The following is a 56,330-nucleotide window of genomic DNA, read 5'->3' as shown; positions in this document are numbered from 1 at the left end:
CAGAACTACAGCGTCGGCAAGGTCACGTTGAGGCTGCCGCCGTCCACCGCCTGGGCCACCCGCACGCAGACGCTGTCCGTGCAGGGCTCCACCGACGGCAGCTCCTTCTCCACGCTGTCGCCCTCGGCGGCGCGGACCTTCGACCCCAACGCCGACAACAACACGGTGACCGTCACCTTCACCGCGGCCACCGCCCGCTACGTACGGATCAACGTCACCGCCAACTCCGGCTGGAGCGCGGCCCAGCTGTCGGGCCTGTCGGTCTACCCGGCCGGCGGCACCAACCCGTCGTCGGCGACCCTCGCGGTCAGCCCGTCCTCGCTCACCTTCGCGGCCCAGGCGCCCGGCACCACCAGCAGCGCCCAGAACCTGACGGTGACCAACACCGGTTCCGCCGCCGCCTCGATCGGCTCGGTCAGCGCCTCGGGCGACTTCTCGCAGACCAACACCTGCGGCAGCTCCCTGGCCGCAGGCGCCGCCTGCACGGTCGCGGTGAAGTTCGCCCCGACCGCGTCCGGCACCCGCACCGGCACCCTGACCATCACCAGCAACGCGACCGACAGCCCCACCACCGTGGCCCTCACCGGCACCGGAACCGGCACGGTCAGCACCAACCTGGCGGCCGGCCGGCCGACCAGCGAGTCCAGCCACACCGACGTCTACCCGTCCTCGAACCTCACCGACGGCAACCAGGCCAGCTACTGGGAGAGCGCCAACAACGCCTTCCCGCAGTGGGCGCAGGTCGACCTGGGCTCCGCCCGGAGCGTCGGCAAGGTCGTCCTGCAGCTGCCGGCCGGCTGGGGCTCGCGCAACGAGACGCTGTCGGTCACCGGAAGTACCGACGGCAGCAGCTTCAGCACCCTCAAGCCGTCCGCGTCCTACGCCTTCACGCCGGGCGCGAACAACACCGTCACGATCACCTTCACCGCGGCCACCGAGCGCTACGTCCGGGTGACGGTCACCGCCAACGACGGCTGGCCCGCGGGCCAGCTGTCCGAACTGCAGGTGTGGAACTCCTGAAACGGGCCTGAAGGGGGCCGCCCGCTGAACGCCAGGGCCGCCGGGTGCACGGGCACCCGGCGGCCCTGTGCACATCCCCGGCGGCCCGCGGCCCTACCAGGTCGGGATGAAACCTCCGTCGATCGTGAAGTCGCTGCCGGTGATGTTCGCGGCCCGGTCGCCGGCCAGGAAGAGCACCAGGTCCGCGACCTCCGCCGGGCGGCTGAAACGGCCCGTCGGCATCCCCTGCGAGGTCTCCGCGACGACGTCCTTCGCCTCGCCGCCGCCGGCCGCCGACACCGTCGCCGCCACACCCCCGCTGCCCAGCCACAGGTCGGTCTCCACCGGCCCCGGGCTCACCGTGTTCAGCCGCACCCCCTTCGGGCCGACCTCCTTCGACAGCGCCTTGGAGAAGGCGACCAGCGCCGCCTTGCCCGCGCTGTAGTCGATGACCAGCGGGTCGGGCAGCGTCGCGTTGACCGACGCGACCGTCACCACGGAGCCGCGCCCCGCCGCCAGCATCAGCGGCAGCGCCGCCCGGGTGACCCGCACCGCGGCCAGCAGGTTCAGGTCGACCGAGCGCAGCCAGTCCTCGTCGGTGACCGACAGGAAGCCGCCGGTACGCACCGGGGCCACCCCCACGTTGTTGACCAGGACGTCGACCTGCCCGCCCGCCGCGTCCACCAGCCGGCCCGCGGCCGCCGGTTCCGCCAGGTCGGCGCGCACCCACTCCACGCTGCCGCCCGCGACCAGCGCGTCCAGCTCCGCCGAGGTACTGCGCGACCCGGCGACCACTCGCGCCCCGGCCCCGGCCAGCGCCGCCACCACGGCCAGCCCGATCCCCTTGCTCGCCCCGGTGACCACGGCCGTCCTGCCCTGCAGCTCGCCACTCATCGTGCGTCCACTCCTCGGTGCGGTGTGCGGTGTCATGCGGTGTGCGGTACACGCTAGGGCCGCCCGGTCCCCGCACGGGGCAGCAACGGCCGGTGTCGTACGCTGACAAGCCCCCGGCCGCCCCGTCCGAGAGGTGACCGCCCATGGCGCCGCCGCCCGACCTCCTCACGCAGCTGCGCGACAGCGCCCGCGAACGGCGGCTGAGCCGGCCCAGGGGGCCGGACCTGGCCGCCGTCGAGGACCTCTCGGGACCCGGTGGCATACCGCTGCGCCGCTACCGGCCCGGCGGCGAAGCGCTGCCGCTGCTGGTCTTCCTGCACGGCGGCGGCTTCGTCTTCTGCGACCTCGACACCCACGACCGCACCTGCCGCCGTATCGCCGCCGCCTGCGACCTGGACGTGCTGGCCGTCGACTACCGCCTCGCCCCCGAACACCCGCACCCGGCCGCGCTGGACGACGCCGTCGCCGTACTGGAGTGGGCGCGGCCCGCCGCGGTCGCCGGCGACAGCGCCGGCGGCTTCCTCGCCGCCGCCGCGTGCCTGGCGCTGCGGGACGCGGGCGGCCCGCTGCCCGGGCTGCAGGCGCTGATCTGCCCCAACACCGACCTGACCCTCGGCCGCCCCTCGATCACCGAGAAGGGCACGGGGCACGGCCTGGACGCCGACATCCTCGCCTTCTTCGTCGCCTCCTACCTGCCCGACCCGGCCGCCCGCGCCGCCGCGAGCCCGCTGCACGCCCCCGACCTCGCAGGGCTGCCGCCCGCCCTGGTCGTCACCGCGGAGCACGACGCCCTGCGCGACGAGGGCGAGGACTACGCCCGGCGGCTCGCCGCCGCGGGAGTCCCGGTACGCAGGCGCCGCGAGGCCGGCCTGCCGCACGGCTTCATCCAGGGCATGGACCTCACGGACCCGGCCGCCGCCGCGGCCCACGACCGCGTCTTCGCCGACCTGCGCGACCTCGTACCGCGGCACTGACTACGCTCGGGGCATGCCCGACGCCGACGACGTCCGCAGGATCGCCCTGTCCTTCCCCGGGACGGTGGAGAAGGAGCTGTGGAACATCCCGACCTTCCACGTGGCCGGCCGGATGTTCGTCACCGTCCCCGACGACGCCACGTCCTTCGCCGTCCGCTGCCCCCGCGCCGAACGCGCGGAACTCATCGCATCGGAGCCGGCCAAATTCTGGGTCCCCGCCCACGAGGCCCACTCCTCCTGGGTCCGCGCCCGCCTTGCCGCCCTCGACGACATGGCGGAACTCCATGACATCCTGCTCGACTCGTGGCGGCAGGCGGCGCCGTCCGACCTGGTGTGAATTTCTCGGCGCACCGCAGAGAACTGCTCGCGGTGACCGTCAGGAAAAACGGACGCGGGTCCGCACCCGAAGGCGCGGACCCGCGTCGAACCGATGTGCCGTACGTCAGGCGGGAACGATGTTCTCCGCCTGCGGGCCCTTCTGGCCCTGCGTGACGTCGAAGCTCACCTTCTGGCCTTCCTGCAGCTCACGGAAGCCGGAGGCGGCGATGTTGGAGTAGTGGGCGAACACGTCGGCGCCGCCGCCGTCCTGCTCGATGAAGCCGAAGCCCTTTTCCGAGTTGAACCACTTCACAGTGCCAGTAGCCATTTTTCTTGATTCTCCTTGGGGCAAAACCGCCGGGCTCGCACTGAACAGCTTCGGGAAAGCTTCGGGAACCACGACTGCAACTGCTTCCACCGTAGCACGGCGCAACCGGCCAGGCGCGGGATGTCATTTCACGGTTCCCGCCACGCCGTGAATTCTCGGTGCGGATTTCGCTGTTTTTCCCGGCGCCGGCAGCGGTGGTGGCTGCCGCCCGGCCGTTCTCACGCCTGCGCCGCGTGCAGGATCGCGCGGACCTGGGTGTCGTACAGGGGCACCGGGTCGAGGCCCATGGAGCTGAAGTTGCCCTCGATCTCCAGGCTGACCAGTCCGTGCAGCCCGGCCCACAGGGAGGTGGCGAGCGCGGCGGCGGCGGTCGGCGGGGCGCTGCGGGGGAGCAGCGGGGTCACGGCCTCGACGGCGACGGTCATCGCCGGCTGCGACGCCTCGACCAGGGCGGGGGCCTGCGGGTCGTAGCCGAACAGCGGGGCGCGGAAGAGCAGGCGGTAGCGGTGCGGCTCGGCGACGGCCCATGCGCGGTAGGCGGTGACCAGGCCCGCGAGGCGGTCGTGCGGCTGGTGGGCGGGCTCGGCGGCGGCCAGTGCGGCGCCCATGGCGGCGGCCAGGTCGTGGTAGGCGTCGACGATCAGGTCGGTGAGGAGGGCCTCGCGGTTGGCGAAGTAGCGGTAGAGGGCGGGTCCCGACATGCCGAGGCTCTTCGCGATGGCGTTGAGGGAGAGGGCCTGGGCGCCGCCTTCCGCGAGCTGCCGCAGCGCCAGCGCCTTCGCCTCGTCGCGGATCTGCCCGCGGAAGCGCGCCCGCGGACTGCTGTCCCGTACGCCGGTGCCGCCGGTGCCACCGGTGCCGTCAGCGCCGGCCGGCCCGGGTGCGGCGGGGGCGCCGGGCGCCGCGGAGCCGCTCGTCGCGGGGTTCGCCTTCGTCATGGGCTGCTCCTTCTGCTGGACCCTCTGCGGTTCGCATCGAGTACGTGGGAACACTAGATGCACTCTCGTTGGTTATAGGCTATAACAAAAGCAAGAGCTTCTCCCGAAAGGGAGATCCACTCCCGAAGGGGAGACCCCGTCCGTGCGGGACGCCCCCCGCCCCCGACCGCCTGGAGGCAGCCGCCATGCCCACGCCCGCCACCCCCGACACTCCCGCAACGCCCACCACCCCCGCCGTGCGCGCCACCGAAGTCGTCCTGCCGGCCGTCGGCGAGCCGGAGTCGCTGCGCCTGCGCACCCGCGACCTGCCGCAGCCCGGCCCCGGCCAGGCCGTCGTCCGGGTCGAGGCGAGCGGCGTGTCCTTCGCCGAGCAGCAGATGCGCCGCGGCAAGTACTACGACCAGCCGCCCTTCCCCTTCGTCCCCGGCTACGACCTGGTCGGCGTCATCGAGCAGCTGGGCACCCCGCCCCAAGGCCAGGACCCCGGCCACCCCGCCGACCTCGGCGTCGGCCGCCGGGTCGCCGCACTCACCAAGACCGGCGGCTGGGCCGACCGCGTGCTGCTGGAGACCGCCGACCTCGTCCCCGTACCCGACGGCGTGGAGCCGGCCGCCGCCGAGACCGTCGTCGTCAACGGCGTCACCGCCTGGCGCATGCTGCACCGCACCGCCCGCGTCCGGCCCGGCGCGACCGTCGTCGTACTCGGCGCGGCGGGCGGCGTCGGCACCACCCTCGTCCAACTCGCCGTCCACGCCGGCATCAAGGTCATCGGCACCGCCGCACCCCGCACCCACGACCGGCTCCGCGCACTCGGCGCCACCCCCGTCGACTACCACGCCGACGTACCCGCGGCGGTCCGCGAACTGGCCCCCGACGGTGTCGCGGCCGTCTTCGACCACGTCGGCGGCCCCGGCATCCGCGACTCCTGGCGGATGCTCGCCCCCGGCGGCACCCTCGTCTCCTACGGCAGCGCCGCCACCCGCGACGTACCGGGCAACGCGGCCCTGCCGGTCCTCAAGCTCGTCGCCCGCCTCCTGCTCTGGAACGCCCTCCCCAACGGCCGCCACGCCCACTTCTTCAACCTGTGGGCCGGCAAGTCCCGGCACCTGGACCGCTACCGCGCACAGCTGCGCGACGACCTCGGCCAGGTCTTCGCCCTGCTCGCCGACGGCACCCTGACCGCCCAGATCGACCGCGTCTTCCCGCTGGAGCAGGCCGCGGCGGCCCTGCGGCACGCCGAGTCCGGCGGCATCACCGGCAAGGTCGTCCTGCAGCCGTGACCGCGCCACGGCCGCTTCATGACCGCGACGCACCGCAGGCCCCGACCGCATCGGAGCGGTCGGGGCCTGCGGCTGCAGAAACCGGGGAGACCGGCGGGCGCCGGTCAGGGAGTCAACGGGTGCGGATCAGTGCTCGACCCACTGCGACCACGGCATGTTCCAGCCGTTGAGGCCGTTGCTCGGCTGGATCACCTTGTCGGGGGAGTTCACGACCTGGACGACGTCGCCGATCAGCGAGTTGTTGTAGAACCAGGCAGCCGGGGTGCTCGGGTCGCCGCCGCCCTTGACGTCGTGCAGGCCGACGCAGCCGTGGCTGGTGTTCTCGTGGCCGAAGACCGAGGTGGGCCGCCAGTAGTTGCCGTGCGCGAAGGTGCCGGAGTCCGACAGCCGCATGCCGTGCGGGACGTCCTTGATGTGGTAGGCGTTGCCCAGACCCACGGTCTGGGAGTCCATGTCCACCACCTTGTCCTTCTCCTCGATCACCATCTTGCCGTTGTACGTGGTGTGCTGCGCGTCACCGAGGCTGGCGGGGTAGGTCTTGAGGAGCTTGCCGTCGCGGTAGATCGTCAGCGTCTTCTTGGTGTTGTCCGCGACGGAGGTCTGCGAGCGGCCGATGGTGAAGGACACGTCCTTGTACTGCGCCCCGTAGGTCGTCTTGGACGTCTTCACACCGTCGAGCTTGAGGTGCAGCGTCACCTTGGTGCCGGGCTTCCAGTACTGCTCGGGCCGGAAGTCGATGCGCTGCGAGCTGAACCAGTGGCCCTCGACCGGCTCGCCGGTGCTGGCGGTGACGGTGATCGCGTGCCGTACGTCGGCCTGGTTGGTGACCGCCTTGTTGAAGCGGATCGACACCTCCATGCCCACGCCGTACGTCGCACCCGCATCGACGTTGAAGATGCCGTAGTTGGTCGCCGAGGCCGCGGGCGTCAGCGTCGTGAACGTCGACTGCTGACTGGCCGCCTTGCCCGCCGAGTCCGTGGCGGTGGCGGCGACCGAGTAGGTGGTGTGGGTGCGCAGCACGCCCTTGGGCACCCAGCTGGCGCCGTCGGCGGATATGTCGCCCTCGACCGCGGTGCCGTCCTTGGCCGTCACGGCCACCTTGGTCAGCTTGCCCTTGGCCGCGGATATCTTCAGCGCACCCGAGGTGTCGACCCCGGTGGCGCCGTTCGCGGGCAGCACGGTGACCGTCGCCTGCGAGGCGTTCGCCGCCGCGGCGCCGCCCGAGGACGAGCCGCCCTTCCCGTCCTGCTGCGTGCTGGAGTGCGCGTCCGCGTTCCCCCCGCAGGCCGCAGCGCCGAGCAGCACGGCCCCCAGCGCCAGCGCCATGAGCCCCTTCCTGCCCCGAGTCCCCCGTACACCCCAGGCGCCCCGGTTCCCCACGGCAGCCCCCTCCACCCTGGTGGCGGTGTCGGCCGCCGTCTGCTCCGTCATCACTCGTGTCTCCCCATTTCCGCAAAGGTCGCACTCTAGGAGACCGCATCCGGGGTCCATGGTTGCGGCTGTTGCATGACTGATACGTCACGTTCCCCGGCGCCATTCACCCGGGGTCCCGTTTCCCGACATCCGGCGGGGGGAGGGGTGGCCCGCGGGAGCGGTGGGACGGCGTTGTTCCGTAAACGTTGCCGGTTCTCTTGACAGGGCGGAGGACGGGGGAAGACGCTCCTGAGAGCGCTCTCACCTCCCCCCAACCCGGTACCGCGGCAAGGCCAGTTGCGGTACCGCCCCCCACCGGAGAAGGAGTACGACCGCATGTCGATCACAGGCAAGCGAGTGCGGCCGCCGGGCCGCTCGCAGGTCAGGCGGTTCGGGATCGGGCTGCTGGCCGCGGCCGCTGTGGCGGCCGTCACACTGGCAGGTTCCGGCCAGGCGACGGCCTCCGGGGCTGCGGCTGCCGGAAACGCTTCCGGAAGCGCGGGCCAGTCGGTCCAGGCCGCGCAGGCCGCCGCCGTACAGCCCGCCGCGGTGCCCGCCGCGCCCACCGGGTTCACCACCACCTGGAGCGACGACTTCAGCGGCGCCGCCAACACCGGGCTGAACACCGACACCTGGCGTTACGACGCAGGCGCCGGCTGGACCTTCGGGACCGGCGAGATCGAGACCATGACCAACAGCACGGCCAACGTCTACCAGGACGGCAACGGCCACCTGGTGCTCAAGGCCCTGCACACCGGCAGCGACCCGGCCGCGAACTGGACGTCGGGCCGGGTCGAGACGCAGGCGGACGGCTTCGGCGCCCAGCCGGGCGGCGTCGTCCGGATGCAGGCGTCGATCCAGCAGCCCGACGTGACCACCGCCAACGGCGCCGGCTACTGGCCGGCCTTCTGGATGCTCGGCTCACCGCTGCGGGTCGAGGTTCCGTGGCCAGGGTCCGGCGAGGTCGACATCCTGGAGGACATCAACGGCCGCAGCTCCGTGTTCGGCACCCTGCACTGCGGTGTCGGCTCCGGCGGCCCCTGCAACGAGACCAGCGGCGTCGGCAGCGGCGAAAGGGCCTGCTCCGGCTGCCAGACCGGCTATCACACCTACGCCGTCGAGGTGGACCGCTCGACCTCGCCCGAGCAGATCCGCTGGTACCTGGACGGCGCGAACTACTTCACTCTCAGCTCCAATCAGGTGGACGCGGCGGCCTGGGCCAACGCGGTCGACCACAGCTTCTACATCATCTTCGACCTGGCGATCGGCGGCGGCTTCCCCGCGGCCTTCGGCGGCGGCCCCAACGCCGCCACCGTCTCCGGCGGGCAGATGAACATCGACTACGTGGCCGTCTACAACAAGTCGCCCGACCACGGCACCAACGTGGCCAAGGGCAAGCCGACCACGTCCTCGTCCAACGAGAGCGCGGCCTTCCCCGCGTCCAACGCCACCGACGGCGACATCACCACCCGCTGGTCGAGCGGCTTCTCCGACCCGCAGTGGCTGCAGGTCGACCTCGGCCAGAACTACGACCTCAACCACGCGACCCTGACCTGGGAGGCGGCGGCAGCGTCCGCCTACCAGTTGCAGACGTCCACCGACGGCAGCAACTGGACGACCGTCTACAGCAACAACAACAGCCCGGCAGACATCCAGGACACCAACCTGTCGGCGACCGCCCGCTATGTGCGGGTCTACGCCACCGCCAGAGCCTCGCAGTACGGCGACTCGCTCTACGAACTCGCCCTGTACGGCAGCCCGTCGTCCGGCGGCGACTCCGGCGGCACCACCGGCGGCTCGGGCGGCCCGGCGACCCTGCTCTCGCAGGGCAGGACCGCGACCGCCTCGTCCTCGGAGAACGGCAGCTTCACCGCCCCCATGGCGGTGGACGGCAACACCGGCACCCGCTGGTCGAGCGCCTTCTCCGACCCGCAGTGGCTGCAGGTCGACCTCGGCGCGAGCCACAGCATCAGCCAGGTCGTGCTGAACTGGGAGACGGCCGCGGCCAAGTCCTTCCAGATCCAGACGTCCGCCGACGGCACCAACTGGACCACCGTCTACAGCACCACGACCGGCACCGGCGGCAACCAGACCGTCCCGGTCACCGGCACCGGCCGCTACGTCCGGATGAACGGCACCGCCCGCACCACCCAGTACGGCTACTCCCTGTGGGAGTTCCAGGTCTACGGCACCTGACCCGCACCCCCGGCCGCCCCGGTGCGCACCCGCGCACCGGGGCGGCCCCGTCTCCGTAGGGCAAGAGCCCCGTACGGCCGCGTACCGCTCGCGGCGTACGACCGGCGCGGGCACGATGGCCGGGCGGGTACACCTGCGGGCGGATGCCTGCGGCCGGCGACGAGACGGGAGGGCGATGTGGACGGGTCCCCGGCGCCGGACGGCGCCACGCCGGACGTCTTCCCCGCGCTGCCGCTGGAGGCCTGGCGGGACACCAAGGAGACGCTGCACCGCTTCGTGCAGGTCGTCGGCAAGATCCGGCTGGCCGGCAGCCCCCGCCGCAACCACTGGTGGAACGTGCCCTTCCACCTGACCGGGCAGGGGATCACGACCCGCCCGATGGGCCTGGTGCGCGGCGGCGACGCCTTCTGCATCGACTTCGACTTCGTCGCGCACCGCCTCGTGGTGCGCACTCTGTCAGGGCGCGAGACCTCCTTCCCGCTGACCGGGCGCTCGGTCGCCGACTTCTACCGGGACACGGTGACCGCGCTGGTCGCGCTCGACATCGACGCGGCCCCCGAGCACCCGTACCCGTACGACCTGCCCGACGCGCGCCGCCCCTTCGCCGAGGACCACGAGCACCGCAGCTACGACCCGGCGGCGGTGACCGCGTACTGGCGCATCCTGAGCCAGGTGAACCTGCTCCTGGAGCAGCACGCGGCCGGCTACTCCGGGAAGACCAGCCCGGTGCACCACTTCTGGCACACCTTCGACATCGCGGTGACCCGCTTCTCCGAGCGCGAGACCACCCCGCCGCCCGGCACGGACCCGGTCACCCGGGAGGCGTACTCGCGCGAGGTGATCAGCGCGGGCTTCTGGTTCGGCGACGACACCGTGCCCGCGCCCGCCTTCTACTCCTACACCGCCCCCGAGCCGCCCGGCCTCGCCGACCTCCCGCTGCGGCCGGAGGCCGCCCGGTGGTCGCCGGTCCGCGGCAGCCACATGGCGCTGCTGATGTACGACGACGCCCGCGCGGCGGCCGACCCGTGGGGCACGGTGCTGGACTTCTTCGACAGCGCCTACCGGGCGGGCGCGGAGCTGACCGGCTGGGAGCGGCGCCGCGAGTGCCCTGGCGGGATCACGGACCCGCAGCTGCGGCCCGCTCAGTAGTGCCAGTGCGGCTGCCCCGACACGATCTTGCAGGTGATGGCGCGGCCGTCGGCGTCGGTGGTGGTACGTCCCAGGTCCGCCTTGCGGCAGTACTGGCCGGCCTTGTAGCAGTTCCCTGCGTTGGAGCGGATGCTGCACAGCGCGGGCTTGGGCGGTGCGCTCGTGTGGTGCACGGGCGGCGGGGTGGTGCGGTGCACCGGCGGGCGGGTCGTCGCGTGGACGGCCGGGGCGGTGGTGGGCGGTGCGGCCGTGGGCGAGGGGGCGGCGGTCGTCGTCGGGCTGGAGGCCGGGGTCGGCGCCTCGGTGGTGGCGGACGGTGACGCCTCGGTCGTCGTGGCGACGGCACTGGTCGTCGCCGACCCGTGCCCCGCGTCCTGGACCCCGGCAGGCCCGCACGCCCCGAGGACGAGCGCGGCGAACCCTATTGCGACTGCGACACCTGTGCGACTGCGTTTCATGGCCCGCACCGTAGGAGCGCCCCCGAGGCGTCCGGGCCGGAACGGGCGCAGCTACGCCTGGTGCATATGCCGCGCTAGACGTACCGCGCGAAACCGGCGTATCCCCCGGGTCCCGGGGGTACGAACCCGTCTCATCACGGGCCTGTTCCGGTCCGATCAGCTGATAGAGCGACTTCTGCCGTGATCTCATGGCGCATGCCCGTGAACAGAGCCGTTCCCGACATCGCGGTGGTCGCGGTGGCCGCCGACACCGCCGTCAGCCGGTCCTTACACCGCTTCCTGGTGGACGCGGGGCTGCCACCGGTCGAGGACGCCGGGTCCGCAGACGTCGCCGTCGTGGTCATCTCGCAGGCCGCGGTGGACGATCCGGGGTGGCAGGAGCGGGTCGGGGCGTGCCGGGGCGCGCGGGTGGTGCCGGTGCGTGTCGACGGGGTACGCAGCAGCCGCGCGCCGGAGCGGCTTCGGCCGGTCAACTGGGTGAGCCTGGACCCCGCTTCACCGGTCACCGCCTTCGGCACGGTGCTCGCCGCGGCGCTCAGTGACCCGCGCCACGTACGCGAGTTGCGCAACCTGCGCGCGCAGGCCGAGGCGTGGACCCGCGGCGAACGCAGCCCCGAGCGCCTCATCGGGGACCACCGGCAGGCGGCCGAGGCGCACGAACTCCTCACCCTGCTGCGGGAGGACGGCTACATCGACACATCGGGACCCGTCGGCGACTTCGTGGCGGCGTCCTACCGGGCCACGGGCAAGCAGCGGCGGCGGAGGCGGCGGCGCCGCACCGTCGGGACCGTCTTCGCGGCGGCCATGGCACTTGTCGTGGCCGTCACGCTGCCGCGCATCCTCAAGACCAGGGGCACCGACTTCAACGCGCTGGTCTCCTTCGGCGACCCGGCGGTGAGCCGCGTGATGCCGGAGTGGACGTCGCTCCAGTCGGCCTCGCTGCTGCTGCGCGGCAATGCGCACCAGAAGGCGCTGGCCCGGCAGACGCTGGCCTCGCTGCTGTCCCTGCCGTGGTCGCTCGGCGGTCCCGTCACCGGAATCGGCGGGCATGATGCGACCGTCGACGGCCTCGCCCTGCTGCCCGGCGGCGGACAGGCGGCACTGCTCCTGCGCAATGTGCCGGACGGCGTCGACAGCCTCGGCCTCTACGACGTCCACGAGGGCGCCGTGCGATGGCAGTTGCGGCTGGGCACGGGCTACGCCGACATCGCGGCCGGCGGCGACGGGCGTACCGTCGTGGCCGTCGGCAAGACCGGCACCGCCGTGGTCGACCTGGCGTCGCGCACGGTTCGCCGGTTCGCCCATGTGGAGAGCGGGCTCGCCGTCACCCGGATGACCCGGCAGGGCGACATCGTGGTGGGCCGCGCCCACCAACTCGTCGTCGGCTCGGCCCGCGACGGGGCCTTCCGCACCGTCGGCCCGCACTACGACACCCTGGTGGACGTCCAGCCCACCGCGGACGGCGGCGCCCGCGCCCTGGTGGCGGTGGCGCCCGGGCGCTACCGGCTGCTGGACGCTGTCACCGGGGCGGTGCTGGCCGGTACGGACGCCCCCGCGCCGATCATCGCGGCGGGCGCGGTCGCCCCCGACGAGGTGTCCGCGGTCTACACCGGCGCCGACCGGCAGCTGTGGCGGCTGGCCCCGGGCCGCGCACCGGCCGCCACGGGTGTCGCGGTGCCCGAACGCACCGAGACCGTAGGCCTGTTGCGGGGCGGGCGGGTGGTCGTCGGCGGCCAGGACCAGCCCACCCGCGTCGTCCGGCTGGCCGACGGCGGCGACCTCGGGACGGTGTGCGGCGACATGCCGCAGCTGAAGATCCTCGCGATGTCCCCGTACGGCGACCAGGTGGGCTGCTGGGGGCCGTACGCCACCACGCTGTGGCAGGCGCCGCCCGGCCCGCTGCCCCCGGACACCGCGCTCCCCGCGGGCGGCCTGCGCACCGGGGCCACCGCGAACGGTCCCACGGCGGCGGTAGGGGCCGACGGCGGCAGCGTCGTGGTCCAGTCGTCCGGCCAACACGCTTTCACCTTGCGGCTGTTCACCGACCCGGTCGCCGCGGTGGCCCTCTCGCCCGACGGCTCCCAGCTGGTTGCGGCGACCTCGCGCGGCGAAGTCGCCGTCGCCTCGCTGCGGATGACTGACGGGGTGGCCCGGGTGGTGGCGAGCTGGCGCATCCCCGGCGGCCAACCGGTTGTCGCCGTGGGCTGGTCGGGTACGAGCCCGCTGGCCACCTCAGGCGACGGGCTGCTGTGGCAGGTGCCGTCCTGCCCCGGCTGCACCACCGACCAGGGGCTGGTCGCCCGGCTGAAAGCCCGGCTCAACGGCTGCTGGATACCCCGCCAATTGCAGAACGTGGACGCCGCCACCCGGCGCACGGTCGACGCCCACGCCTGCCGGCCGCTGCCGCGACCGACGACCCCGGTGGAGGGCTGACATGCTGCACAGCGTCTTCATCTCCTACAGCAGGCGCGACAGTTCATGGGTCGACGCGCTCGTCGCCGACCTCACGAGGCAGGGCGTGCGGTGCTGGATCGACCGCGAGGGCATCCCGTTCTCCGTGCCGTGGCGGGAGGAGGTCGAGGACGCAGTCCAGGCCTGCGACCTCTTCCTCGTCTGCGACTCCGAGCACTGGCGCACCTCGTCCGCCTGCGCCACCGAGGCCGCCTACGCCGTCACATACGGCAAGGTGCGGCTGGACGTCCCCGTGGGGCGGGACGTCGGCGCAGCAGCCGAGGAGACCGCCCGCGCCTGGCGCCAGGCCGCCCGTCGGCACGGCACGGCCACCGAACTGGCCGTCCGCGCACGGGACTGGGACGCCGACGGCCGCACGCACAAGGGCCTCGCGCACTGGCGGCTGCGCAGGAAGTTCGACGCCCTGCGCCGCCAACGCGACCTGTCCGCCGTGGAATCGGCCTACATCGCGGCGAGCCGTCGGCGTACCAGGCGGCAGAGCGCGGTCTCCGGCGCGCTGACCTTGCTGCTGCTCACCGCGTACCTGTCCGGGCGGGTCGCACCCGGCGTCGAGAAGGAGGTCAACCGGCGCCTCGCCGTACAGGCCGACCGCTTCACCGACACCCGCACGGCCCTCGCCCTCATCCAGCAGGACCCCTACCGGGGCCTGCAACTGGCCGCGGGACTCGGCTCTGACGAGTCCGTCGCCGACGCGGAGATCCTCGAAGCCGCACTCGGCGCCGACCTGCCCGACGACGCCTTCACCCTCCCGGTCGCGGGCCGCCGGTTCGCCGACCCGGCGGTCGGCGCGCTCGTGCGGGTCACCGCGGGCGACGGCACGACCTGGCAGCGCGCCGCCGCCGACCGCACCCGGCGCGAGGCCGCCCGCGCCCCGGCGGGCGCCGCCCCGGGTGTCACGCACAGGGCGGCCGACGCCCCGGCCGTACGGTGGCAGGCCGGCTCCGCCCGTATCCAAGTGTTCGGCGGCGGGGAGCCGTTGCGCACAGTCGTCCTGCCCGCCGCCGCCCGCGGGGCCGCCCGGATCTCCCCCGACCAGCGCTGGGTCGCCGTCCCCACCGACGCGGGCGTCGCCCTCGTCTCCGTCAGCCGCGGCACCGTACGCGACGTCCTGACCGGTGCGCACACGCCGGTCACCGACGTGGTGTGGGCCGCGAAGGGCGACCGGGTCTGGGGTCTGGCGGGCACCGCCGTCCTGTCCTGGAACCTCGCCGACGGGCAGGTGCTGCTCGACCGGCCCGGCGAGTGGTTCACCGACCTGCTGCCCGCGGGCGACCCCGCGCACCTCTGGGTCACCGGGCGGGACGGCCAATTGCGGCTGCTGGACGCGGACTCGGGGGAGGTCGTCCGCACCGTGAAGGTCCAGGGGGGGATCGGACTCGCGGCTGGCGACCCCGCGGGCCGGCACGCCGCCGTGACGTGGTCGCTGGAGCCGTCGCTGCACGTTGTCGACCTCGCAACGGGCACGGCCGCACCCGTCGCGCTCCCGTCCGGCTGCCACCCCGGCAGACCCGGCTACGCGCACGACGGCCGCCACCTGTACGTACCGTGCCTGCAGTCCGACGTCCTCGTGGTCGACGCCGGCACCCTGCGGGTCACCGGGCGCATCGGCGTACCCGCGCCCGGCGTCACCGCCCTCGCCCCCGCCCCGTCCGGCGACGGCCTCTTCCTGGCCACCCTCAACGGCGAGATCTACAGTGCCGCCCCCGGGTCCGCACCCGTCCTGCTCCACCGGGTGGGCTGCGCCCCGGACATCGAGGCCATCGCCACCGCGCCAGGACCCCGCATCCTGCCCGTCGGCACCGGCACGGGCGTGTCCGGCTGCACCCAACTCGCCCGCCCCCAGGGCCACGGCGGCTACCACTGGGACTCCCTCATGGACGCACCGCCCGACTCCGTCCTCGCCCTCGGCGCCGCCTACGACCCCACGGGCGAGGCCTTCGCCATCGGATACAGCGACGGCACGCTTGTCCTCCACCCCAGCGGCAACGCGATGCCGCGGCAGGTGCTCACCCATGTCCCCGGCGGCATACGGTCTCTGCTCACCCTGCCGGGGCCACCCGGTACGCCCGGGTCGCTTTACGCGGCCACGCGGGAAGGGGCGGTGGTGCGCGTGCCGTGGTGCCCTTCCTGCCTCAGCAACAAGGCCATGGCGAAAGCCGCGGGCCTCCGGCTGCTGCGGGACCGGGAGTTGGGCCTGACCACGCTCCGGCCGCCCGCCACGCCTACGCCTCGGACGTCCACTTGACCATCCAGGTGTCGTTCAGCACCGAGATGACGTGCTCGCACCGGCTCACCAGCGTGTCCGCCGCTGCCGGGCCGTGGTCCGACGACGCCTCCCACTCCGCCAGCAGCCGCTCCAACTCGGCCGCCGTCCGCAGGAACTCCAGCTCCTGGTACTCGTACTTGGCCGCGGTCGCATACGCCACGAGGGTCGCCGCGACCGTCGACACGACGGCGACCCAGGCCGCCAACTGCTCCACGTAGAAGGCCCCGCTGCCCGCGGCCAGCAGCACCCCCAGGAGGCCCAGGGCGAGTTCCGTGCGCCGCACCACCACGAGGCGCCCGTGCATCCAGGCCGCACGGGGCCGGTAGTAGCCGCTGATCTGCCCGCGCAGCCGCACCTCGACGTAGGAGTCCACGTCGCTCACCGCCGGAAGCGGGCGCGAGCCGTCCAGGTCGATGCCCGACAGGTGCGGAAGCAGGTCGGAGGCCTCGGTGCGTATGCCGTTGACGGTGCTCCGCAGCAGGGCGGCCGGGTCGGCCGTGCTCCGGTAGGGGCCGACGCCGGCCAGGAAGGAGTAGACCTCCGTCTTGTACGCCTCACTGGTCGACCGCAGCCGCGTCCAGTCCTGCACCTCCCGCCGCCCGACCTGCCCGGTCAGCAACGGAACCGCCCCCGCGGCGGCAGCCGCGGCGAACGCGGTCCACCGCGCCGGCCCCGGGTGCCCGCCCCCGATCTGCGCGGCCCCCGCCCCCAGCACGGCGGCCAGCACCCCGCACAACAGGGCGCCTGCCCGCACCCGCCCGATGACCTTCTTCTGCCGCCCCGCGGCCTTCGACCACCCCCCCTGCTCCCCCCAGATCCCCCCGACCACCCCTGCGCTCCCCACCACGGCCATACCCCCAACTATCCTTCCCCCCCACCCACCCCGACCCCCCATTCCCCCGAATTCCCCTCCGCCCGCGGGCCGTCACCGACCCGAAGGGGCTGTTCGGCCCGTGCCGGACCACCGGCCGGCGAGCGAAGCGAGTGGGGGCACCCCCAGGCGAAGCGCTGGGGGAGGCTGGTCGCGCAGTTCCCCGCGCCCCTGAAAAACGCTCCCCCTCGCGGGTCGAGGAGGGCACCCCTGCAAGCGCCCGCCTCTGCGGCGGAGGTCAAGCCATAAGGGGCGCGGGGCTGCGTCTGATCTGCGGCTGCCGCCGCGTGGGCACGTCCTGCCGTATGAGCCGTCGTGTGGCGACGGACCGTCACCACATCAGGGGCGCGGGGAACTGCGCGCCAAGCCCCCACCGGGCGTGCGGGTCGTCACCGGCGCAAGGGGGCTGTTCGGTGCGTACCGGACCACCGGCCGGTGGTGGGCTGGTCGCGGCTGCCGCCGCGTGGGCGCGACAAGCCCCCACCGGGCGTGCGGGTCGTCACCGGCGCAAGGGGGCTGTTCGGTGCGTGCCGGACCACCGGCCGGTGGTGGGCTGGTCGCGGCTGCGCGGTGCCTGGCGGGGGCGGATAGCGTGGGGCGGTGGAGCGCGGGCGGTTGGTCGGGGCGGTGCGGCAGTTGGCCGCGGGCGAAGCGGGGTTCGAGCCCGCGGAACCGCCCCGCGAGGGCACCGTCGTGTTCTGGACCCCTGGCGGGGACCCGCCGGACGTGGGTGTGCCGTACGAGGAGCTGACCGTGGGCGGCCCGGGTGCGGGCGCGGAGACCGTGCGGGCGGTCAGGATCCCGGTGGGCGACGCGGTCCAGGTGCTGACGCGCTGCCGCGCGCTGGGCGCCGAGGGCCGGGCGTCGGCCAGTACCGCCTTCTGGGGCGCCGCGGCGACCTTGGCCCTGGGCCTCCTGGCCCGCGGCCGTGCGGGCCGACTGGACGCCGCCGACGAGGAGCGCCTGACGGCCCTGGCGGCGACGATGCCGGCCCAGGCCTCGCCGGAGCCGCTGCTGCGGGCCTTCCTGGACGCCGTGGCGGACGCGCTCACCAAAGGCAGAAGCACCTTCCCCGCACCGCCCGCCGCCAGGCGCACCCGGCCGGCGGAGGCAACCGCACCGCCCGCCGCCAGGCGCATGCTCGGCACAGAGGCGGTCGCCCCGAACGCCTCCACCCACAGGCCCGCCGCCAGGCGCACCGCGTCGGATGACGCGAGCAAACCCCGCCTCGCTGTCTCCCTCCGGGTGGACCCGGACAGGTTGCGGGCTGTCGTGCAGGTCGCAGGGCTGGGGGAGCCCGGGGTGGTCGCGGACGCCGCGGATGTGTGGGCGGGGCGGCGCCCGGGGGCGGACGTGGTGCGGGTGTTGCGGCGGGCCGCCCGCGTATGGCCGCCGGCGGCACGGCTGCTGGACGTGGAGCGGCCGGACGAGCTGGAGCTTTCCGCCGAGGAGGCGGCCCAGTTGCTCGGGCCGGCGGCGGCCCGCCTGTCCGCGGCGGGGGTCGCGGTGTACTGGCCGAAGGACCTGGTGCGCGGTCTGACCGCGAGGGGCGGCGTCCTGCAGCCGCAACCCACCGCGGGGGCGGGGTTCCTGGACTCCGGCGCCCTCCTGGACTTCCAGTGGCGGGTGGCGCTCGGCGACGACGACCTCACCCCGGCCGAGCTGGAGGAACTGGTGGCCGCGCACCGCCCGGTGGTGCGGCTGCGCGACCGGTGGGTGGTGGTGGACGCGGAGTTGGTACGCCGCCTGCGCCGCCGTAGACCGCCGCTGACCCCGGTCGACGCCCTGGCGGCGGCGCTGACGGGCACCGTCGAGGTGGACGGCGAGCCGGTGCCGGTGACGGCGGGCGGCGCGCTGGAGGAGCTGCGGGCACGTGTCGCGGAGCCCGCAGCGGGCGGCACCGCACCACAGGGCGCCCCGAAAGCCCTCGCCGGGACCCTGCGGGACTACCAACTGCGCGGCCTGGGCTGGCTGCACCGGATGACGTCGCTGGGCCTGGGCGGCTGCCTGGCCGACGACATGGGCCTGGGCAAGACGGTCACCCTCATCGCGCTGCACTTGCGCCGGCAGGAGGAACAGGTCACCGCGGGGCCGACCTTGGTGGTGTGCCCGGCGTCGCTGCTGGGCAACTGGGAGCGGGAGGTCCGCCGTTTCGCCCCGGCGGCAGCCGTCCGCCGCTTCCACGGCCCGAACCGCGACCTGGCCAGTGCCGTGGAAGGCGGCGGTTTCGTCCTGACGACGTACGGGACGATGCGCCGCGACGCGGAACGGCTCGCGGCGCATCCGTGGGGCCTGCTGGTCGCGGACGAGGCCCAGCACGTGAAGAACCCGCACTCGCGCACCGCGCAGGCCCTGCGCACCATCCCCTCCCGCGGGCGGGTCGCCCTGACCGGCACCCCGGTCGAGAACAACCTCACCGAACTGTGGGCGCTGCTCGACTGGACGACCCCGGGTCTGCTCGGCACCCTCCCGTCCTTCCGTGCCCGTTACGCCCGCGCCGTCGAGGACGGCAGGGACCCCCGCGCGGCAGCGCACCTGGCGGCGCTGGTGCGGCCGTTCATGCTGCGCCGCCGCAAGTCGGACCCGGGCATCGCACCGGAGCTGCCGCGCAAGACGGAGACGGACCGCCCGGTGCCGCTGACCCGGGAGCAGGTGTCCCTCTACGAGGCCCTGGTCCGCGAGCTGCTGGCGGAGATCGGCGGCAGCAGCGGCATGGCCAGGCGCGGCCTGGTGATGCGGCTGCTGACCGGTCTGAAGCAGGTGTGCAACCACCCGGCGCAGTTCCTGAAGGAGCCCCCGGGGGCCAGACTGCCGGGCCGTTCGGGCAAGTTGGCGCTGCTGGACGACCTGCTGGACACGGTCGTCGCCGAGGGCGAATCCGCCCTGGTCTTCACCCAGTACGTGGCGATGGGCCGGCTCATCGAACGCCACCTGGGCGCCCGCGGCCTGCGGACCGCCTTCCTGCACGGCGGCACCCCGGTGGCCCGCCGCGAGCAGCTGGTCGACGACTTCCAGGCGGGCGGCCCGCGGGTGTTCCTGCTGTCCCTCAAGGCGGCCGGCACCGGCCTGAACCTGACCAGGGCGGGCCATGTCATCCACTACGACCGCTGGTGGAACCCGGCGGTGGAGGACCAGGCGACGGACCGGGCGTACCGGATCGGGCAGACGCGGCCCGTCCAGGTGCACCGGATCGTCGCCGAGGGGACGGTGGAGGACCGGGTGGCCGGGATGCTGCGCCGCAAGCGGGAGTTGGCGGATGCCGTGCTGGGCTCGGGCGAGGCGGCCCTGTGCGACCTGAGCGACGGCGAACTCGCCGAGCTGGTGGCCCTGCGAAGGCCCCGCCTCTGACGGCGCGGTGATCTACAGTGCTGCGGTACGTACGCACAGGCCAGCACACCGTGACCCCGGAGAAGGACCGAAGGACCATGCCCACCGAGACGTTCGAGTTCCAGGTGGAAGCCCGCCAGCTTCTGCAGATGATGATCCACTCGATCTACTCCAACAAGGACGTGTTCCTGCGTGAGTTGATCTCCAACGCCTCCGACGCCCTGGACAAGCTGCGGCTCGAAGCGCTGCGCGACGACTCGCTCGGCGCGGACACCGCCGACCTGCACATCGCCCTGGAGGCCGACCCGCAGGCCCGTACGCTGACCGTGCGGGACAACGGCATCGGCATGTCGCGCGACGAGGTCGTCGCCCTGATCGGCACCATCGCGAACTCGGGCACCGCGGCCTTCCTGCGCGAGCTGAAGGAGTCGGGCGAGGCCGCGGGGGCGGCGCCGGAGCAGGGCCTGATCGGCCAGTTCGGCGTCGGCTTCTACTCCAGCTTCATGGTGGCCGACGAGGTGACGCTGCTGACCCGGCGTGCGGGCGAGTCCACCGGTACGCGCTGGACGTCCGGCGGCGAGGGCACGTACACCGTGGAGAGCGTGGACGACGCCCCGCAGGGCACCGCGATCACGCTGCGGCTCAAGCCGGAGGACGCCGAGGACCGGCTGCACGACTACACCTCGCCGTGGAAGCTCCGGGAGATCGTCAAGCGCTACTCGGACTTCATCACCTGGCCGATCCGCATGGCGGAACCGTCCGGCGGCGGGACGGAGCCGGAGACGGGCTCGGACGCGGACGCGGCGAAGGAGCCGGAGACCCTCAACTCGATGAAGGCGCTGTGGGCGCGTTCGCGCGACGAGGTCACCGACGCCGAGTACCACGAGCTGTACAAGCACATCAGCCACGACTGGACCGACCCGCTGGAGACGGTCCGGCTGCACGCCGAAGGCACCTTCGAATACCAGGCGTTGCTGTTCATCCCGGCGCACGCCCAGCAGGACCTGTTCCTCCAGGGCTACAAGCGCGGTGTGCAGCTGTACGTGAAGCGCGTCTTCATCATGGACGACTGCGAAGCGCTGATGCCGTCCTACCTGCGCTTCGTCAAGGGCGTGGTGGACGCGCAGGACCTGTCGCTGAACGTGTCGCGGGAGATCCTGCAGCAGGACCGGCAGATCCAGCTGATGCACCGCAGGCTCGCCAAGAAGGTGCTCTCCACGGTCAAGGACATGATGTCCGCACACCCCGAGCGATATGCCACCTTCTGGCGGGAGTTCGGCCGCGTCCTCAAGGAGGGCCTGCTCGGCGACGGCGAGAACCGCGACGCGATCCTCGGGGTGTCGTCCTTCGCCACCACCCACGACAAGGACCAGCCCACGACGCTGGCGCAGTACGTGGAGCGGATGAAGGAGGGCCAGGAGCACATCTACTACCTGACCGGCGAGTCGCGGCAGGCGATCGAGAACTCCCCGCACATGGAGGCCTTCCAGGCCCGCGGCATCGAGGTGCTGCTGCTGACCGACCCGGTGGACGAGGTGTGGGTCGACTCCGCCCCGCAGTTCGACGGCCGCGACTTCCGCTCGGTCGCCAAGGGCGAGGTGGACCTCGGCACCGAGGAGGAGAAGGAGCAGGCGGGCAGCGAGCGTGAGAAGCAGCAGGAGGAGTACGCGGGCCTGCTGGCGTGGATGGCCGGGCAGCTCGCCGAGCACGTCAAGGAGGTACGGCTGTCCTCCCGGCTGACCGTCTCGCCCGCGTGCGTCGTCTCCGACACCCACGACGTGACCCCGGCGCTGGAGAACCTCTACCGGGCGATGGGCCAGGAGATCCCGCACCCCAAGCGCATCCTCGAACTCAACCCGGCCCACCCCCTGGTCACGGCCCTCAACCGCGGCCACACCGCGGACCCGGCCGCGCCGGAGCTGGCGGAGTCCGCGGAGCTGCTGCACAGCCTGGCCCTGCTGGCCGAGGGCGGCGAGCTGCCCGACCCGGCCCGCTTCGTGAAGCTGATGGCGACCCGCCTGGAGCGCACCGTCTGAGCGCGCCGTCCGAGCGCACCGTCCGAGCGGCCCTCCGCGCGGCACGGTCGCTGTCAGCGGCGCATGACATGCTGGGGGGATGCAACTCTCCTTCGCCGATGCTCTGCCCCCCGAGTCCACACCCGTGGACGGCGAAGGTGCCTTTTCCCTGGAGCGGCGTTTCGACGCGCCTTTCGTGGCCGCGCTCGCCATGCGGGAGAAGCAGGTCCAGCAGTCGTACCGGCCGATCATCAGCATTCACAAATGGTTCGCCAGGCGCCCTGGCAGCGTGTTCCGCAGCCTGATCCTTTCCGAGTTCGCGGAAAAGGAGCTGCGGGAGGCGTACTGGGCGGGAAACCGTTTCGACGCGGTCGTCGCCGACCCGTTCATGGGCGGCGGCACGACGGTCTTCGAGTCGCTGCGGGTCGGCGCGAGCGCCGTGGGCTGCGACGTCAACCCCATGGCGTACTGGCTGGTGCGGCAGGCGGTGGACCCGATCGATCTGGACGCCTTCCGCGTTGCCGGGCGACAGGTGTTCGACGAGCTGAACTCGCGTATCGGCGAGCTGTACAAGACGGCCTGCACGTCCTGCGCGCAGGAAGCGGACGTCAAGTACTTCCTGTGGGTCAAGACGTGCGCGTGCCCGGGGTGCGGCAAGCAGACGTCGCTTTTCCCCGGTTACCGGGTGGCCGAGTCGGTCCGCCACCCGAAAGAGGTCTTCACCTGCCCGGCCTGCGACATCCTGCAGGAATTCGGCAAGGGCGAGGAGAAGGCCTGCGCAAAGTGCGGGCTCGACCTTTCGCAGGGGAACACGCGGCGCGGGAAAACGTCCTGCCTGGACTGCGGTACGGAGTTCGCGCACCTGGAAGAGCTGGGCTCACCGCCCGAGCACCGGCTTTTCGCCATCGAGTACCAGTGCCCGCACTGCTACGCGAGCACACCAGGCCGCCAGTTCAAGAGCCCGGACGCCGACGACCACCGCAAGCTGCGGCAGGCCGCGGACATGCGGGAGAGCGGCGCGGGGGACGCGGTCGCCGGCCTGGCCCTCGACGGCCTGGCCCTGGAGGACGCGATCCCCGACGACGCGATCCCGGAGGGCGACGAGACGAACCGGCTGCACCGCTGGGGCTACTCGCGCTACCGGGAGCTGTTCAGCAGCCGCCAGCAGCTGGGCCTCGGCATCCTGGCCGGCATCATCAGGAAGGTCGAGGACCGGCGTATGCGGCATGCGCTGGCCACCGTCTTCAGCGACTTCCTGCGCTACCAGAACCTGCTCTGCCGCTATGACACCTATGCCCTGAAATGCCAGGACATCTTCTCGGTGCACGGCTATCCGGTCGGACTGGTCGCGTGCGAGAACAACCTCCCCGGCATTCCGCGGGTCGGGTCCGGTTCCTTCATCCACTTCGTGGAGAAGTTCGCGAAGGCGAAGAAGTACGCGCAGGCGCCGTACGAGACGACGCAGTCCCGCGGTGCGAAGAAGACCGTGCCGACGCCGGGGGAGTCGATCGAGGCCGCGGTCGTGGCGGCGGAACCGCACCCGGCCGACCGCGCCGCCTGGCTGAACTGCTCGCCCTCCCAGGTCCTCGACCTGCGCGACGAGAGCCTCGACGCGGTCTTCACCGACCCGCCCTACTTCGACAACGTGCAGTATGCGGAGCTGATGGACTTCTGCTTCGTCTGGCTGCGCAGGATCCTGGCCGACGACGACGAGGCCTTCCGCCGCGCGTCGACCCGCACCGCGTACGAGCTGACCGGGAACCGCACGCTCGGGCGCGGCCTGGAGAACTTCACCAGCGGGCTCAGCGAGGTCTTCGTGCGGATGTCCGCGGCGATGAAGCGCGGCGCCCCCTTCGCCTTCACCTACCACCACAACGACCCGGCGGCGTACGTCCCGCTCGTCGTCGCGATGCTGGACGCCGGGTTCACCTGCACCGCCGTCCTGCCCGCGCCCGCCGAGATGGCCGCCTCGCTGCACATCGCCGGGACGAACTCCTCGATCCTCGACTCGGTCTTCGTGTGCAGGAAGCGGGAGTACGCGGCCGCCGCGGTGTCCCTGCCCGCGCCCCGGGGGTCGGTGGCCGCCGCGGTGGCGCGCGACGTCGCGTCGATGAAGGCGGCGGGATACGCGTGCACCGCGGGCGACCTGGCGTGCCTGGAGGCCGGGCACGTGGCGGGGGAGGCGGTGCGGACCCTCGCGAACGGGGAGTGGGACCCGCGGGCGCCGGTCGGCGCGCGCATGGCCGCCGTCCGGGCGGCCGTGGAGACGATCGCGGACAGAAAAGTCGCGGCCAGAAAAGTCGCGGCCAGAAGAGTCGCGGACGGAAAAGTCGTGGACGGAAAAGTGGGGGCACAGTGAACACGGCGCGGCCATTCCAGTTCGGGCAACTCCCGGCGGGCGCCGACCTCGACGCGCTCGTCGCGGTCACCTTCGGGGATCTCAGCAGCCAGTTCATGAACATGCCGCGGGGCGGCTCCTTCGTGGAGTACGCGGACTTCCGCGCCGGCTACGAGGCGCTGCGGATGTCCACCCGCGGCTTCGCGGCCTTCGACGCCCACTCCTGCTGGCAGGCGATGCTCCAGGACGCGCGCGCCTTCCTGGCCCTGCGCGCGGTCATCGGCGTGACCCCGCCGGAGTGGGGCGACCTCACCCGCGAGCGCACCGGCGTGCAGATCCCCAACGGGGCGGCGCGTACGTACGACGGCGCCGCCAAGAAGGACCCCGGCTACTTCGCGCGCTGCTCCCCGCTCGTCGCCGACCGGGTCCGCGCCATGGTCGAGGCCGCCTGCGACGTGCTGCGCCGCGGGGTCGAGGACGTGCCGGAGGGCGCCGTCAACCGCCTCGACAAGTTCGACACCCGGGAGGGCGTACCGAGCATCTCCCACGCCGCCGAGCACCACGTCCCGTACGCCGTGCTGCTCTACGAGCGCTTCCTCGGGCGGCCCTTCGCCGGGCACCGCGACGCCGTCTCGGAGAGCGTCGGCGACGTCATGGAGAGCGCGATCGAGGCGCTGCTGACGCAGGCCCGCATCCCCTTCCGCAAGACCAGGCGGGCGGAAAGGGTGCCCGGGTTCGAGCAGGCGCCCGACTTCTTCGTCCCCGACGAGATATCCCCGCGCGTCGTCATCGAGGCGAAGATCACCGGCGACGACGGCACCGCCCGCGACAAGGTCGCCCGCATCCTGCGGCTCGGGCAGATGCGGGACGCGGCGGCCCGGGAGGGCAGGACGCCCTGGCAGCTGGTCGCCTGCATCGACGGCCGCGGCTTCGGCGTCCGCAAGCAGGACATGCGGGACCTGCTGACGGTGACCCGGGGGAAGGTCTTCACGCTCAACACCCTTGACGGACTTGTGCCGTTCACGGACCTGGCGGAGTTCGCGCCGCCGTCCGCCTGACCGACCGCCCGACACGCCGCCCGGGCGGCCGGCGCACAACTGTGCCCGTGTCTCAGCCGGGTGACAGCACCGTCATGGCCGCGAGACGGCACGAACCGGCAGGCCCGGGCCGTACGTGATGATGATCGACACCGTGCGGCGCACCACCGGGAGACCGGCGCCCGCACCCGCCACCCGGAGGGGACCCCGCCATGAACCGTCGTCTGCACACCGCACTTGCCGTCACCGCCGCGCTCGGCGCGGGCCTGCTGATGACGGCGTGCGGGGGCAGTGACAAGCCGGCGGCCTCGGCCACGTCGCCGTCCGCGACGGCGACGGCGTCGTCCACGCCGACCGCGACGGACGCCCCGACGGCGACGGCGACCGGCTCTGCGGACACGTCCGGGTCGGACAAGGGATCGTCCGACAAGGGATCGGCGGACAAGGCGTCGTCCGACAAGGGCGCCGCGGACAAGACGGGTTACGGCCAGGCCTGCGGCACGAACGACATCACGTGGAGCGTGACGTCCGAGTCCCAGGCGGGCGGCTACTTCCTGATCAAGGCCAAGGCCAACCCCGGCATCACCTGCGTCCTGCCCATCGAGGTGCCGGTCGTCGCCTTCGGGTCCGACGGCACGGAGGCCGCCCCCGCCGAGCAGTCCGCAGGCCGGCCGATCACGCTGCGCGCGGGCGTCACCGTCTACGCGGGCGTGAACCCCAAGACGACCCCGCAGGACGGCGGCAAGGAACTGGACAGCCTCATCCTGTCCGTGTCCGACACCGACCCGAACCCGGTCTCGGTGAAGGTCGGTTCCTACGTCGTGGACAAGCCGATCGTGACCGACTGGCACACCTCGGCGACGGACGCCGTCCCCTTCTCGGACTGAGCCTGCCGGGGACTTCCGGGCCTGGCGTCCGGGCTCGCGGCGGCCCCGCCCGTACGATCGGGTCCGTGGAGAAGGCCGAGGCATCCGGTGCGCCGGTGATCACCGGTGCACCGGGGACGTTCGCGTGGTCCGTGCTCGCCGAGCGCCACCCCGCCCTGATCCGGCAGGTCCGCGACGCCTTCCCCTACCCGCCCGGACAGCAGCGCGCCCTGGACGCCCTCCAGGAGGAGACCGCCCACGGCCTCATCCAGCCGCTGCCGCCCGGTGCGGCGGACGGCGCCCGGTGGGCCGCCTGGGGCAGCGGCCACATCGGGCGGTCGTGGTTCGAGGTGCCCTTCCTGTGGGCCGAGAGCTACTTCTACCGCCGACTCCTCGAAGCCGTCGGCTACTTCGGCCCCGGCGCCTGGCAAGGCGTCGACCCCTTCGCGCCCTTCAAGCGCGCCGAGCTCAACGGATCGGCGGTCGAGGGGGAGTTGGCGGCGCTGGACGAGGTGGCGCGGCTGCCGCTCGCCGAGCAGGACCACGCGCTGCTCGGCGCCGCGCTGTGGGGCAACCGGGCCGACCTCGGCTTCCTGATCTCCGCCGGCGACCCGGGTACGGCCGGCACCCACGTCGTCGCCGACGACAGCGCCTTGTTCTGGCGGCACCTGGCCGACGCCTCCCCCGCCACGGTGTACCTGGTCGCCGACAACGCGGGCCGTGAACTGATCCCCGACCTGGTCCTCCTCGACCACCTGCTGACCACCGGCCGCGCCGCCCGGGCCGTCCTGCACGTCAAGCCCACCCCGTACTACGTCTCCGACGCCACGCCCGCCGACGTCCTCGACTGCCTGCGCCGCATGGCCGAGGCCCCAGGCCGCGCCGCCGAGACCGCGACCCGCCTGTGGTCCGCCCTCACCCGCGGCCGGCTGAGGCTCACGGCGCACCCCTTCTCCTGCGCGCCCCTCCCCTACGCGGCCATGCCCGCCGACCTCCGTACGGACCTGGCCGCGGCGACGGTCACCGTCGTGAAGGGCGACCTGAACTACCGCCGCCTGGTCGGCGACAACCTGTGGCCCGCGACGACCCCCTTCGCCACCCTCACCGGGTACTTCCCGAGCCCGCTGCTGGCCCTGCGCACCCTCAAGTGCGACGTCGCGGTCGGCCTCACCCCGGCGACGCTCGCCACCCTGGAGTCAGACCCCACCCCCTGGCGCACCGCGGGGACCCACGCCGTCCTGCACTTCCGCCCCTGACGGGCCGGCGGTCGGGGTCAGCCGGCCTGCGGTGCCTGCGTCGGGTCCGGGTCCGGGGTCGGTGCCGTGGTGGGGCCGGTCGTGGCTCCGCCTTCTCCGCCGGTGTCCGTTCCCGTGCCCGGGGCGGGCGTGGCAGAAGGGGGCGGCGTGGGGTCCTGGGTGTGCTGCGGGGAGGTGGGGTCGCCAGCGGTGGGTGTGGGGTGCGCCGGGCGCTGGTGGGAGGGGGTGGGGCGGTCGGTGGTGGTGCGGGGGTCGGGGGCCGTCGCGGGGGTGGGCGGGGTGCCGCCGGAGTGGGCGGAACCGTGGCCCGTGACGGCGTTGCCGATCGTCGTGCCGTGGCCGTGGCCGCTGATGTTCTCGCCCGCGGCGGCCTCGTAGACGGTGATGCCGGCCATGGTCAGGCCGAAGGCGAGCGCGACGGCCACCGCGGGCCGCTTCCAGTTGCGCTTGGCTCCGGCGCGGTAGGAGGTGGCCTCGCCGTAGCCGTCCCCGCAGCTGTCGCCGTAGCCGTCGGCGATGCCCGGGTCGGGGAGCGGGGCCGTCTGCGCCGGGAGGGCGCGGGTGGGGGCTGTGCGGTCGGCGCGGTCGGCGCGCGGCCAGGCCTGCTCGCGTATCCGGCGCACCCCCGGGCGGGCCTGCACCGCGACCTCCTGCACCTGCCGCCCGGTGCGCCGGAAGAAGTGCTGGAGGATCGAGCCGCCGCAGGTGCCCAGGACGCTGACCACGCCCGCGCCGACGATGGTGCCGTAGACGCCGAGGTTCGAGGCGAGCTTGGCCGCCACCACGGCGGCGACCGCGCTGCCTGCGACCTGCGGCACGTTCAGGTCGAGCCTGCCTTCGCGGCGGCCCGCGGCAGGCGCCTTCTCCGGGGGCTGCCCGCCGTCCGCGCGCCCGCCACCGCCACGTGCCTCGCCCATGCTGGTCCTGCCCGCCTCTCCGTCCGACCTCCTGAGGTCAGAGGGTCAGACGGGCAAGCGGAGTCGCGAGTTCCACTTGTCGGACATTCGTGAGGTATGACACTGGCGCTGATGCATGCGGTGCCGCCGGGGTCATTCGCGGTCGCGCGGTGCGGTGAGCGCCCGCAGGCCCGCGACGACGGCGAAGCTGACCGCCAGCACCGCGAAGAACAGGCCGACGGTGGTTGCCGTGCCCACCTGCGAGGGCGGGAAGACGACCTGGCGTGCGACGTTGAGCCCGCCGATGGTGACGACGTACATCCACCACGGAGCCCGGAGTGCACGGTTCATGAGTCCCTGACCTCCCCGTTTTTTTGACACAGGCGTGTCATAATCAATGTAACACGCGTGTGTGACAATGGCCTGGTGCCGAAAGTCGTGGACCACGAGGGCCGCCGCGCCGAGCTGGCCGTGGCCCTGTGGCGCGTGGCGCTGCGCGACGGCTTCGACGCGGTGACCGTCCGCTCGGTGGCCGAGGAGTCGGCCTGGTCCGCGGGCGCCCTGCGCCACTACTTCCCGGACAAGACGACGATGGTCCTCTTCGCCATCGACTTCGTCGTGGAGTCGGTACGCCGGCGCATCGGCGACGCCAACGCCGCCGCGGGCGCCCTGACCCCGCAGCTGGTGCAGGACCACCTGGAGCAGTTCCTGCCGCTGGACGACGAACGCCGGCTGGAGTCCGAGGCCTGGTTCGCCCTGGTGACCCTCGCGCACCGCGACCCCGCCGCCGCCGAGCGCCGCACCCAGGTCGACGACCTGATCCGCGGCGCCGTCGAGAGCGCCGTCGCCGCCCTGGAGGAGCTGGGCGCGCTCGGCGCCGGCCGCACCCGGGCCGCGGAGACCGCCGGGCTGCACGCCCTGCTCGACGGCATGGTGCTGCAACTGCTCGCCCGGCCCCCGCGGTTGAGCCCCGAGCAGGCGCGGGACATGCTCGTACGGCACCTGGCCGAGCTGCGGGCCTCAGGCCCCGGGGTCTGAGCCTCGCCCGGCGCACGGCGGTTACGGCACCGGCGGCGTCCCCTCAGTCGTGGTCGTAGACGGTGACCCGTATGGGCACGTCGGCCCCGACCAGCCGCGCGGCGACCAGCGGCTCGACGCGCTCCCATTTCCCGCCCGCCAGGCCGCAGCCGATCCGCGGCATGTGCACCGACGCCTCCAGCTCGGCGGCCCGTACCGCCAGGGACGCCAGGGCGGTGTCGATCGCCTCGTACCGCACCGGCACCCCCTTGCTGCCGGTGCGTATCCCGTGCTGCCCGATCATGTTGGCGACCCACAGCAGCGGCCCTACCCGTACGACCTGCACGGCGCCCAGCCCGAAGTCGTTCCCCGCCCGCTCCCGGTGCCACCGCCGGTACGCGGCCTCCGGCTCCGCCCACCGCCGGGAGACCGCGAGCACGAACCCCTTGCCCCAGCCGCCCAGGTCGTTGCACACGTGCGCGATCACCTTCGGCCCCTTGCCCAAGGGCGTCGTCGCGTCCCCGCGCACGTACTCGATCCCCGTACTCGTGTTCTCCCCCATGCCCGCCAACGTATCCGCCCCCACTGACAACGCCCCCTGACCTGCGGCGACCCCGGTCAGGGGGTTCGGCTCGCGACAGGCCGACGCCGCGCCCGCCCGCCGCCTCGGTCAGCCCGACCGCCAGCCGCGTCCCCCGGCCCCCGGCCCCGGCCGCCCCGCCCGGACCGTAGCGGCCGGACCGCGACCGTGGAGGACGCGCCGAGCGCGGCACCCCGCCAACGATTCGCTGTCCTACTCGTCCAGTAATGTTCTGGTATCGGGTGGTAAGAGGCTGAGCGGGGCAGCAGCAAGGAGAGGTGCGAGCATGCGCAACGGTCCTGGTCGGGGCGGTCCCCGACGGCTTCTCCTGCGGGGTGCCGCTCTGCTGCTGGCCGCCGTCGCGGCCGTCACCGGCGTCGCCACCGCCGTCGCGGCCGTGACCGCCGCCGGCGTGGTCTTCGCGCCGCCCGCGCGCTCCGAGAGCGCGATCGACGCCGTGGCCAAGCAGCTCAGGAAGGGTCCGGTCTACGTCGACCCGCGCGTGTCCGACCAGCTGACACCGAGTCAGGCGACGTCCCTCGCGGACCGGATCAAGTCCGCGAACAAACCGGTCTTCGTGGCCGTACTGCCGGCCGCCCCGGAGTTCCCCGCGCAGACCGTGCTGCAGGACCTGCGTTCCGCGACCGGCGTCACCGGCCTGTACGGCGTCCACCTCGGCGGCAACTTCGTCGCGGGCGCCGACCCGCAGGTCATGTCGCCCCAGGCGGTCGACAACCTGGTCGGCCAGGTCCTGCGGTCCTCCGACGGCAACACCTCCGCCGAGCTGGACAGCTTCGTCAACGGCGCCATCCCGCAGGTTAAGGGTGTCGGCCCCGACTCCTGGAAGAGCCACAGCGGGGGCATCGACGGCACCGGCTTCATCGTCGCGGGCGCGATCCTGGCCGCCGTGCTCGCCGGCGGCTGGCTGCTGCTGCGCAGGCGCCGCAAGGCGCGCGAGGAGCAGCAGCGCGACCGGCTGCGGCAGCTGCGTACGGCCGTCGACGAGGACATCACCGCGTACGGCGAGGAGCTGGACCGGCTGGCCTTCCGCCCCGACGACCCCGCCTCCGACGACGCCATGCGCGGCGACTACGCCCAGGGCCTCGACGCGTACGAGCGCGCCAAGGCGCTGCTGGCCGCGGCCCGCCGCCCCGAGGAGGTCGAACCCGTCACCCGCACCCTGGAGGAGGGCCGCTTCGCCCTCGCGACGCTGGACGCCCGCCGCAGCGGCAAGCCCCTCCCGGAACGCCGTCCCCCCTGCTTCTTCGACCCCCGGCACGGCCCCTCGGTACGCGACGTCTCCTGGACCCCGCCCGGCGGCACCCCCCGCGACGTCCCCGCCTGCGCCGCCGACGCGGCCCGTATCGCCGACGGCGAGGCCCCGCTGACCCGCACCGTCGACACCGCCCGCGGCCCGCAGCCCTACTGGAACGCCGGCCCGGCCTACGCCCCTTACGCCGGCGGCTACTTCGGCGGCGGCCTCCTCCCCGGCCTCCTGGCCGGCACCCTCCTCGGCGGCTCCCTCTTCGGCCCCGGTTACGCCTACGGCGACGTCTACCCCGGCGACGGCACCCCCGCCCCCGAGGGCGGCGACTACACCGGCTCCGACTTCGACCCTGGCGACTTCGGCGGCACGAGCGGCGACGCAGGCGGCGGCTTCAGCGACCCCGGCGGCGGCTCCTTCGGCTGACCACCTGTGCCACCCCCTTGCCGAGCCGGGCACGCCTGAGCCGGACTCCGTCGCAGGTCAGCGAATCCTTGGGGCGGCGACTGTCCCATCCTCGCCGGCGACGTACCCGTGGCTGCGTCCGCCGGCGTCCGGGGCGGCCACGACCGCGAGCCGGCCGCGGAGGCCGCCCCACCCGTCCCGGCCCAGGGCGCGGTCCTCTTCTGACCGCGGCAGGATGCGGCGCGAACTACCCCAGCGCCGCCAGCAGTTCCCGCTCCCGCTCACCGCTGAGCCCCGCCCTGCGCGGCCGGTCGAGCCCTTCCGTACGCTCCCAGCGCAGCGTGTCCGCCAGCATTTCCGCCCGCGGCCGGTGGCGCAGCCCGGCCGCTGCGGCGGCGGCGCCGCTGCGGGCGCTGAAGCCCGCCCAGTCCGGGTCGGACATCCACATCGCCAGCGACTCGGGACCCATGAACTGCCCCACCTCCCGCTCCAGCAGCCAGTCCGCGCCTGCCTCCACCACAGGCCCGGTGTGCCCGCCGACCTCCCGGGACAGCGCCACCCACTCGGCGAAGGGAACGACCGGGCCGACCGCGTCGTACGTCCCGGTGGTGCCCTTCTCGGCGCAGTCCAGCAGCCACGCGGCGAGGTCGCGTACGTCGACCGCCTGCGTGGTGATGCCGAGCGGCGCGGGCACCAGCATCGGCGCCAGCGGTTCGCGTGCCGCCCGGGCGACCCAGTAGCCGGTGCGCCCGGTGTGGTCGCCGGGACCGCCGATCAGGCCGGCTCGCGCGACGAGGAGCCGGTCGCCCACCGCGGCCGCCGAGGCCTGCTCGCAGGCCACCTTGGCCTCCCCGTACTCCTCGCGCTCGACCTCGTCGCGCCCGATCGCCGGGAGCAGTTCCGCCGACTCGTCCGCGTCTGGCTGGGCGTGCGAGGCGTACGCGCTGACCGAGGAGACGTACGACCAGTGGCCCGTCCGCTCCCCGAGCGCGGCCAACGCCCCCCGTACGAAGCCGGGTTGCCACGACACCTCGACCACGGCGTCCCAGTCCCGCCCGGCCAGGCTCCCGTATGCCGCCGCTCCGTCGCGCCGGTCCGCGACGACCAGCGACGCGCCCTCGGCCACGCCGCCGCTCTCGCCGCGGGCCAGGCAGGTCACCCGATGCCCGCGCTCCACCGCCTGCCGCGACACCTCGCGGCCCAACCATGCCGTCCCGCCCAGTACCAAGGTCTCCATCGCCCCAGCCAAGCACGGGTGGCGGCCCGACGAGCCGCCGATTCGCCGACGGCAGAGCACGCTCCCCGGGTTACGTTTCCGGGTCCTCGCCGGTGAGGCCGTCGACGGACTCGCGGATGAGGTCGGCGTGACCGGCGTGCCGGGCGTACTCCTCCACCAGGTCCAGCAGGATCCGGCGCAGGTTGGGGTGCTCGCCGCTGCGCGTGGCGTACGCGCCGAGCTGCTCCAGACCGCCCGTGCTCAGCGCGCCGTCCACGACGGCACGCGACCGGGCCACCGACTCCCGCCAGAGCGCGAGCAGTTGCTCGGGGGAGTCCTGGGCGGCGGACCGGTAGTCCCAGTCGGGGTCGCTCTCCCAGTCGACCGCGTCCCAGGGCGCACCGACCGGGGAGGCCAGCCACAGCCGCGCGAAGTGGCTGTCCTCCACGTGCGCCAGGTGCTTGAGCAGTCCACCCAGCGTGACGGTGGAGGCACCGACCGTGGCCCGCATCCCTTCGGCGTCCAGCCCCGAGCACTTCCAGGCCAGAGTGGCCCGCTGCCGTTCGAGCGCGCCGATGACGGCCTCGGCCTCCGTACCGGCGAGCGGCGGTTCCGGCCAGGCTTCCGCGATGGTCTCAGTCATGCCGCAGACCCTAGCGAGAGACCCCAGCGAGCGAACCTGGCGAGAGATCCCAGCCAGAGAACCTAGCGAGCACCCTCCCCGTACGCAGCCGCGATCTCCTGCGACGACGCCCACCTGCTGTACGTCGGCGACTGCGGCCACCCCTCGGGCGAGTCCTGCCACTCCTCCTGGCGGCCGTACGGAAGCAGGTCGACCAGCCCGAAGAGATGGCTCAACTGCTCGGTGCCGCGCCCGTCGGTGTGCCAGGTGCGGTAGACGGTGTCCCCGTCGCGCAGGAAGACGTTGACGGCGAAGCCGCCGTCGGGCGGAGCGCCCACGTCGGCGCCGAACGAGCTGTTCGCCGTCGAGTACCAGGCCATCTGGTTCCCCACCTTGCGCCGGTACGCGAGCGCCTCCCCGATCTCCCCCTGCGTGACGACCACGAACCGCGCGTCGAACTTCTCCAGCCCCGCCAGCCGTGTGAACTGCGACGTGAACCCCGTACACCCCCCGCACTGCCACTCGGCCCCGTCCCGCCACATGTGGCTGTAGACGATCAACTGCGGGTGCCCCCCGAAGACCTCGGCGAGCCGCACCGGCCCGTCCTCCCCCTCCAGCACGTAGTCCGGCATCTCGACCATCGGCAACCGCCGCCGCTCCGCGGCGATGCCGTCCAGCTCCCGGGTGGCCGCCTTCTCCCGCACCCGCAGGGCGTCCAGCTTCTCCCGCCACACGGCGGCATCGACAACGGTCGGCAGTGCACTGCTGCGAGCATCGGACATGACGCCTCCGGCGTGTCTCGGGTGTCTCCTCGTTTCCGTTCCGGAAATGCGGACTCCCCGCCGCGGCAGAACTCATCGGTCGCGCCGCGGGCAATCGGTCGGCACGATGGCCGCATGGAACGTGTACTCGGAATCGGCGGCTACTTCCTGCGGGCCGCGGACCCGTCGGCCCTGGGCGCCTGGTATCGCGAATGCCTGGGTCTGGACGCCGACGAGAACGGCCTGTGGCAGCCGGAGGCCGGGCCGACGGTCTTCGCGGCCTTCGAGTCCGGCACCGACTACCTCGGGTCCCGCGACCAGCAGAGCATGCTCAACTTCCGGGTGCGCGACCTGGACGCGATGCTCGTACAACTGCGCGCCAGGGGAGCGGACGTGGCCGAGCAGACGCAGGACATGGCGGGCGTCGGCCGCTTCGGCTGGGTCACCGACCCCGAGGGCAACAGGATCGAACTCTGGGAACCCGCCTGAGCCTTCCGCTGTCCGGCGGATCAGGCCGGCGGGAGGCTCCCGCTGCCCTGTGACGTGCGGGCGTACCAGGTCCTGGCCTCGTCCGCGGGCAGGACGCGGGCCAGCTCGGCGCTGCCCGGGAGGTGCGGGAAGAAGCGGTCGGCGTTCCAACTGCGCTCGTACGCCGGTGTGTCGAGCACCAGCAGGCGGCGCCCTTCCACCACGGGGATGTCGTCGGGCAGGCCTTCGTTCCAGATCCGTCCGCCGTCCGGGGTGAGGAGTTCGAACGTGCCGGTCGCGACGACGTCGGTGCGTCCGCGGGCGGGCTCGGGGTCCGCGGCCAGCCGTACGCTCTCGGCCGACGGTGCAGTGCCCGGTACGTGGCCGCCGCCGACCAGAACGTGCGCGAGCAGCGTGTGCAGCTGGAAGTTGTCCCCGATGCCGCCGATCCGCACCTCGAACCCGGTGCCGGTGGGCCGGTGCAGCACCACCAGGGGCTCGTCGTCCAGCACCGCCAGCGCGTAGGCCAGGCACTTCAGGTCGTGCCGGTCCAGGTCCGCCAGTTCGCGGCAGGCGGGCAGGAGCGCGGCCGCGTACCGTCGGCGGACCTCGGCGCTGCGGCACAGCACCGCCAGCGCGGGCGGCTGCCACTCCTGGAGGGCGCACCAGGCCAGGGCCAGCCGCCGGGCCTCGTACGCGTCGCTGCCGAGGCGGGCCGGCAGCGCGTCGTCGATGATCTTCTCGTCCGGCTCGGGCAGTTCGTCCCCGTCCCCGCCCGTTTCCGTCCAGCGGCGGGCGAACTCCAGGGCGTCGACCAGGTCCCGGCGGACTTCGCCGAGGATCGGCTCGGCGCAGGCCAGCGGGTCGGCCCCGCGCTCGACGCAGAATCCGGCCGCCATCGCCAGCATGGGCCGCGGCCCGGTGGGCGGGAAGGCCGGGAGCAGCGCCGCCAACCGCGGTCCCGCCGCTATGCGTTCGGCGTCCGGCGCCGACTGCACGCTGTTCACCATCGCAGCGAAGGCCCGCTCGGTGCGGTCGCCGTCGCGGGCGGCGACCGCCTCCTCCAGCTCGGACACGGTGGCGGCCAGGTGCGAAGTCCGCAGCTTCCTCTTGAAGATCACCGGCACACCCTAGGCCCGGGGCCGGTCCCGCGCCATCCGGCGCCACGCGGCGCCCTTCGGCGTGGGCGGCTCAGTCGGTGATGTACCAGTTGTTCTTGAGGTACTCCAGGGTTGAGACCCCGAGTTCGTCCTCGGTGAAGGTCACGGAGGCCTTGACCGCCGCAGCCGGGATGTCGACCTTGTCCCGCGAGCGTACGACGACGCGCTTCGGGTCGACCGTCGCGGTCCGCAGCGCCTTCTTCTGCGTGGGCGAGATCATCTTGAACGTGAGCAGGAACGTCGAGGTGCACGGGCCGAGCCCCTCGTCCTCCGCCTGCTTGGCGGCGGGTCCTGCCACCTCGCACACCGTGCGGATGTCCTCACGCCCGACAGCGTGCAGGAACACCTCGTAGCGCTGGATCGCCCCCGCGGTCGTCCTGGGCGCGAACTTGTCGCCGGTCGGCGCGGCCGACGCCGTCCGCGTCGGTGTCGGTGTCGTGGCGGACGCGGACGGTGTGGCCGTCGTCGCCAGAGCGGTCGGCGTGGAGCCCGACGACTGCGAGGCCGTCGCGCTGCCCGTGTCCTCCTTCGACTTGTCGGGGCCGCACGCCCCGACTGCCAGCGCCACACACGCCGTTACCGCCACGCCCGCCATCGTCCGTGCTCTCATGGGTCCCCTCGTCACCAGCCGACAACACGTAGAGATGTCACGCAGGATCCACGGCAACGGTTCCCGCCCCGCCGCCTGCCGCCGCCGTTGTCACTCCGCCGAAGCCGCCTCCGCGAGCCGACGGCATTCAGGACACGCCTGCGGCCCCGCCGCCCGGAAGAGATGCCGATAGCGGGCCACTTGCTCCTCCGGAATCCCGCAGAGCGTCCCGCTCCCGCCCATCGCATGCTCGACACCAGGACCATCCACCCGCTGCCCCGCCCCGAAGAACCCTCCGCCACCCGCACCTTGGCTCATGCACCCGAGCCTGCCACACCCGAGGGACGATGTGCCCCTGCATGGTGATGACCAGGTCGGCGAGGGCGCCTTTCCAGAAGGACTGAGCGAACTCCTCGGGCCTGCGCGCCCGGGCGCCGATGACGAAGACGCGTGGACCGAGGCCGAGGAGTGGTTTCGCACCCCTGTCCCCGGTGAGGTCAGGGACTTCACGGATCGGCCCGGACGCTGATCGGCCCGCGGTCAGTGCCGGCCGGACGCCGTGCGGCGGCGGACGGCGAACAGGACGCCGCCGCCCGCGAGGATCACCGCGGCGGCCGACGCCGTGATGACGCCGGTGCTGCTGCCGCCCCCGGTCTCGGCGAGTGCGCTCGTCCCGGAGTTCGAGGACGAGGAGGGGGACGTGGCGGCCGCCGGCGCGACGGCGGGTGCGGTGGTCGGCGACGCCGAGGGGGCGGGTGGGGTGGTCGTCGTCTGGGTGCCGCCGGTGGAGTCGGAGGTGTCGGCGGGGACGCACGCGGTGTCCGGTGAGATCGGCAGGTCGGTCAGCCGCTCGTCGGCGAGGGGACCCGCCGTGACCGAGACGTTCCACTGGTAGCCCTGCATCCAGGGCACGAGGATCGTCGTGGTCGCCTCACCGCCGGTGAAGTGGTCGATGTGCCCGGTGCCGACGGTCTCGCCGTCGAAGCCGCTGGCCATCCGGATCCGTACGGTGATGTCCGCCGGCGTCCCCGAGGGGTCCGTGTCCGTGACGGTGATGGCGGCCTTCGCCTCACCCGTGCTGGTGTCGCACGTCGCCTTCGCGGTGAAGTCGCCGATGCTGCACGCATAGGCGCTGCCGGAAGCCAGCAGTACGGCAGCGGTTCCTGCCACGGCGGCAGCGGTGACGGTGCGCTTGGAAAACACGGTCCCTCCCCAGGGAGTCTCGACGAGGGGCGCCGGGCTCGGGCACCAACTCGCTGCGGGCGCGAACCCGTAGGCCCCGACCGGCACGCAGGCCAGGTCGGTGCGGCTCGCATCATGTCACCCGGCCGATCACCCGGCTCACCGGCCCCCGCAAGAGGCCGCCCCCACGTCCGGCCCCGGGCGAGGGCCCGCACGCACCGCGCGGCGTCCACCGGCGGCTGTGGGCCGGGGGCCGATCGGCGTAGCCGTGTCATCTGTTGGGCTCTGTTGTCCCGACGTGCGCCGGATGGGGCCGGTCCCGGCGGACGCTGCTGCCATCGTGGCGGTGTCCCGGCGGACCCACCGTCGTCGGGGCGCGCCGGTGGCGGCGAGCCTCCGCCCGAACCGGCCGTGGAGGTGGTGGCGCCGGGAACGCATGGCGGGCCGGACGTGCCGGAGCTGTTTCGACCTGAGGGAGAGGGGCCGTGGGACTGATCAACGGGGTTCCGGCGCACGTCCTGCTGGTGCATGCCGTGGTGGTCCTGGTACCGCTCACGGCGTTGGTTCTGGTGGTCTGCGCTGTGTGGCCGCTCGTGATGCGTCGCCTCGGCGTTGCCCTGCCGCTGCTGGCCCTGGTCTCGCTGATCGCGGTGCCCCTCGCCACGGACTCCGGCGAGTGGCTGCAGGAGCGTGTCGCGGAGACGTCCCAGGTGGAACGGCATACGGAGATGGGGGACGAACTCCTCCCCTGGGCGGTGGGCCTGCTGGTCCTGGCGGCGGCCGTGTGGTTCGCCTACCGAAGGGCGGAAGCGAACGCCGCCCCGGCGCCTGGCGCGGCGCAGGCGTCAGCGGTGGGGACCGGGGTGCGGGTCGTGGCGGTGGTGCTGTGCGTGGCCGTTTCGGCCGGAGCGGTCGTGCAGGTGTACCGCATCGGCGATTCCGGTGCCAAGGCAGCCTGGCAGGGCAGGATCTCCTCCAGGTCCGGCCAGCAGGGCTGAGTGACCGCCCTTTCCTCCCGGTCGGCGGCTGCCCTGCTTCTCCCTCACACCGTGGTCGTCGCGCGCACCGCGTGCTCAGCGCCGGGGCGCGGCACGCCGTGCTTTGCGACGGGCTGTGCGGGTCAGGCGAAGTGCCAGGACCGGGCAAGCTGCGACCGCGCGCCGGGCGTGATCGGTCAGTGCGGGGGGAACGGCGGCATCCCGCAGTACGGGGTAGCCCCACTCGTCCAGCCCGATGCGTTCGGGCAGCAGCTCGGCGCACAGGCCGTGGCCGTCGCAGGCGGCGAAATCGATGCTCAGCTCGGCTTCGTGTTTCATCGCCACTCCTCCTCCGCCGGTGGGCGGGCATCGGGTATGGCCAGCACCAAGGGGTCGCGGGCGTGGGAGCACGGCCCGTACCGGACGTGCCGCTGGACGTCGTCGGAGAAGACCTGGAGCGCGGAGGCGGCCAGGCGGGCGGCGCCGTCGGGGTGGCGGCAGGCTCCGCGGCCCGGGAGAAGGCCGAGCCGCCGGTCGAGCCGCTCCGTCAGGGCCGGCCCTGGCTGTCCCCAGGCGAGTTCGGCGAAGTCGTCGGCAACCGACGGCACACCGAACCGGCACGGTCCGCACTGTCTGGCGCTCTGCGATCCCAGGTAGGCCAGCGCCGCGGCCGTCTCGGCCAGACCGCAGGCGTCCTCGGGCAGTGCCACCAGCACTCCCGCGCCCCGGGCCGGTGCCGCCGGGTCCAGCGGCACCGGAAGCCAGCTCCCGAAGAAGCCGCCGGCAAGCACCGCACTGAGCCGGCGGGTGGGTCCGCCGGCGGCTGCCAGCGCCTGGCCGACCGGGCTGCCCATGGGTACCTCGTACACGCCGGGCGACGCGATCGCGCCGGACAGCGTCACGAGAGTCGTTCCCGGTGTCTGGGGGCTGCCGGCTTCCCGGAACCAGTCGGGGCCGTAGCGGGCGATCAGCGCCACATGAGCCAGAGTCTCCACGTTGGCGACGAAGGTGGGGCGCTTGCCGACTCCTTTCTCGAAGGGCCGGGGTGGTGTGGGTCTGGGCCGCGCCGGTCCGCCGTTGAGCCAGTTCACCAGGGCGGTCTCCTCGCTGGAGACGAAGTGGTGCGGCAGCATGTGCACGCGCACCTCGACGGGGTCGATCCCCGCGTGCTGCCGCTCGTCGACGGCCAGGGCCAGACGCTGTGCCTGCTCGTCGCGGGTGCGGGGCACGCACAGGTGCACGGTGTTCGCACCCGCCGCGGCAGCGGCCAGCACCGCCCCGTCCAGTACGAGGTGGGGCACGAGGGACAGCAGCGTCTCGTCCTTGCGGCTGGCCGGTTCGCTCTCCATCCCGTTGGCGATCACGACCGCCGGGCCGCGCCTGCCGGCGACGGTGCGCAGTTTGCGGCCGGTGGGGAACCCGCCACCGCCCCGGCCGGCGAGCCCGGCCCGCTCCACGGCGTCGGCCAGCGTGCTGCGGGCGGTGCCGACCGGGGCCGGGCCGTATCGGGCGAGGTGCTCGGCCAGGTCGGTGGCCCGCCCGGTCGCGAACCAGCCGTGCAGGAGCCGGGCGCTGTTCGGGACGCGTAGGTCCTCCGCTGCGAAGGCGGTCGTGGTGTCGTGGTTCATGCGATGTCTCCTCCTTCTTCTTCCCCGGCGGCGGGGGTCGCGGGCGCGGCTGGCGGGGCGGGGGGCGGCGACGTGCCGGGTGCGGCCGGCGTGGTGGACGTCACCGTCGCGGAAGGGGACGCCGACGCGGCCCGGTGGGACCAGCCCGGCCGGAGCGGCCCGACCGCCAGGAAAACGGCGAACAGCACCGTTACGGCTCCGGCGGCCGGGAGGACCCACCGCCGGATCCGGCGCGCGTCCTGTCCGGCGCGGGCCAGCCGCCACCAGACGGCGGCGAGAACGGCCGCCAGACACGCCCAGTACAGCGCGAGCTGCAGGGCGAGCCGGGTGTCGGTACCGGTCCCGGCCGCGTGGAACAGCGCGAACGGCCAGGACGCGTAGCCGGCCCAGTGCACGGCCTTCCAGTAGCGCTGCCCGATCCTCTGCCGGACCGCGCTCGTGATCATCACCGCCAGCAGCAGGTCCAGAGAGACGGCCCCCAGGCCCACCCACAGCGGGCGGTAGGACGAGGCGAACGGGACCACGGAGGCCGGCCACCCGATGTGGGTGAAGCTGTCGGCGATCGCGGTCACGATGTGCAGGGCCAGGAAGACCACGGTCACCAGGGACAGGTTGCGGTGGAGTGCGGACACCTCGAACCTGCCGATGCGCTCGGGCGCGTAGCGCCCGGCCGCCGCGACCCCGAGGACGACGGTCGCCGTCAGCAGGACCAGGGAGGCGGTCCCGGCGGCCCGGGTGGCGTACCACAGCGGGCTCGGCCCGGACGAGGCGAGCAGGACGGCGGCGTGTGCGGAGCTCATCGGGGACCCTTTTCCCACTCGTGGCGGGTGTCGTCGGACCAGCCGCCGAGGCACACCACGCGTCCATCGGTGCGGACGAGCCGGGCGGGCAGTCCGGTGTCCCGCAGCCACGGTACGGCGTGCTCGCCCAGAACCACCGCAGCCGTGCTGGCGGTGTTGGCGTCCACGCAGTCGGCGGCGGCGACGGTCACGGTGCGCCAGACCTCGGGCGCCGAGTCGCCGGTGGCCGGGTCGACGATGTGGTGCCTCGTGCGCCCGCCGCGCTGCCAGGCCCGCACGGTGGTGCCGGAGGTGGCCATGCCGCCCCCGAGCAGCGACACGACCGGGGCGCCGGGGAAGGCCGGTCCTGCGTGGTCGTCGGCGATGGCGATCCGCCAGCCGCCCTCCGGGGGGTGTCCGGCCGCGGACAGGTCGCCGCCGAGGTTGACGAGGACCCCGCAGCCGGCCGCGGCGGCGGCGGTCCTGGCGGCCCGGTCGGCTGCCAGGGCCTTGGCGGTGGCACCCAGATCGAGCGCGGTCCCGGCAGGCAGCCGCAGCAGCCGCAGCGCCGGATCCCACCCCACACCACGCCACCCGCCGGCCGGCCGGAGCTCCGGCGCGGGACCGCTGGGCGCGACCCTGGTGAAGGTGGTGTCGTAGCCGAGCGCGACCAGTGCCGGGCCGACCGTGGGATCGACTGCACCGCCGGTGAGCCTGGCCGCGCGCAGCGCGACCTCGACGGCCTCGGCCAGCAGTGCTCCGACCGGCACCGGGCGGCCACTGCCGGCGCCGGCGTTGGCCCGGGACAGTTCGGAGTCGGGCCGGAAACGGCTGCAGGCCGTGTCGATTGCGGCCAGTTCCGCACGCAGCACCTGCAGCGCGGCGCCGGCGCGGGCCGGGTCCGCGACGAGCAGCACGGCGGTGGTCCCGAGCGCCGGGAAGGTGACGCGGGCCGGCTCTCCCGCCGGCGCGGCCGCGGACGGCGGCGTGTCCGTGGCCGCGGTCATGAGCCACCCGACGTGGTCTGCGGCGGCTGCGTCGTCGGGGCCGGCGGCTGTGCGGGCGTCCGCAGGCCGCCGGACGGCTTGGACGGCTTGGACGAGTGGGACGGCTTGGACGGCTGGGGGGAGGACTGGGAGGGCTGGGACGGCTTCGTGGAAGCGCCGCCGCCGGGCGCGGCGGTGGGCGCCTGGCTGCCGGTGCCGGGGCTGCCGGCGCCGCCGGACGACGCGGCGGGCGGCGCGGCCGGTGCGGGTTTCGCAGAGCTGCCGGGTATCGCGCTCGCGTACCCCACGCCCAGCGCCGCGGTTCCGGCGACGGCTCCCACCACGGCCCAGCGGGTGGCGAGCCTGACCCGGCGCTGCCCGCGGTCCCGTCGGCGCGCGGCCTCTTCCACGATCGGGTCCCCGTGGCTGTGCGGGGACGGGGATCGGTCGGAACGGGGCATGTGGCGGACCTCCTCGGCGAAGAGCGACGGCGTGCTCCACCAGCGTGACGTGCGGCCCGTCGGGAACCCGTTCAGGAAATACTCAGAAGTGGTTAAGGACGGCGGGCGAGGTTCCCGCCGAGGCGTCCCTGCCGGCCCCGGGGACGGTCACGTCCCCGCTGCGTCCAACTCCATGACCACGGTCAGGCCGCCACCCGGGGTGTCCGCGAACCTGACGGAGCCACCGTTGGCGGTGAGCAGCCGGTACACGATGGCCAGCCCCAGCCCGGCGCCCGACGCCTCCGGGTTGCCGAAGCGGTGGAAAGCCGCCGCCCGCGCCTCGGGCGTCATCCCCGGGCCGTCGTCGGTCACCGTGAGGACCACCCGGCCGCGGCGGGTCCGGCCGTCGATCCGCACCCGTCCCCCCTCGTCCACCGCGTCCAGGGCGTTGGCCACCAGGTTGTCCAGCACCTGCTCCAGGTCCCCGGCACCGAGGCGGGCCGCCAGCCTTTGCGGGCAGCGGCCGCTGAGGACGACCCGCCGCTCCCGCGCCACCGGTGACCAGGCGGCGACCCGGTCCGCCACCACCTCGTCGACGCGCACCGCGACCGGCCTCGGTACGGCGTTCTCGGCGCGGGCCACCGCCAGCAGCCCGTCGACCAGCCGGGACAGCCGGGCGATCTCCTCCTGTGCGGAGGCCAGTTCCGCGGCGGTGGGCTCGTCGGCGTCCACCGCGAGCATGTCCAGCCGCAGCCGCAGCGCCGTCAGCGGGGTGCGCAACTGGTGCGAGACATCGGCGATCACTGCCTGGTGCCCGTGGATCAGCGTCTCCATCCTGGCAGCCATGGTGTTGAAGGTCGCTGACAGCCTGCGCACCTCGACCGGCCCCCGCCCCGCGGCGGCGCGCACCCCCAGCCGCCCCTCACCGAGATCCCGCGCGGCCAGGTCCACGGCGCGCAGCGGCCGGCCGACCCACCGTGCCAGGCCCACTGCCAGGAGCGCCCCCGCAACCAGCCCACCGATGCCGACCGCCGCGAGCCGGGCCCACATCGTCGCGATCCGGTCGTCCGTCGGCTCGACCGACCGGGACAGGACCGACACGCCCACCGGTTCGGTGGCGTCACCGACGGTCACCGCGACGGAAAGGCGGTCGCCGACTTTCCGTGTCAGCGTTGCGGGGCGGGCGATCGCCTCGCGGGCGAGGGCGGCCCACTCCTCGCGGGTGGCCGCCGACTGTGCGGCGTCCTGCCCCGGGCACGCCGTGGCCGCCACCACGCGGCCCGCGGTGTCGAAGACGGCAGCGCAGTCGTCCTGCTCTGTCGCCCGCTCCAGCAACTGCCGCAGGGAGGCGGTCGAACCCTGGTCGGACAGGTGCTCCTCGGCGGAGGCGGCCAGCACACGGTCCGCCGCCTCGGCGTTGTCACGGAAGGTTGTCCGCTCGCGTCCGGCAAGCGACAGACCGAGCGGTACGACCGCGAGGACCAGCAGCACCGTGACCAGGGCCATCACGGCCAGGGCGATACGCCGGGTCATGGCCCACCGGGCGGCGCACCCTGGTCGTCGGGGGTGCCCAGGCGGAAGCCCCTGCCGTACACGGTCTCCACCAGCCCGGACACGCCCAGCTTGCGGCGCAACCCGGCGATGTGGACGTCCAGGACCTTCGTCGGGCCGTACCAGTGCGCGTCCCAGGCGCGTTCCAGGATCTCCTGACGGGTGACCACCCGCCCGGGATCAACGGCGAGCGCCTCCAGGATGTCGAACTCCTTCGGGGTCAGTGCCACCTCGTGCTCCCCGACCGTCACCCTGCGGGTCCGCACGTCCACCGTGAGGTCGCCGTGCCGCAGGACGTCCTGTTCGACCGGGCGCACCCTGCGCAGCACCGCCCGGATCCGTGCGAGGAGTTCGGCCAGGCCGAACGGCTTGACCAGATAGTCGTCGGCGCCCTCGTCGAGCGCTGCCACCCGGTCGCCCTCCTCGCCCCGGGCGGTGACCACGATGATCGCCGCGTCCGAGCGGCCGCGCAGCCGCCGGCACACGTCGACACCGTCCATATCGGGCAGGCCCAGGTCCAGAAGCACGACGTCGGGCTCCGGCACGGACGCCAGAGCCTGCCGCCCGTCGGGCACCCCGACAGCCTCGTACCCGGCCCGTTCCAGCCCACGCACCAGCAGATCGGCGATGCCCGGGTCGTCCTCCACGACGAGAACCCGCATCACCCCATCGTAGGCAACGGGGGGTCCGGCGTCCGGCCACGCATCCGTTCCGGCGGGAATGCGGGGCCGGACACGGCGGGCCAGCATGGAAGGAGGGGTGGAGAAGCCGTCCCCGAATGGAGGATGCCATGACTCACACGGTCGACAACGAGACCTTCGTGCGCGATCTCTTCCGGGCGTGGAACGACCGGGACTACGACGCCATCGCCGGGTCCGTGGCCGCCGACTGCACTCTCGTAGAGGAGGGCAGCGGCAGGACGCTGCAGGGACCCGACGGCTTCACCCAGCTGGCGAAGAGCATGTTCGACGCCATGCCCGACGGCAGGTTCACCCTCGACCACCTCACGTCCCAGGGCGACACGGTGGTCGTCGAATACACCGGCAGCGGGACGCAGACCGGCGACCTGGTCCTGCACGCGGGCACCGTCCCCGCCACGGGGCGTGACGTCACCGTGCACGCGTGCGACATCTACAAGGTCAAGGACGGCAAGATCCAGGAAGGCCGCGCCTATCTGGACACCGGCGCCATCATGAGCCAGCTGGGCCTGATCGAGCGGAGGCAGAGCTGACCGGAGGCCCCGCCGGCCCTGGCCAACCGGCTGGCCGCTATCCGGGGAACCGGCCGCGGACCAGCAGATGGCGGCGTCGTTCCGCGTAGGCGAGGTCGTCGCGCCACAGGCGGCGTGCCGAAGCGCGCACCAGAGGGCGCAGAACGGCGGCTGCGGAGCGGGCGGCGGCGAAGCCGGGGCGGTCGCTGGTGGCGACGACGGCTTCGACCACCGCGGTGCGCGGGTCCTCGTGGCCGGCCGGCCGCAGCGGTGTTGCATGGGTCTCGACCACGGAACCAGCACCCTCGCCGTGTGTGATGCGCATGACGACCGTACGAGGCCCTGGAGCGGTGAAGACGGCACGGACGGGTACGACGAGCCGCCCGGCGAGCCTGAAGGAGACATCCACCGTGAAACCGCCGTCGTCCGACGGGTCGGCCGGGGAGGGGCCGGGGACGACTGTCAGGTCGACGAAGGAATAGGGGTGCAGCCAGGCGCCGTGCCAGGGGTCGAGGCGGTTGGCGACCACGTCCTCGGGTTCGCAGCGGCCGACACCGGTGTAGACCGCGTCCACCGCGCGGCCCAGGGCGGGGCGGCCGGGCACGGCCGGAGCGGGCAGTGGCGGCTCACCGCCGACGCGGTCCAAGCGCACCCAGACGAGGACCCCGTCGTCGTGCACCGGGTACGGCTGCCAGCCGGCGAACGGCGACCCGTCCAGGGCGAGTCCGTGCCAGTGGCAGCGCAGCACGCCCCCGCACACTGGGCTACGGCCCAGCGGGGCGCCGAGGTGGGGGCAGATCCCCGGGCCGGCGACCGGCGCCCCCGCGCCGTCGCGCCAGACCACGACCTCCTCACCGGCGACAGTGCGTGCCAGCGGGCGGTCACCGAACGTCTCGCGGGTCGCACCGACGACGTACCAGTTGCCGGTGGGACGGGACTGCGCGGCCCTGAGGGCTTCGGCGATCAGCGACGGCCGGGCATCCCCCCAGGTGGGGCGCTGCCGCGCCCAGGGCACGGGGCGGCGGCGCAGCCGCAGCGGGTAGCGGGATGGTGCACGCCGGTCGTCGCCGGTGCTCATAACTCCTCCTCGGACAACGGAACCGGGCCTCTCCGCCGCGTGGAACATGCCGCCCCGGCGGGTCCCCCGTCGAGCGGCCCGGGTTCGGGCAAGGGCTCGGAGCCGGTGCGCCGGGCGCGCAACCGGGCGCCGGCGATGCGCAGCAGCCCGTCGGCGGCGACCGCCGCGCGGCGGTGCCGGGCGACGACCGCGCGACGCTGCACCACGGCGTAGCCGTCGTCGGCGATGGCGTCCAGGATGCCGCGGTAGAGCGTGAAAGCGGTGCGGACACAGGGTCGGGAGACCGGGTCGAGCATCTCGATACCGGGCTCGGCCTCGCGGTAGACCGCCCGGGTCAGATCCTCCGCGGCCCGGACCGCGGCCGTGATGCGGGCGTCGGATCTGCCGGTGCGGCGGCTCCACTCCAGCAGGGCGCGGTCGGCGCCGTGGGCGGCGAGCAGGTCGCGGGGCAGGTAGACGCGCCCGCGGTCGAGGTCCTCGCCGACGTCGCGCAGGAAATTGGTGAGCTGGAAGGCGACCCCCAGGGCGGCCGCGTGCGGTGCGGCCTGCGCCCGGGGGGTGACGGTGCCGAGCACCGGCAGCATCTGCAGGCCGATGACGGCGGCCGAGCCGTGCATGTAGGCCCGCAGGTCCCGGTAGGTGGGGTAGTCGGTGACCGTGAGGTCGGCGCGCATGGACGTGAGGAAGTCGGTGAAGTGCCCGTGGTCGATGCGGTACCGGGCGGCTGTGTCGGTGACCGCACGGACGACCGGTTCACTGCTGCGCCGGGTGCGCAGGCCGGCGCGCAGGCGCTGTTCGAGCCGGGTCAGCGCGGCGGCCCGCCGGTGCGCCGTCGCGGCCGGATCGAGGCTGTCGACGATGTCGTCCGCCCAGCGTGCGAAGCCGTACAAGGCGTGGACGGCGGGCCTCCGTGCCGGGGGAAGCAGGCGGGTCGCCAGGAAGTAGGTGCGGCCGTGGCGGGCGTGCAGTCGCGCGCAGTAAAGGTAGGCGTCGCGCAGTTGCGCGCCGGTGATGCCGGCGTGGTCGAGGGCGCGCTCCACGGACCGCGACGTCACGGCCGACCTCCGTCGCCGCCCGGGGGCTGTGCGGCCGGGCGGCTGCGGTACCGGGCGGGCGGTCCGGTGATGCGTGACGCGGCGAGTTTTCCGGACAGCAGCACGGTGGGGATGCCGACGCCCGGGGTGGTTCCGCATCCGGCGAGCACGGCGTTGTCTGTGCCACGAGGCAGGTTGCGCGGCCGGAACGGCCCGGTCTGGGTGAAGGTGTGGGCCAGCGAGAAGGGGGTGCCCGCACTGTGCCCGCGTGCCTGCCAGTCCGCGGGTGTGACCAGATGCTCCCGCTCGATGGATTCCGCCATCCCGGCCAGCCCGCGCCGGTCGAGTTCGCGCAGGAGGCCGTCGCGGTAGCGGGGAGCGAGCCCGGGCCACTGGCCCGCCCCCGGCCCGGTGCCGGTGTTGGGGCAGGGCGCGAGAACGTAGTGCACGTGGCGGCCGGGCGGGGCGAGCGAGGGGTCGTGGCTGGTGGGCCGGGTGATGAGCAGCGACGGGTCGCTCATCACCCTTCCGCTGCGGGTGAGTTCGTCGAAGGTGGTGCGCCAGGCGGCGCCGAAGGACAGCGTGTGGTGCGCCAGCTGCGGCCAGGTGCGGTCGGTGCCGGCGTGCAGCACCACCGCGGAGGGTGAGTACCGCAGCGGCACCGGGCGGCGCGGGGCGCGGCCCAGCAGCCGGAAGGCGACCGGCAGATCGGGGGTCAGCACGAGGGCGTCGCAGGGGATGCGGCCGCCGGTGGTGACGACTGCGGTCACCCGCTGTCCCCTCCGCTCCAGCGACGTCACCTCGTGTCCGTAGCGCAGGTCGGCACCGGCGCGTCCGGCCGCTGCGGCCATGGCCTCGGGCAGGGCGTGCATGCCGCCGCGGGGGAAGTACACCCCGGCGACGGTGTCCATGTAGGCGATCACCGCGTACGCGGCCAGAGCACGGGCCGGCGCAACCCCTGCGTAAAGGGCCTGGAAGGTGAACACCCGGCGCAGCCGCTCGTCGCGCAGGTGGCGGTCGACACGGTGCTGCCAGCGGCCGAAGCCGCCCAGTGCGGCCAGCCGGGCCAGGTCGGCGTTGACCAGCCCCAGCGGGGAGTCGAAGTTGGCGTCGATGAAGCGGCGCATCTGCGCCCGGTACACCCGCTCCAGCCAGCTGCGCAGCCGCCGGTAGCCGGCGGCTTCCCGTGCCCCGGCGAAGCGGCGCACCTCGGCCTCCATCGCGTCGGCGCCGGTGTGGACGTCCAGCGCGCTGCCGTCGGCGAAGCACGCCCGGTAGGCGGGCTGGAGCGCGATCAGCTCGACCCGGTCGGCCAGCCGCTCGCCGACGGCGGCGAACGCCTCGTCGGCGATGTCGGGCATGGTCAGCACGGTGGGTCCGGTGTCGAAGCGGAACCCGCCGAGCGTGATCCGGCCCGCCAAGCCGCCAGGCCCGGCGTCGCGTTCGACGACGGTGACCCGCCGGCCGGCTCCGAGCAGGTGCAACGCGGCCGACAGGCCCGCGAGACCGGCGCCCACGACGACGACATGGTCGGTGCGCCCGGCAACCGTACGCATCACCGCATGTCCTCCTTCTCGGTGACGTGGCCGGCCGCGGACAGCACCTCGGCGATGACCGGGTCCAGCTCGGCCTGGTCCGCGACCGGCCCGCGGGACGCGGCATTCCCGGCGGCGCGGGTGGCAGCCGTGAACAGGTCCCCGATCCGGCTCCTGGCGACCGGGCCGAGTCCTGCCAGGGGAGCCCCCAGATGGTCGAGCGCCCGCGCGGTGAGCGCCGCGATCTGCGCCTCGACCGCCGCGCGTGCCCCGATGGACTCCAGTACCTGCCGGACCTCCGCCTGAGCCTGCGGGGACAGGCCCGCGCCCCCGGCACGCCGGTCCAGCACGCGCAGGGCTGCCCGGTCGCCGCTTCGCTGGGCGAGCCGGCGGGCCACCGCCACCAGGTAGGTCGGCTTGCCCGCCCGGATGTCGGAGTCCGTCGGTACGCCGGTGCGCGCCGGGTCGCCGAAGGCGTCGGTGAGGTCGTCGCGCAACTGGAACGCAAGTCCGGCGCAGCGACCCGCGACGGACAGGGCGTCGGCGGCGGCGCGGCCGGCCCCGGCCAGGGCGGCGCCCAGCTCCAGCGGCCGCTGCACCGAGTACAGGGCGCTCTTGAGCAGAGCCGTGCGCACCGCCGTCCGCTCCGAGCGGCACCCGGTGGCCTGGCTGTGCAGGTCCACGTACTGACCGGCCGCCATTTCAGTGCGCAGCACCTGCCACAGCCCCCGTACCGCCGCTGCGCGGTCGGGCCGTAGGGGAGCGGTGGCGACGGTGTCGTCCGCCCAGGCAAGCGCCAGATCACCCGCGAGGATCGCGGCGGAGTCCCCGAACGTCGGGCCCGGCACCGCGCGGCGGACGCCAGGGCGGGCGTCGTGCCAGGCCACATGGAAGGCGGGCCGCCCGCGCCGCACCTGTGCGCCGTCCATGACGTCGTCGTGGAGCAGCGCGCAGGTCTGCAGCAACTCCACCCCGGCCGCCACGTGCAGGGCGGCGTCTGCCGCCTGCGCATCGCCTCCGCAGGCCCGCATCCCCCACCAGAGCAACTGTGACCGCATGCGCTTGCCGCCGTGCAGGGCGAACCGTGCGACAGGCTCGGCCACATCCCTGCCGAACACCGGGTCGGCGGAAGCGGCCTCCTCGACGCGCGGGCGCAGCAGCCGCCGCAGTACCTCTCCGACGGCTCCGGCCACGTCCGCATCGGCGGTGCCCGTGCCGGCAGCGTCTGTTCGCGCGGCGTCTGCCTGCGCGGCGCCCGTGCCGGCCTGGGCGGTGCCGTGGGAGCCCGGCAGGGCACCGGCACCCGGCTCCGCTCCGGCCGGCCGGCGGCCGGAGATGGGGTGGTGGGTGACCTGCATCCGGTGCATCGCACTTCCTCTCTGGGAATCCGGCGTCCTGCCGTCGCCACCCGCCCGTCCCCGCCGGGTCACACCGCGGATGCACCCCTGGCGGCGCCCACCCGGTTCCGGCGCGTCCCGGAGGCGGGCAGGCGGCGTCGCCGCTCCGGACATCCGGCTCCAGCGGACCATCCACGGCGCCGGGCCGGCCGCTGCCACCCGTGGCGGTCCCCCGATCGGCTGCATGCGTACAGCCGCACGCGTGGGCGGCGCCCCGCTCGGCACCGTTCTGCGCCGCCCTTCCGCGAGGGCCGCGGAGGGCTGGTCCCGTGACGCGCGCGGGGGCGGGACGCGTGCCTGCGGGTGAGTCGGTGACGCGCCTGCCCCCGATGTCGCCCCGGCCGCGGAATGCTGTGCACGAGCAGCGCCGGCGGCGACGAGGAGGACGCACCGTGCTGGACGCGGACATCGCCATCGTCGGTGCGGGGGCGGCCGGCCTGTCGCTGGCCCACGCGCTCGCGCTGCCGCCCGCGCGGGGCGGCCCCGTCCCGTCGCTGGTGCTGATCGAGCCTCCGCCCGGCCGGCGCCCGCCGCCGCGGACCTGGTGTTTCTGGGAGGCCGGCGCCGGCGCGTACGAACCCGCGGTGACCGCGTCGTGGCGGTGGCTGCGCATGCACGACCGGGACGGACGGGCCGTCGTCCGCGACATCGACCCGCTGCGGTACAAGATGATCCGCTCCCCGGATTTCGAGACCCTGGTCGGCGCACGGCTGGAGGGGGCACCAGGGCTGCGGCGCCTGGACGGCGTGGTGGAGCGGGTGCGCTCCCGCGCCGGTGCCGCCGAGGCGCTGCTGGCCGGCGCCGAAGGGCGAGCAGGCAGTGTGCGCACCCGCTGGCTGTTCGACTCCCGCCCGCCGGCCCGGCTGCCCGCGGCCCGCACACTGCTCCTGCAGCACTTCCACGGCTGGTTCGTGCGCACCCGCCGGCCGGCCTTCGAACCGCACGTGGCCGACTGGATGGACTTCCGCACCCCGCAGCCCGGACACGGCATGTCCTTCGGATACGTGCTGCCCACCGGACGGCACGAAGCCCTGGTGGAATACACCCAGTTCTCCGCCGCCGCACTGCCCCACACCTCCTACCTGGCAGCGCTGCGCCACTACACGCGGGACGTCCTCCGGCTGGGCGCGTTCGAGGTGCTGGGCACCGAGACCGGCGTCATCCCCATGACCGACGCCTCCTTCACCCGCAGCCCCGGCCCGTCGGTGTTCCGCATCGGTACCGCCGGCGGAGCCACCCGGCCGGCCACCGGCTACACCTTCGCCGCCATCCAACGCCAGAGCCGAGCGGTCGCGAACGCCTACCTGGCCGGGCGCAGCCCGCTCCCGCCCCGCCCCCACCGGCTGCGGGCCAGGGCCATGGACGCCGTCGTGCTGCACGGACTGGACAGCGGCACCATCGACGGCGCCGACTTCTTCCCCCGCCTGTTCCGCCAGGTCCCCGCGGTGCGGCTGCTGCGATTCCTCGACGGAGACACCCGTATGCACCACGACATCGGCATCGGCCTGCGCACGCCGGTGCTCGCCATGCTCCGCACGGCGGCGGCCGCCGCCACCCTGCCCCGCCGGCACTTCCCGGCGCACCTCGCCCGGCCCCCCGGCGACCCCGAGCCCGCGTCGCCGCGGACCGAAGGAGAGATGTGACCGCACTCCTGCGCGACGCGGATCTCACCGCCGCCTTCGACCACGCCGCTCGCGGCTACGACACCCTGGTGGCCGCGAACCCCGGCTACCACCGCCAACTCCGCCGGTCCGCCCGGCGCGTGGGACTTGCGCACCGCGGCGCAGGCATGCGCGTACTGGACCTGGGCTGCGGAACGGGCGCGTCCACCGCGGCGCTGCTCCGCGCGGCCCCGCACGCGCACGTCACCGCCGTCGACGCCTCGGCAGGCATGCTGCGGCGGGCACAGGCCAAGCGCTGGCCGGGCAACGTGACCTTCGTGCAGTCGGCCGCCGAGACACTGACCCGGGCGGGGGTGCGCGGCCCGTTCGACGCCGTGTTCGCCGCCTACCTCTTCCGCAACCTCACCGACCCCGACCCGGTCCTGGCCCGGGTGCGCGACCTGCTCGTCCCCGGCGGCGTGCTCGCCGTCCACGAGTACGCCCTCAGCGGCAGACCGGCCCACCGCGCGGTGTGGACGGCAGTGTGCAAAGGCATCGTCCAGCCCGTCGGCACCATGACCGGTGACCGCGCCCTCTACCAGCACCTGTGGCGCAGCGTCATCGCCTTCGACACCGCGCCCGCTTTCGCCGACCGCCTGACCCGGGCCGGCTTCGTCCAGCCCATGATCCTTCCGGTGGCCGGATGGCAGACCGGCATCGTGCACACCGTCCTCGCCCGGCGCCCCGCAGCCGGCGGGCAGGCGTCCCGGTGACCCGCCTCGTGCGCGCCCCCGCGCCCGGTGCCCCGGGACGCGACCGGCGGGCACGCACGCTGCCCGCACCCCCCGGCACCGCCCGCGTCATCGGGCACGCACCCAGCACGGCCGTGGTCGGCGGCGGAATCGCCGGCCTTGCCGCGGCCACCGCACTGGCCGAACGCGGCGTCACGGTCACGGTCTACGAAGCGCAGGACACACTGGGCGGCCGCTTGGCCGGCTGGCCTGTCCGGTTGGCCGACGGCAGCACCGCCACCATGAGCAGAGGCTTCCACGCGTTCTTCCGCCAGTACTACAACCTGCGCGCGCTGCTGCGCCGCACCGACCCAGGCCTGGCCGGCCTGGCCGGCCTGCCCGACTACCCGTTGCAGCACAGCGGCGGGATGCGCGACAGCTTCCGGCACGTGCCGCGCACCCCGCCGCTGAGCGCTCTCGGATTCGTCGCGCTCAGCCCGGCCTTCACCGTCCGAGACCTGCTGCGCATGCACCCGGCCGCCGCCCTGCCCCTGCTCGACGTGCGAGTGCCCGACATCTACCGGCGCCTGGACCACATCAGCGCCGCCGACCTGCTGTCCGCCGTCGGCTTCCCCGAAGCCGCCAACGACCTGGCCTTCACCGTCTTCTCCCGCAGCTTCTTCGCCGATCCCACCGAGCTGTCCGCCGCCGAGATGGCCCTGATGTTCCACATCTACTTCCTCGGCTCCAGCGAAGGGCTCCTCTTCGACGTCCCCCACGCCCCCTACCCGCAGGCGCTGTGGGACCCGTTGCGGCACTACCTCGTCGGCCATGGGGCCGGCGTCCGCACCGGCGCCGCCGTCCGGACCGTCACCCCCGCCGGCAGCGGCGGATACACCGTCGAGACCGACGACGCCGGGCACCGGCACGACACCGTCGTCCTCGCCCTGGACGCGGCCGGACTGCGCACCTTGGTGGCCGGCTCACCCCGCCTGGGCGACCCCTCGTGGCGCGAGCGCATCGCCCGCCTGCGGACAGCCCCGCCCTTCCTGGTCTCCCGGCTGTGGCTGGACCGCCCCGTGGCACCCCACCGCCCGGGCTTCGTCGGCACCAGCGGCTACGGCCCGCTGGACAACGTCAGCGTCCTGGAACGCTGGGAGACGCAGGCCGCCGACTGGGCCGCCCGCACAGGCGGTTCCGTGGTGGAACTGCACGCCTACGCCCTGCCGGACGACGCCGACCGCAACACCTGCCAGCAGCGGCTCGTCGAGGAACTGCACCGCCTCTACCCCGAGACCCGGGCCGGCCGCGTCGTCGACGCCCGCCACGAATGGCGGGCCGACTGCCCGCTCTTCCCGGTGGGCGGCCACCATCACCGGCCCGGCGTCACCACTCCGGACCCCGGCATCGTCCTCGCCGGCGACATCGTCCGGACCGACCTGCCCGTCGCGCTCATGGAGCGCGCCGCCACCACCGGCTTCCTCGCCGCCAACTGCCTGCTGCAGCGCTGGGGGGTGCGCGGACACACCCTGTGGACCGTCCCCGACCAGGGCCGCTCGGCCCTGCTGCGAGCAGCAGCCCGGCTCGGCAGACCGCGGCCACCGTGACCTCGCGCAGGGCCTGCTGCCGCCGGACGGCCCCGGCCCCACTCCGGTCACGGGACACGTGGCCATCGCGCCCAAGGGGGCGCCCGGCACCGGTGTGGCACCGGTGTGGCACCGGTGGCGGAGCAGCCCGGAGCAGCCCGGAGCAGACGGCGGGCTGATCGGCGCGGGCGCCACCGCGGCGGCCGCCGTGGCACTCACGCTGCTGCGCAGAACCGGTTCCTGCTGTCCGAGGGCCAGGAGTCCGGCCGTTCTCTGGTCGCGCCGGGTCCGGCGAATGCGGAATGGCCTGCATTCCGGCCGGGGGCACCTGTACGTTCCTTCGGGCATCCACAGGTACAGCCAGAACGGAGCAGTGCAGCGATGGGCGACCCCCGGATCCTGACCGTCCGGCCCCGACCGGGTGAGTACGCGTGGACGTTCGGCGGTGCACCGCCCGTGGCGCGCGTCGTGCCCGGCACCGTTCTCGACCTGTACACCGAGGACTGCTTCGCCGGACGGGTACGGTCCGAGAAGGACCTGGTGTCCGAGGTGTGCGAGTTCCCGTTCCTCAACCCGCAGACCGGCCCCTTCCACGTCGTGGGAGCGGAGCCGGGCGACACGGTCGCCGTGCACTTCGTGTCGATCGAGCCCGCGCGGGACTGGGCGGCGTCCACCACGGTCCCGCTTTTCGGGGCGCTCACCTCGACCCACACCACGGCGAGCCTGCAGCCTCCGCTGCCGGAGACCGTCTGGATCTGGCAGCTGGACCGGGCGCGGCGCACGGCGCTTTTCCGCGCGCACGACAGCGACTTCGAGGCCGAGCTGCCCATGGACCCGATGCACGGGACGGTGGGGGTGGCGCCGGCCAATCTGGAGGTGCGCTCGGCGCTGGTGCCCGACGCGCACGGCGGCAACATGGACACGCCCGAGATGCGGGCAGGCGTCACCTGCTACCTCGGTGTGAACGTCGAGGGGGCGCTGCTCAGCCTCGGCGACGGGCATGCCCGGCAGGGTGAGGGGGAGACCTGCGGGGTGGCCGTCGAGTGCGCGATGAACACCGTGGTGATCGTCGAGCTGCTCAAAGGGATCGCCACGCCGTGGCCGCGTATCGAGTCGGACACGCACATCATCTCGACCGGATCGGCGCGTCCGCTGGAGGACGCTTTCCGGATCTCCCAGCTCGACATGGTGCAGTGGCTGGTGCGCGACTACGGGTTCAGCGAACTGGACGCGTACCAGTTCGCCACCCAGGCCGTCGAGTCACCGCTGGCCAACGTCTGCGACACCAACTACACGTGCGTGGCCAAGATCCGCAAGGAGTGGCTGCCCTCGGGTGAGACCCACCGCGGGCTCCACGCGCAGCTGAGGGAGACAGCGGCGGCGTTCCGGCCCTGAGCGCGCGGCACGTCGGTTCTTGACGTACGCGGGTGGGTTGGGGAGCGAAGAACGGGCCTTGGTCACCTGTGGCCAGGTTAGGGCAATGGTCGGTGACCGGCGGACGGATCGGATGGGGCTGCTCTGCGAGGTGAGAACCCGACTGTGCTGCGGCGGCTCGAGTCGGGGTTCGCGGTGATCGGCGACTTCAGTTCCTGCCGGGTTACTCGGTTCTCCTCGTGGACGAAACAGGCGTTCAGCGGCTGTCTGATCTGTCGACGGGGAGGCGGCTGGCGTTTCTGTCCGACATGGACCGGCTCGGAGAAGCCGTTGAGGTCGGTCACGGAGTCCGCCACAGCGCGACGATGCCGGCCCCGTGGTGAGGTCCCGCCGGTGGACCAGCCCTTCAATCCCGTCGGCGACCCGGGCGAAGGCGCCGAACGACACCAGTACGGTCACCTCGCCGCGCAGTTCCTGCCTACCGCGGCCCGGTCGGCGAACTCCTGGAAGGGGTCCGGCTGCATCGCCCGCAGGGAGAGCCTCGCCTCCAGGTTCCCCGTGTCGAACTGGAGGAATTCGCACGTCACCCGCTGTCCGACCTGGACGACGCCCGATGCCTTGACGAAGCGCTGCCAGGCGAGTTCGGGGTAGGTGATGAAGCCGACGCCGGGGAAGAGCGGGTGAGCGGGGCCGTGATCGAGCGCCACGAACACCCCGAACCGCTCGATCGCCGCCACGGTGCCGGACAGCGCCTCACCGCGGGCCAGCGCTTCGAGGAAGGCCCACAACTCCGGGTGCTCGGGCAGTCCCCCCATGCGGCTCACCCGGGTCAGGCGTCGAGCAACGTCATCAGGACAGCCCGCTGGCG

General features: G+C 73.7%; 51 protein-coding genes and 1 pseudogene (2 of these 52 cut by a window edge). 24 read left to right on the top strand and 28 right to left on the bottom strand.

Annotated elements, in window-relative coordinates; translation table 11 throughout:
• Nucleotides 1-1,020, top strand: partial view of a choice-of-anchor D domain-containing protein gene (locus JT723_RS05195; RefSeq protein ID WP_205043180.1) — the final stretch only. The gene continues 2,589 nt to the left of window position 1, outside the view; only the last 1,020 of its 3,609 coding nucleotides appear in the window; its start codon lies off the left edge, out of view; the stop codon is at nt 1,018-1,020.
• A gap of 93 nt (nt 1,021-1,113) precedes the next feature.
• Here the strand turns inward: JT723_RS05195 and JT723_RS05190 are convergent, their stop codons facing one another.
• Nucleotides 1,114-1,893 carry an oxidoreductase gene (locus tag JT723_RS05190; protein WP_205043178.1) on the bottom strand — a complete coding sequence of 260 codons (780 nt, stop codon included), beginning with the start codon at nt 1,891-1,893 and terminating at the stop codon, nt 1,114-1,116.
• A 143-nt stretch (nt 1,894-2,036) separates the two neighbouring features.
• Here JT723_RS05190 and JT723_RS05185 point away from each other — a divergent pair, with 143 nt between their 5' ends.
• Both JT723_RS05185 and JT723_RS05180 read left to right on the top strand, forming a co-directional pair.
• The gene (locus JT723_RS05185) at nt 2,037-2,867 is read left to right on the top strand and encodes an alpha/beta hydrolase (protein WP_205043176.1); all 831 of its coding nucleotides are present in this window, start codon (nt 2,037-2,039) and stop codon (nt 2,865-2,867) included.
• Between the two features lie 13 nt (nt 2,868-2,880).
• Nucleotides 2,881-3,204, top strand: coding sequence for an MmcQ/YjbR family DNA-binding protein (locus JT723_RS05180; RefSeq protein ID WP_205043174.1), 324 nt, complete (start codon nt 2,881-2,883; stop codon nt 3,202-3,204).
• 105 nt (nt 3,205-3,309) lie between these two features.
• Here the strand turns inward: JT723_RS05180 and JT723_RS05175 are convergent, their stop codons facing one another.
• Nucleotides 3,310-3,513: a cold-shock protein gene (locus tag JT723_RS05175; protein WP_018489699.1), complete on the bottom strand. Its 204-nt coding sequence runs from the start codon at nt 3,511-3,513 to the stop codon at nt 3,310-3,312.
• Nucleotides 3,514-3,731: 218 nt separating this feature from the next.
• Nucleotides 3,732-4,451: a TetR/AcrR family transcriptional regulator gene (locus JT723_RS05170; RefSeq protein ID WP_205043172.1), complete on the bottom strand. Its 720-nt coding sequence runs from the start codon at nt 4,449-4,451 to the stop codon at nt 3,732-3,734.
• A 185-nt stretch (nt 4,452-4,636) separates the two neighbouring features.
• Here JT723_RS05170 and JT723_RS05165 point away from each other — a divergent pair, with 185 nt between their 5' ends.
• Nucleotides 4,637-5,731: a medium chain dehydrogenase/reductase family protein gene (locus JT723_RS05165; RefSeq protein ID WP_205043170.1), complete on the top strand. Its 1,095-nt coding sequence runs from the start codon at nt 4,637-4,639 to the stop codon at nt 5,729-5,731.
• A gap of 126 nt (nt 5,732-5,857) precedes the next feature.
• Here JT723_RS05165 and JT723_RS05160 read toward each other — a convergent pair whose 3' ends face one another.
• Nucleotides 5,858-7,057 carry a L,D-transpeptidase gene (locus tag JT723_RS05160; RefSeq protein WP_240165054.1) on the bottom strand — a complete coding sequence of 400 codons (1,200 nt, stop codon included), beginning with the start codon at nt 7,055-7,057 and terminating at the stop codon, nt 5,858-5,860.
• A gap of 423 nt (nt 7,058-7,480) precedes the next feature.
• Between JT723_RS05160 and JT723_RS05155 the strand changes: the two genes are divergently transcribed.
• Both JT723_RS05155 and JT723_RS05150 read left to right on the top strand, forming a co-directional pair.
• Entirely contained in the window at nt 7,481-9,340 is a 1,860-nt protein-coding gene (locus tag JT723_RS05155; RefSeq protein ID WP_205043167.1) for a galactose-binding domain-containing protein, read from the top strand.
• A 177-nt stretch (nt 9,341-9,517) separates the two neighbouring features.
• Nucleotides 9,518-10,489 carry a DUF5996 family protein gene (locus JT723_RS05150; RefSeq protein WP_205043166.1) on the top strand — a complete coding sequence of 324 codons (972 nt, stop codon included), beginning with the start codon at nt 9,518-9,520 and terminating at the stop codon, nt 10,487-10,489.
• Here JT723_RS05150 and JT723_RS05145 read toward each other — a convergent pair.
• Complete coding sequence (locus JT723_RS05145) at nt 10,483-10,947, bottom strand: hypothetical protein (RefSeq protein ID WP_205043291.1); 465 nt, start codon at nt 10,945-10,947, stop codon at nt 10,483-10,485. The genes JT723_RS05150 and JT723_RS05145 overlap by 7 nt on opposite strands.
• A gap of 201 nt (nt 10,948-11,148) precedes the next feature.
• Between JT723_RS05145 and JT723_RS05140 the strand changes: the two genes are divergently transcribed.
• Nucleotides 11,149-13,380 (top strand): WD40 repeat domain-containing protein, encoded by a 2,232-nt coding sequence (locus tag JT723_RS05140; protein WP_205043164.1) that lies wholly within the window; start codon nt 11,149-11,151, stop codon nt 13,378-13,380.
• 1 nt (nt 13,381) lies between these two features.
• Nucleotides 13,382-15,664: a toll/interleukin-1 receptor domain-containing protein gene (locus tag JT723_RS05135; RefSeq protein ID WP_205043162.1), complete on the top strand. Its 2,283-nt coding sequence runs from the start codon at nt 13,382-13,384 to the stop codon at nt 15,662-15,664.
• Here the strand turns inward: JT723_RS05135 and JT723_RS05130 are convergent.
• Nucleotides 15,642-16,538, bottom strand: coding sequence for a DUF4231 domain-containing protein (locus JT723_RS05130; protein ID WP_205043160.1), 897 nt, complete (start codon nt 16,536-16,538; stop codon nt 15,642-15,644). The genes JT723_RS05135 and JT723_RS05130 overlap by 23 nt on opposite strands.
• Nucleotides 16,539-17,156: 618 nt before the next feature.
• Between JT723_RS05130 and JT723_RS05125 the strand changes: the two genes are divergently transcribed.
• The 6 genes from JT723_RS05125 to JT723_RS05100 all read left to right on the top strand — a co-directional run bounded on the left by JT723_RS05125 (nt 17,157) and on the right by JT723_RS05100 (nt 27,395).
• Entirely contained in the window at nt 17,157-19,904 is a 2,748-nt protein-coding gene (locus tag JT723_RS05125; RefSeq protein WP_205043158.1) for an SCO1167/SCO6262 family helicase, read from the top strand.
• A 77-nt stretch (nt 19,905-19,981) separates the two neighbouring features.
• Complete coding sequence (gene htpG, locus JT723_RS05120) at nt 19,982-21,919, top strand: molecular chaperone HtpG (protein ID WP_205043156.1); 1,938 nt, start codon at nt 19,982-19,984, stop codon at nt 21,917-21,919.
• Between the two features lie 79 nt (nt 21,920-21,998).
• Complete coding sequence (locus JT723_RS05115; protein ID WP_205043154.1) at nt 21,999-24,257, top strand: DUF1156 domain-containing protein; 2,259 nt, start codon at nt 21,999-22,001, stop codon at nt 24,255-24,257.
• Entirely contained in the window at nt 24,254-25,294 is a 1,041-nt protein-coding gene (locus tag JT723_RS05110; RefSeq protein WP_205043152.1) for a hypothetical protein, read from the top strand. The genes JT723_RS05115 and JT723_RS05110 overlap by 4 nt, the downstream gene beginning before the upstream one ends.
• Nucleotides 25,295-25,485: 191 nt before the next feature.
• A complete protein-coding gene (locus tag JT723_RS05105) occupies nt 25,486-26,160 on the top strand; it encodes a DUF4232 domain-containing protein (RefSeq protein ID WP_205043150.1) in 675 nt (224 codons plus the stop codon).
• A gap of 56 nt (nt 26,161-26,216) precedes the next feature.
• Nucleotides 26,217-27,395: a damage-control phosphatase ARMT1 family protein gene (locus JT723_RS05100; protein WP_372441232.1), complete on the top strand. Its 1,179-nt coding sequence runs from the start codon at nt 26,217-26,219 to the stop codon at nt 27,393-27,395.
• A gap of 17 nt (nt 27,396-27,412) precedes the next feature.
• On the opposite strand, the gene JT723_RS05095 is transcribed toward JT723_RS05100, so the two are convergent.
• A complete protein-coding gene (locus JT723_RS05095) occupies nt 27,413-28,312 on the bottom strand; it encodes a hypothetical protein (protein WP_240165053.1) in 900 nt (299 codons plus the stop codon).
• A gap of 132 nt (nt 28,313-28,444) precedes the next feature.
• Nucleotides 28,445-28,642, bottom strand: a complete 198-nt coding sequence (locus tag JT723_RS05090) for a hypothetical protein (protein WP_205043147.1) — start codon at nt 28,640-28,642, stop codon at nt 28,445-28,447.
• A 75-nt stretch (nt 28,643-28,717) separates the two neighbouring features.
• On the opposite strand from JT723_RS05090, the gene JT723_RS05085 reads away from it, so the two are divergent.
• Entirely contained in the window at nt 28,718-29,329 is a 612-nt protein-coding gene (locus tag JT723_RS05085; protein ID WP_205043145.1) for a TetR/AcrR family transcriptional regulator, read from the top strand.
• Between the two features lie 43 nt (nt 29,330-29,372).
• On the opposite strand, the gene JT723_RS05080 is transcribed toward JT723_RS05085, so the two are convergent.
• Nucleotides 29,373-29,870, bottom strand: a complete 498-nt coding sequence (locus tag JT723_RS05080; RefSeq protein WP_205043143.1) for a macro domain-containing protein — start codon at nt 29,868-29,870, stop codon at nt 29,373-29,375.
• 304 nt (nt 29,871-30,174) lie between these two features.
• On the opposite strand from JT723_RS05080, the gene JT723_RS05075 reads away from it, so the two are divergent.
• Nucleotides 30,175-31,578, top strand: a complete 1,404-nt coding sequence (locus JT723_RS05075) for a hypothetical protein (protein ID WP_205043142.1) — start codon at nt 30,175-30,177, stop codon at nt 31,576-31,578.
• Between the two features lie 226 nt (nt 31,579-31,804).
• Here the strand turns inward: JT723_RS05075 and JT723_RS05070 are convergent, their stop codons facing one another.
• From JT723_RS05070 to JT723_RS05060, 3 genes are all read right to left on the bottom strand, one after another.
• Nucleotides 31,805-32,794 (bottom strand): NAD-dependent epimerase/dehydratase family protein, encoded by a 990-nt coding sequence (locus JT723_RS05070; protein ID WP_205043141.1) that lies wholly within the window; start codon nt 32,792-32,794, stop codon nt 31,805-31,807.
• A 70-nt stretch (nt 32,795-32,864) separates the two neighbouring features.
• A complete protein-coding gene (locus JT723_RS05065) occupies nt 32,865-33,416 on the bottom strand; it encodes a DinB family protein (RefSeq protein ID WP_205043140.1) in 552 nt (183 codons plus the stop codon).
• A 62-nt stretch (nt 33,417-33,478) separates the two neighbouring features.
• Nucleotides 33,479-34,177, bottom strand: coding sequence for a DUF899 family protein (locus JT723_RS05060; RefSeq protein WP_205043139.1), 699 nt, complete (start codon nt 34,175-34,177; stop codon nt 33,479-33,481).
• 114 nt (nt 34,178-34,291) lie between these two features.
• On the opposite strand from JT723_RS05060, the gene JT723_RS05055 reads away from it, so the two are divergent.
• Nucleotides 34,292-34,645 carry a VOC family protein gene (locus JT723_RS05055; protein ID WP_205043138.1) on the top strand — a complete coding sequence of 118 codons (354 nt, stop codon included), beginning with the start codon at nt 34,292-34,294 and terminating at the stop codon, nt 34,643-34,645.
• Between the two features lie 20 nt (nt 34,646-34,665).
• On the opposite strand, the gene JT723_RS05050 is transcribed toward JT723_RS05055, so the two are convergent.
• From JT723_RS05050 to JT723_RS05040, 3 genes are all read right to left on the bottom strand, one after another.
• Nucleotides 34,666-35,751 (bottom strand): hypothetical protein, encoded by a 1,086-nt coding sequence (locus JT723_RS05050; RefSeq protein WP_205043137.1) that lies wholly within the window; start codon nt 35,749-35,751, stop codon nt 34,666-34,668.
• A gap of 64 nt (nt 35,752-35,815) precedes the next feature.
• The gene (locus tag JT723_RS05045) at nt 35,816-36,394 is read right to left on the bottom strand and encodes a hypothetical protein (protein ID WP_205043136.1); all 579 of its coding nucleotides are present in this window, start codon (nt 36,392-36,394) and stop codon (nt 35,816-35,818) included.
• A 519-nt stretch (nt 36,395-36,913) separates the two neighbouring features.
• Nucleotides 36,914-37,576: an LAETG motif-containing sortase-dependent surface protein gene (locus JT723_RS05040; protein WP_205043135.1), complete on the bottom strand. Its 663-nt coding sequence runs from the start codon at nt 37,574-37,576 to the stop codon at nt 36,914-36,916.
• 464 nt (nt 37,577-38,040) lie between these two features.
• Here JT723_RS05040 and JT723_RS05035 point away from each other — a divergent pair, with 464 nt between their 5' ends.
• Nucleotides 38,041-38,553: a DUF2231 domain-containing protein gene (locus JT723_RS05035; protein ID WP_205043134.1), complete on the top strand. Its 513-nt coding sequence runs from the start codon at nt 38,041-38,043 to the stop codon at nt 38,551-38,553.
• Nucleotides 38,554-38,628: 75 nt separating this feature from the next.
• On the opposite strand, the gene JT723_RS05030 is transcribed toward JT723_RS05035, so the two are convergent.
• The 7 genes from JT723_RS05030 to JT723_RS05000 form a co-directional block, all read right to left on the bottom strand.
• Nucleotides 38,629-38,871, bottom strand: a complete 243-nt coding sequence (locus tag JT723_RS05030; protein WP_205043133.1) for a ferredoxin — start codon at nt 38,869-38,871, stop codon at nt 38,629-38,631.
• Complete coding sequence (locus JT723_RS05025; protein ID WP_205043132.1) at nt 38,868-40,160, bottom strand: NADH-ubiquinone oxidoreductase-F iron-sulfur binding region domain-containing protein; 1,293 nt, start codon at nt 40,158-40,160, stop codon at nt 38,868-38,870. Before JT723_RS05025 ends, JT723_RS05030 begins: the two co-directional genes overlap by 4 nt.
• Nucleotides 40,157-40,960, bottom strand: a complete 804-nt coding sequence (locus JT723_RS05020) for a ferric reductase-like transmembrane domain-containing protein (RefSeq protein ID WP_205043131.1) — start codon at nt 40,958-40,960, stop codon at nt 40,157-40,159. Before JT723_RS05020 ends, JT723_RS05025 begins: the two co-directional genes overlap by 4 nt.
• A complete protein-coding gene (locus JT723_RS05015; RefSeq protein WP_205043130.1) occupies nt 40,957-41,946 on the bottom strand; it encodes an FAD:protein FMN transferase in 990 nt (329 codons plus the stop codon). Before JT723_RS05015 ends, JT723_RS05020 begins: the two co-directional genes overlap by 4 nt.
• A complete protein-coding gene (locus tag JT723_RS05010) occupies nt 41,943-42,386 on the bottom strand; it encodes a hypothetical protein (protein ID WP_205043129.1) in 444 nt (147 codons plus the stop codon). The genes JT723_RS05015 and JT723_RS05010 overlap by 4 nt, the downstream gene beginning before the upstream one ends.
• Nucleotides 42,387-42,533: 147 nt before the next feature.
• On the bottom strand, nt 42,534-43,898 hold the full coding sequence (locus tag JT723_RS35725; protein ID WP_205043128.1) for a sensor histidine kinase: 1,365 nt from the start codon (nt 43,896-43,898) through the stop codon (nt 42,534-42,536).
• On the bottom strand, nt 43,895-44,578 hold the full coding sequence (locus JT723_RS05000; protein WP_205043127.1) for a response regulator transcription factor: 684 nt from the start codon (nt 44,576-44,578) through the stop codon (nt 43,895-43,897). Before JT723_RS05000 ends, JT723_RS35725 begins: the two co-directional genes overlap by 4 nt.
• 128 nt (nt 44,579-44,706) lie before the next feature.
• Here JT723_RS05000 and JT723_RS04995 point away from each other — a divergent pair, with 128 nt between their 5' ends.
• Nucleotides 44,707-45,147, top strand: a complete 441-nt coding sequence (locus JT723_RS04995; RefSeq protein ID WP_205043126.1) for an ester cyclase — start codon at nt 44,707-44,709, stop codon at nt 45,145-45,147.
• 37 nt (nt 45,148-45,184) lie between these two features.
• Here the strand turns inward: JT723_RS04995 and JT723_RS04990 are convergent, their stop codons facing one another.
• From JT723_RS04990 to JT723_RS04975, 4 genes are read right to left on the bottom strand one after another with little or no spacing between them, the layout of a single operon-like run.
• Complete coding sequence (locus JT723_RS04990) at nt 45,185-46,204, bottom strand: DUF5914 domain-containing protein (RefSeq protein WP_205043125.1); 1,020 nt, start codon at nt 46,202-46,204, stop codon at nt 45,185-45,187.
• Nucleotides 46,201-47,259, bottom strand: a complete 1,059-nt coding sequence (locus JT723_RS04985) for a phytoene/squalene synthase family protein (protein ID WP_251513077.1) — start codon at nt 47,257-47,259, stop codon at nt 46,201-46,203. Before JT723_RS04985 ends, JT723_RS04990 begins: the two co-directional genes overlap by 4 nt.
• Nucleotides 47,256-48,797: a phytoene desaturase family protein gene (gene crtI / locus JT723_RS04980; protein ID WP_205043124.1), complete on the bottom strand. Its 1,542-nt coding sequence runs from the start codon at nt 48,795-48,797 to the stop codon at nt 47,256-47,258. Before crtI ends, JT723_RS04985 begins: the two co-directional genes overlap by 4 nt.
• A complete protein-coding gene (locus JT723_RS04975) occupies nt 48,794-50,140 on the bottom strand; it encodes a polyprenyl synthetase family protein (protein ID WP_240165051.1) in 1,347 nt (448 codons plus the stop codon). Before JT723_RS04975 ends, crtI begins: the two co-directional genes overlap by 4 nt.
• 422 nt (nt 50,141-50,562) lie before the next feature.
• On the opposite strand from JT723_RS04975, the gene JT723_RS04970 reads away from it, so the two are divergent.
• From JT723_RS04970 to JT723_RS34870, 5 genes and pseudogenes are all read left to right on the top strand, one after another.
• Nucleotides 50,563-51,813: a lycopene cyclase family protein gene (locus JT723_RS04970; RefSeq protein WP_205043123.1), complete on the top strand. Its 1,251-nt coding sequence runs from the start codon at nt 50,563-50,565 to the stop codon at nt 51,811-51,813.
• Entirely contained in the window at nt 51,810-52,544 is a 735-nt protein-coding gene (locus JT723_RS04965; protein ID WP_251513075.1) for a methyltransferase domain-containing protein, read from the top strand. Before JT723_RS04970 ends, JT723_RS04965 begins: the two co-directional genes overlap by 4 nt.
• Nucleotides 52,541-54,109: an FAD-dependent oxidoreductase gene (locus JT723_RS04960; RefSeq protein ID WP_251513074.1), complete on the top strand. Its 1,569-nt coding sequence runs from the start codon at nt 52,541-52,543 to the stop codon at nt 54,107-54,109. Before JT723_RS04965 ends, JT723_RS04960 begins: the two co-directional genes overlap by 4 nt.
• A gap of 360 nt (nt 54,110-54,469) precedes the next feature.
• Complete coding sequence (locus JT723_RS04955; protein WP_205043121.1) at nt 54,470-55,483, top strand: acetamidase/formamidase family protein; 1,014 nt, start codon at nt 54,470-54,472, stop codon at nt 55,481-55,483.
• An 85-nt stretch (nt 55,484-55,568) separates the two neighbouring features.
• Nucleotides 55,569-55,797 (top strand): annotated as a pseudogene (locus JT723_RS34870) (diadenosine tetraphosphate hydrolase); the annotation flags it as partial.
• A 120-nt stretch (nt 55,798-55,917) separates the two neighbouring features.
• Here the strand turns inward: JT723_RS34870 and JT723_RS04950 are convergent.
• A complete protein-coding gene (locus tag JT723_RS04950) occupies nt 55,918-56,277 on the bottom strand; it encodes a S1 RNA-binding domain-containing protein (protein WP_307793986.1) in 360 nt (119 codons plus the stop codon).
• A 14-nt stretch (nt 56,278-56,291) separates the two neighbouring features.
• On the bottom strand, nt 56,292-56,330 hold the end of the coding sequence (locus JT723_RS04945; RefSeq protein ID WP_205043120.1) for a maltokinase N-terminal cap-like domain-containing protein. Its footprint extends 618 nt past the window's final position; only the last 39 of its 657 coding nucleotides appear in the window; its start codon lies beyond the right edge, outside the window — the gene reads right to left on this strand; the stop codon is at nt 56,292-56,294.

It is taken from the genome of Actinacidiphila bryophytorum (assembly GCF_016916835.1).
In the GTDB taxonomy this organism is placed as follows: domain Bacteria; phylum Actinomycetota; class Actinomycetes; order Streptomycetales; family Streptomycetaceae; genus Actinacidiphila; species Actinacidiphila bryophytorum.
Note: the sequence above shows the minus strand (reverse complement) of the source record. Positions and strands in the feature narration are given on the sequence as shown.

What these genes read in the sequence shown, in the direction of transcription:
- JT723_RS05095 (WP_240165053.1), bottom strand. Translation starts at nt 28,312, where the DNA reads ATGGGCGAGGCACGTGGCGGTGGCGGGCGCGCGGACGGCGGGCAGCCC.
- JT723_RS05180 (WP_205043174.1), top strand. Translation starts at nt 2,881, where the DNA reads ATGCCCGACGCCGACGACGTCCGCAGGATCGCCCTGTCCTTCCCCGGG.
- JT723_RS05160 (WP_240165054.1), bottom strand. Translation starts at nt 7,057, where the DNA reads ATGGCGCTGGCGCTGGGGGCCGTGCTGCTCGGCGCTGCGGCCTGCGGG.
- JT723_RS05020 (WP_205043131.1), bottom strand. Translation starts at nt 40,960, where the DNA reads ATGAGCTCCGCACACGCCGCCGTCCTGCTCGCCTCGTCCGGGCCGAGC.
- JT723_RS05000 (WP_205043127.1), bottom strand. Translation starts at nt 44,578, where the DNA reads ATGCGGGTTCTCGTCGTGGAGGACGACCCGGGCATCGCCGATCTGCTG.
- JT723_RS05075 (WP_205043142.1), top strand. Translation starts at nt 30,175, where the DNA reads ATGCGCAACGGTCCTGGTCGGGGCGGTCCCCGACGGCTTCTCCTGCGG.
- JT723_RS04950 (WP_307793986.1), bottom strand. Translation starts at nt 56,277, where the DNA reads ATGGGGGGACTGCCCGAGCACCCGGAGTTGTGGGCCTTCCTCGAAGCG.
- JT723_RS04990 (WP_205043125.1), bottom strand. Translation starts at nt 46,204, where the DNA reads ATGAGCACCGGCGACGACCGGCGTGCACCATCCCGCTACCCGCTGCGG.
- JT723_RS05155 (WP_205043167.1), top strand. Translation starts at nt 7,481, where the DNA reads ATGTCGATCACAGGCAAGCGAGTGCGGCCGCCGGGCCGCTCGCAGGTC.
- JT723_RS05060 (WP_205043139.1), bottom strand. Translation starts at nt 34,177, where the DNA reads ATGTCCGATGCTCGCAGCAGTGCACTGCCGACCGTTGTCGATGCCGCC.
- JT723_RS05115 (WP_205043154.1), top strand. Translation starts at nt 21,999, where the DNA reads ATGCAACTCTCCTTCGCCGATGCTCTGCCCCCCGAGTCCACACCCGTG.
- JT723_RS05055 (WP_205043138.1), top strand. Translation starts at nt 34,292, where the DNA reads ATGGAACGTGTACTCGGAATCGGCGGCTACTTCCTGCGGGCCGCGGAC.
- JT723_RS05130 (WP_205043160.1), bottom strand. Translation starts at nt 16,538, where the DNA reads ATGGCCGTGGTGGGGAGCGCAGGGGTGGTCGGGGGGATCTGGGGGGAG.
- htpG (WP_205043156.1), top strand. Translation starts at nt 19,982, where the DNA reads ATGCCCACCGAGACGTTCGAGTTCCAGGTGGAAGCCCGCCAGCTTCTG.
- JT723_RS05010 (WP_205043129.1), bottom strand. Translation starts at nt 42,386, where the DNA reads ATGCCCCGTTCCGACCGATCCCCGTCCCCGCACAGCCACGGGGACCCG.
- JT723_RS05090 (WP_205043147.1), bottom strand. Translation starts at nt 28,642, where the DNA reads ATGAACCGTGCACTCCGGGCTCCGTGGTGGATGTACGTCGTCACCATC.
- JT723_RS05170 (WP_205043172.1), bottom strand. Translation starts at nt 4,451, where the DNA reads ATGACGAAGGCGAACCCCGCGACGAGCGGCTCCGCGGCGCCCGGCGCC.
- JT723_RS04995 (WP_205043126.1), top strand. Translation starts at nt 44,707, where the DNA reads ATGACTCACACGGTCGACAACGAGACCTTCGTGCGCGATCTCTTCCGG.
- JT723_RS05030 (WP_205043133.1), bottom strand. Translation starts at nt 38,871, where the DNA reads ATGAAACACGAAGCCGAGCTGAGCATCGATTTCGCCGCCTGCGACGGC.
- JT723_RS05175 (WP_018489699.1), bottom strand. Translation starts at nt 3,513, where the DNA reads ATGGCTACTGGCACTGTGAAGTGGTTCAACTCGGAAAAGGGCTTCGGC.
- JT723_RS05145 (WP_205043291.1), bottom strand. Translation starts at nt 10,947, where the DNA reads ATGAAACGCAGTCGCACAGGTGTCGCAGTCGCAATAGGGTTCGCCGCG.
- JT723_RS05065 (WP_205043140.1), bottom strand. Translation starts at nt 33,416, where the DNA reads ATGACTGAGACCATCGCGGAAGCCTGGCCGGAACCGCCGCTCGCCGGT.
- JT723_RS05080 (WP_205043143.1), bottom strand. Translation starts at nt 29,870, where the DNA reads ATGGGGGAGAACACGAGTACGGGGATCGAGTACGTGCGCGGGGACGCG.
- JT723_RS05185 (WP_205043176.1), top strand. Translation starts at nt 2,037, where the DNA reads ATGGCGCCGCCGCCCGACCTCCTCACGCAGCTGCGCGACAGCGCCCGC.
- JT723_RS05045 (WP_205043136.1), bottom strand. Translation starts at nt 36,394, where the DNA reads ATGAGAGCACGGACGATGGCGGGCGTGGCGGTAACGGCGTGTGTGGCG.
- JT723_RS05165 (WP_205043170.1), top strand. Translation starts at nt 4,637, where the DNA reads ATGCCCACGCCCGCCACCCCCGACACTCCCGCAACGCCCACCACCCCC.
- JT723_RS05190 (WP_205043178.1), bottom strand. Translation starts at nt 1,893, where the DNA reads ATGAGTGGCGAGCTGCAGGGCAGGACGGCCGTGGTCACCGGGGCGAGC.
- JT723_RS04955 (WP_205043121.1), top strand. Translation starts at nt 54,470, where the DNA reads ATGGGCGACCCCCGGATCCTGACCGTCCGGCCCCGACCGGGTGAGTAC.
- JT723_RS05105 (WP_205043150.1), top strand. Translation starts at nt 25,486, where the DNA reads ATGAACCGTCGTCTGCACACCGCACTTGCCGTCACCGCCGCGCTCGGC.
- JT723_RS04975 (WP_240165051.1), bottom strand. Translation starts at nt 50,140, where the DNA reads ATGCACCGGATGCAGGTCACCCACCACCCCATCTCCGGCCGCCGGCCG.
- JT723_RS35725 (WP_205043128.1), bottom strand. Translation starts at nt 43,898, where the DNA reads ATGACCCGGCGTATCGCCCTGGCCGTGATGGCCCTGGTCACGGTGCTG.
- JT723_RS05015 (WP_205043130.1), bottom strand. Translation starts at nt 41,946, where the DNA reads ATGACCGCGGCCACGGACACGCCGCCGTCCGCGGCCGCGCCGGCGGGA.
- JT723_RS05070 (WP_205043141.1), bottom strand. Translation starts at nt 32,794, where the DNA reads ATGGAGACCTTGGTACTGGGCGGGACGGCATGGTTGGGCCGCGAGGTG.
- JT723_RS05025 (WP_205043132.1), bottom strand. Translation starts at nt 40,160, where the DNA reads ATGAACCACGACACCACGACCGCCTTCGCAGCGGAGGACCTACGCGTC.
- JT723_RS05135 (WP_205043162.1), top strand. Translation starts at nt 13,382, where the DNA reads ATGCTGCACAGCGTCTTCATCTCCTACAGCAGGCGCGACAGTTCATGG.